General features: G+C 68.1%; 44 protein-coding genes and 3 tRNA genes (1 of these 47 running past the window's edge). 21 read left to right on the forward strand and 26 right to left on the reverse strand.

Annotation, left to right across the window (positions count from 1 at the left end):
* The 6 genes from NN2_RS19075 to NN2_RS19100 form a co-directional block, all read left to right on the forward strand.
* On the forward strand, positions 1–621 hold a 621-nt coding region (locus NN2_RS19075; protein WP_156511370.1), incomplete at its 5' end, for a VWA domain-containing protein.
* A gap of 75 nt (positions 622–696) precedes the next feature.
* Positions 697–1,596 (forward strand): hypothetical protein, encoded by a 900-nt coding sequence (locus tag NN2_RS19080; RefSeq protein WP_063015318.1) that lies wholly within the window; start codon positions 697–699, stop codon positions 1,594–1,596.
* A gap of 102 nt (positions 1,597–1,698) precedes the next feature.
* Complete coding sequence (locus NN2_RS19085; protein WP_063015319.1) at positions 1,699–2,592, forward strand: hypothetical protein; 894 nt, start codon at positions 1,699–1,701, stop codon at positions 2,590–2,592.
* 327 nt (positions 2,593–2,919) lie between these two features.
* Entirely contained in the window at positions 2,920–3,684 is a 765-nt protein-coding gene (locus NN2_RS37255; RefSeq protein WP_063015320.1) for a hypothetical protein, read from the forward strand.
* 107 nt (positions 3,685–3,791) lie between these two features.
* A complete protein-coding gene (locus NN2_RS19095) occupies positions 3,792–4,223 on the forward strand; it encodes a hypothetical protein (protein WP_063015321.1) in 432 nt (143 codons plus the stop codon).
* A gap of 616 nt (positions 4,224–4,839) precedes the next feature.
* Complete coding sequence (locus NN2_RS19100) at positions 4,840–6,333, forward strand: ATP-dependent nuclease (RefSeq protein ID WP_063910811.1); 1,494 nt, start codon at positions 4,840–4,842, stop codon at positions 6,331–6,333.
* 90 nt (positions 6,334–6,423) lie between these two features.
* Here the strand turns inward: NN2_RS19100 and NN2_RS19105 are convergent, their stop codons facing one another.
* The 6 genes from NN2_RS19105 to NN2_RS36395 form a co-directional block, all read right to left on the reverse strand.
* Positions 6,424–7,923 (reverse strand): cutinase family protein, encoded by a 1,500-nt coding sequence (locus NN2_RS19105; RefSeq protein ID WP_082857099.1) that lies wholly within the window; start codon positions 7,921–7,923, stop codon positions 6,424–6,426.
* 152 nt (positions 7,924–8,075) lie between these two features.
* Complete coding sequence (locus tag NN2_RS19110) at positions 8,076–9,086, reverse strand: C40 family peptidase (RefSeq protein WP_063015324.1); 1,011 nt, start codon at positions 9,084–9,086, stop codon at positions 8,076–8,078.
* 4 nt (positions 9,087–9,090) lie between these two features.
* Positions 9,091–10,095: a replication-relaxation family protein gene (locus tag NN2_RS19115; RefSeq protein WP_063015325.1), complete on the reverse strand. Its 1,005-nt coding sequence runs from the start codon at positions 10,093–10,095 to the stop codon at positions 9,091–9,093.
* Positions 10,096–10,178: 83 nt separating this feature from the next.
* Positions 10,179–12,668 (reverse strand): helicase HerA domain-containing protein, encoded by a 2,490-nt coding sequence (locus NN2_RS19120; protein WP_063015326.1) that lies wholly within the window; start codon positions 12,666–12,668, stop codon positions 10,179–10,181.
* On the reverse strand, positions 12,665–13,657 hold the full coding sequence (locus tag NN2_RS19125) for a TRM11 family SAM-dependent methyltransferase (protein WP_063015327.1): 993 nt from the start codon (positions 13,655–13,657) through the stop codon (positions 12,665–12,667). Before NN2_RS19125 ends, NN2_RS19120 begins: the two co-directional genes overlap by 4 nt.
* Positions 13,658–13,738: 81 nt before the next feature.
* Positions 13,739–14,341, reverse strand: a complete 603-nt coding sequence (locus tag NN2_RS36395; protein WP_063015328.1) for a hypothetical protein — start codon at positions 14,339–14,341, stop codon at positions 13,739–13,741.
* 535 nt (positions 14,342–14,876) lie between these two features.
* Here NN2_RS36395 and NN2_RS19135 point away from each other — a divergent pair.
* From NN2_RS19135 to NN2_RS19160, 6 genes are all read left to right on the forward strand, one after another.
* On the forward strand, positions 14,877–15,770 hold the full coding sequence (locus NN2_RS19135) for a hypothetical protein (protein ID WP_156511371.1): 894 nt from the start codon (positions 14,877–14,879) through the stop codon (positions 15,768–15,770).
* Positions 15,761–16,168, forward strand: a complete 408-nt coding sequence (locus tag NN2_RS19140) for a pilin (protein WP_245658772.1) — start codon at positions 15,761–15,763, stop codon at positions 16,166–16,168. The genes NN2_RS19135 and NN2_RS19140 overlap by 10 nt, the downstream gene beginning before the upstream one ends.
* 171 nt (positions 16,169–16,339) lie before the next feature.
* Positions 16,340–18,070, forward strand: a complete 1,731-nt coding sequence (locus NN2_RS19145; RefSeq protein WP_063015330.1) for a TrbL/VirB6 family protein — start codon at positions 16,340–16,342, stop codon at positions 18,068–18,070.
* Positions 18,067–21,126, forward strand: coding sequence for a PrgI family protein (locus NN2_RS38975; protein WP_063910809.1), 3,060 nt, complete (start codon positions 18,067–18,069; stop codon positions 21,124–21,126). Before NN2_RS19145 ends, NN2_RS38975 begins: the two co-directional genes overlap by 4 nt.
* Before the next feature lie 406 nt (positions 21,127–21,532).
* Positions 21,533–22,576, forward strand: a complete 1,044-nt coding sequence (locus tag NN2_RS36400) for a site-specific integrase (RefSeq protein ID WP_082857101.1) — start codon at positions 21,533–21,535, stop codon at positions 22,574–22,576.
* Between the two features lie 953 nt (positions 22,577–23,529).
* Positions 23,530–24,603: a cupin domain-containing protein gene (locus NN2_RS19160; RefSeq protein WP_063015332.1), complete on the forward strand. Its 1,074-nt coding sequence runs from the start codon at positions 23,530–23,532 to the stop codon at positions 24,601–24,603.
* Positions 24,604–24,666: 63 nt separating this feature from the next.
* On the opposite strand, the gene NN2_RS19165 is transcribed toward NN2_RS19160, so the two are convergent.
* From NN2_RS19165 to NN2_RS19180, 4 genes are all read right to left on the reverse strand, one after another.
* Positions 24,667–24,894, reverse strand: a complete 228-nt coding sequence (locus tag NN2_RS19165) for an ANTAR domain-containing protein (protein ID WP_063015333.1) — start codon at positions 24,892–24,894, stop codon at positions 24,667–24,669.
* Positions 24,895–25,209: 315 nt separating this feature from the next.
* Positions 25,210–26,226 carry a tyrosine-type recombinase/integrase gene (locus NN2_RS19170; protein ID WP_063015334.1) on the reverse strand — a complete coding sequence of 339 codons (1,017 nt, stop codon included), beginning with the start codon at positions 26,224–26,226 and terminating at the stop codon, positions 25,210–25,212.
* A gap of 4 nt (positions 26,227–26,230) precedes the next feature.
* Positions 26,231–26,710: a hypothetical protein gene (locus tag NN2_RS19175; protein ID WP_156511373.1), complete on the reverse strand. Its 480-nt coding sequence runs from the start codon at positions 26,708–26,710 to the stop codon at positions 26,231–26,233.
* Between the two features lie 110 nt (positions 26,711–26,820).
* Positions 26,821–26,902, reverse strand: a tRNA-Leu gene (locus NN2_RS19180).
* 383 nt (positions 26,903–27,285) lie between these two features.
* Between NN2_RS19180 and NN2_RS19185 the strand changes: the two genes are divergently transcribed.
* Both NN2_RS19185 and acpS read left to right on the forward strand, forming a co-directional pair.
* Positions 27,286–36,633 carry a type I polyketide synthase gene (locus NN2_RS19185; RefSeq protein WP_063015336.1) on the forward strand — a complete coding sequence of 3,116 codons (9,348 nt, stop codon included), beginning with the start codon at positions 27,286–27,288 and terminating at the stop codon, positions 36,631–36,633.
* An 86-nt stretch (positions 36,634–36,719) separates the two neighbouring features.
* Entirely contained in the window at positions 36,720–37,145 is a 426-nt protein-coding gene (gene acpS, locus NN2_RS19190; RefSeq protein ID WP_030517926.1) for a holo-ACP synthase AcpS, read from the forward strand.
* A gap of 143 nt (positions 37,146–37,288) precedes the next feature.
* Here the strand turns inward: acpS and NN2_RS19195 are convergent, their stop codons facing one another.
* Complete coding sequence (locus NN2_RS19195; protein ID WP_228793832.1) at positions 37,289–37,918, reverse strand: TetR/AcrR family transcriptional regulator; 630 nt, start codon at positions 37,916–37,918, stop codon at positions 37,289–37,291.
* 325 nt (positions 37,919–38,243) lie between these two features.
* On the opposite strand from NN2_RS19195, the gene NN2_RS19200 reads away from it, so the two are divergent.
* Positions 38,244–39,524 (forward strand): DUF7159 family protein, encoded by a 1,281-nt coding sequence (locus tag NN2_RS19200; RefSeq protein WP_063015337.1) that lies wholly within the window; start codon positions 38,244–38,246, stop codon positions 39,522–39,524.
* A gap of 77 nt (positions 39,525–39,601) precedes the next feature.
* Here the strand turns inward: NN2_RS19200 and bcp are convergent, their stop codons facing one another.
* Positions 39,602–40,075 (reverse strand): thioredoxin-dependent thiol peroxidase, encoded by a 474-nt coding sequence (gene bcp / locus NN2_RS19205; RefSeq protein ID WP_063015338.1) that lies wholly within the window; start codon positions 40,073–40,075, stop codon positions 39,602–39,604.
* Positions 40,076–40,175: 100 nt separating this feature from the next.
* Between bcp and NN2_RS19210 the strand changes: the two genes are divergently transcribed.
* Positions 40,176–40,400, forward strand: coding sequence for a DUF3618 domain-containing protein (locus NN2_RS19210; RefSeq protein WP_030517930.1), 225 nt, complete (start codon positions 40,176–40,178; stop codon positions 40,398–40,400).
* Between the two features lie 77 nt (positions 40,401–40,477).
* On the opposite strand, the gene NN2_RS19215 is transcribed toward NN2_RS19210, so the two are convergent.
* Positions 40,478–40,792 (reverse strand): excalibur calcium-binding domain-containing protein, encoded by a 315-nt coding sequence (locus tag NN2_RS19215; protein WP_063015339.1) that lies wholly within the window; start codon positions 40,790–40,792, stop codon positions 40,478–40,480.
* Positions 40,793–40,920: 128 nt separating this feature from the next.
* Entirely contained in the window at positions 40,921–41,898 is a 978-nt protein-coding gene (locus tag NN2_RS19220) for a pirin family protein (protein ID WP_063015340.1), read from the reverse strand.
* Between the two features lie 59 nt (positions 41,899–41,957).
* Between NN2_RS19220 and NN2_RS19225 the strand changes: the two genes are divergently transcribed.
* On the forward strand, positions 41,958–42,449 hold the full coding sequence (locus NN2_RS19225) for a MarR family winged helix-turn-helix transcriptional regulator (RefSeq protein ID WP_063015341.1): 492 nt from the start codon (positions 41,958–41,960) through the stop codon (positions 42,447–42,449).
* 96 nt (positions 42,450–42,545) lie between these two features.
* Here the strand turns inward: NN2_RS19225 and NN2_RS19230 are convergent, their stop codons facing one another.
* The 4 genes from NN2_RS19230 to NN2_RS19245 form a co-directional block, all read right to left on the reverse strand.
* Entirely contained in the window at positions 42,546–43,586 is a 1,041-nt protein-coding gene (locus NN2_RS19230) for a crotonase/enoyl-CoA hydratase family protein (protein WP_063015342.1), read from the reverse strand.
* A gap of 104 nt (positions 43,587–43,690) precedes the next feature.
* A complete protein-coding gene (locus NN2_RS19235; protein WP_063015371.1) occupies positions 43,691–44,029 on the reverse strand; it encodes a hypothetical protein in 339 nt (112 codons plus the stop codon).
* A gap of 148 nt (positions 44,030–44,177) precedes the next feature.
* On the reverse strand, positions 44,178–44,621 hold the full coding sequence (locus NN2_RS19240; protein WP_156511374.1) for a YbaB/EbfC family nucleoid-associated protein: 444 nt from the start codon (positions 44,619–44,621) through the stop codon (positions 44,178–44,180).
* 102 nt (positions 44,622–44,723) lie between these two features.
* Entirely contained in the window at positions 44,724–45,311 is a 588-nt protein-coding gene (locus NN2_RS19245; protein ID WP_197516542.1) for a helix-turn-helix domain-containing protein, read from the reverse strand.
* 132 nt (positions 45,312–45,443) lie between these two features.
* Between NN2_RS19245 and NN2_RS19250 the strand changes: the two genes are divergently transcribed.
* The gene (locus NN2_RS19250; RefSeq protein WP_063015345.1) at positions 45,444–46,262 is read left to right on the forward strand and encodes an MBL fold metallo-hydrolase; all 819 of its coding nucleotides are present in this window, start codon (positions 45,444–45,446) and stop codon (positions 46,260–46,262) included.
* Positions 46,263–46,402: 140 nt separating this feature from the next.
* Here NN2_RS19250 and NN2_RS19255 read toward each other — a convergent pair.
* Positions 46,403–46,475: transfer RNA gene (locus NN2_RS19255), tRNA-Lys, on the reverse strand.
* Positions 46,476–46,823: 348 nt separating this feature from the next.
* Here NN2_RS19255 and NN2_RS19260 point away from each other — a divergent pair.
* Together NN2_RS19260 and NN2_RS19265 are read left to right on the forward strand one after the other, a co-directional pair.
* A complete protein-coding gene (locus NN2_RS19260) occupies positions 46,824–48,008 on the forward strand; it encodes a L,D-transpeptidase (protein WP_063015346.1) in 1,185 nt (394 codons plus the stop codon).
* Between the two features lie 368 nt (positions 48,009–48,376).
* Positions 48,377–49,831 (forward strand): alpha/beta fold hydrolase, encoded by a 1,455-nt coding sequence (locus NN2_RS19265; protein ID WP_063015372.1) that lies wholly within the window; start codon positions 48,377–48,379, stop codon positions 49,829–49,831.
* A gap of 181 nt (positions 49,832–50,012) precedes the next feature.
* On the opposite strand, the gene NN2_RS19270 is transcribed toward NN2_RS19265, so the two are convergent.
* Both NN2_RS19270 and orn read right to left on the reverse strand, forming a co-directional pair.
* Positions 50,013–50,085: transfer RNA gene (locus tag NN2_RS19270), tRNA-His, on the reverse strand.
* 54 nt (positions 50,086–50,139) lie between these two features.
* Positions 50,140–50,778 (reverse strand): oligoribonuclease, encoded by a 639-nt coding sequence (orn, locus tag NN2_RS19275; protein WP_063015347.1) that lies wholly within the window; start codon positions 50,776–50,778, stop codon positions 50,140–50,142.
* 169 nt (positions 50,779–50,947) lie between these two features.
* Between orn and NN2_RS19280 the strand changes: the two genes are divergently transcribed.
* Positions 50,948–52,630: a helicase HerA-like domain-containing protein gene (locus NN2_RS19280; RefSeq protein WP_082857103.1), complete on the forward strand. Its 1,683-nt coding sequence runs from the start codon at positions 50,948–50,950 to the stop codon at positions 52,628–52,630.
* Positions 52,631–52,681: 51 nt separating this feature from the next.
* On the opposite strand, the gene lysA is transcribed toward NN2_RS19280, so the two are convergent.
* The 5 genes from lysA to NN2_RS19305 form a co-directional block, all read right to left on the reverse strand.
* Positions 52,682–54,025 carry a diaminopimelate decarboxylase gene (gene lysA, locus NN2_RS19285; RefSeq protein ID WP_063015349.1) on the reverse strand — a complete coding sequence of 448 codons (1,344 nt, stop codon included), beginning with the start codon at positions 54,023–54,025 and terminating at the stop codon, positions 52,682–52,684.
* A gap of 146 nt (positions 54,026–54,171) precedes the next feature.
* On the reverse strand, positions 54,172–54,963 hold the full coding sequence (gene cmrA / locus NN2_RS19290; protein WP_063015350.1) for a mycolate reductase: 792 nt from the start codon (positions 54,961–54,963) through the stop codon (positions 54,172–54,174).
* Positions 54,964–54,974: 11 nt separating this feature from the next.
* Positions 54,975–55,598 carry a VOC family protein gene (locus NN2_RS19295; protein ID WP_063015351.1) on the reverse strand — a complete coding sequence of 208 codons (624 nt, stop codon included), beginning with the start codon at positions 55,596–55,598 and terminating at the stop codon, positions 54,975–54,977.
* The gene (locus NN2_RS19300; protein ID WP_063015352.1) at positions 55,598–57,649 is read right to left on the reverse strand and encodes an NADPH-dependent 2,4-dienoyl-CoA reductase; all 2,052 of its coding nucleotides are present in this window, start codon (positions 57,647–57,649) and stop codon (positions 55,598–55,600) included. The genes NN2_RS19295 and NN2_RS19300 overlap by 1 nt, the downstream gene beginning before the upstream one ends.
* 4 nt (positions 57,650–57,653) lie before the next feature.
* Positions 57,654–57,671 carry the 3' end of a PadR family transcriptional regulator gene (locus NN2_RS19305; RefSeq protein WP_030517834.1) on the reverse strand. 585 nt of this gene lie beyond the right edge of the window, so the window shows 18 of its 603 coding nt (coding positions 586–603); its start codon lies beyond the right edge, outside the window; its stop codon occupies positions 57,654–57,656.

Genomic DNA, 57,671 nt, shown 5'->3' on the forward strand with positions numbered 1-57,671 from the left:
GGCCGGTTGCGGATGCGCGGGGCGATGGCACGCGAGGCCCAGCGCGCGGCCGGGGCGATGCCGACCGCCGAACCGTTCACCCGCACCACGCGGCGCGCCACCCCGATCCCGCCGCTGCGGGTCGGCATTGCCTGTGACGTGTCGGGGTCGATGTCGGCCTATGCCGCACCGACCGCCTCAGCTGCCTGGATCGTCGCCCAGGCCGCTGAACTCGCGACCATGCCCGCCGCGACGGCCACGGTCACCTTCGGCTCGAGGGTTTCGCCGATCACCTACCCAGGCACCGCACCCGCCCGTGTCACCGAGTTCACCTGCCCCGACGCCGAGGAAGCGCTCGACGACGCGATCGACGCCCTCGACGGCGCGCTCGCGCTGTCTCGCCCGGAGACCACGAGGCTGCTGGTGATCATCTCCGACGGCTACTACGGCGGCCCCCGCCGCCGACGCGCACAGCAGCGGATCGACCGGCTGCGCGCCACCGCGTGCGCGGTGCTGTGGCTGGCCCCCGACATCGAGTACCGCCGCCCACTGGCCAACACCACCGCGCACGTCATCGGTGACCCGACCACCACCGCCGCCGCTATCGCCAAGGCCGCCGTCACCGCTGTACGCAACGCCTGACCCCCCTCCCGGGCGCGGTACAGCGCCGCGCCCGGGGGACACCGAAACACCCTCGATCACAAGGAGATTCGCACCATGACCCGCGACACCTTCGACCCCGACGACACCCTCGCCGAGTTCCGGGCCACCCGCCACACCATCGCCGAGGCGATCACCGCCTACAACCGCGACGAGCACCGCATCGAACGCGCCAGCGAGGCCGCCGACCACCACGACCGGCTCGAAGAGCTCTACCGCGACACCAGCGACCTCATGGCCGCCCTCGACACCCACCTCACCACCGGCGGTCCGCTGCCCGTCGCCTGGGCCCGCACCGCCCCCGCACCGCACACAGCAACCGAAACCAGCACCGCCACACACGAATCGAGGCACCCCGCCATGACCGAGCACCGCAATCACGACCTGCACGACTACGACCTCGACCCCGCTCACCTCGACGAGGTCACGGTGAGCGAGCTGCGCGATGCCCGCGACCGGGCCGCCTCCGTCGGGGATCTGGTGTGCGCCCTGCGGGCGGACAACGCCCTCGAAGATCGAGACGCGTCGGGCCCGACCGGCCGCCGCCGCACCTGCCGCGCATGCCGCGACTGGGCCGACCACATCCACGACCAGCTCACCGGCGAGATCATGCGTGTGGACCGCTGGGCCGCCGATTTCACCGGCGAGGATGTCGTCACGGCCGCGACGATCGCCGCTCAGGTGTTCGCGCTGGCCTCGGTGGCAGCGCCCGGCCAGTGGCAGGAGCTTCCCGAGGGCGAATACCGGATCACGGTCGAGGTGAACACCACTGCCTACGACGTGATCGTGCCCGGCGACGAACCCGGATGGGACGGACAGCCCCGCTCGCCCTACATCGACTCCTTCCGGCCCGGACCGGCCGGGTGCCTGATCCTGCCGGTCATCCACGCCACCGCCCGCGCTACCGCCGCTCTGATCGAGGCCCGCCGCTATCTCACCGCACGCTCGCACCGCTGACCCGCACGCCGTCCGCCCTCGCCGCCCCGCCCAAAGGGGCGGCGGGGGACCGGCACCCACCACGCCAGACGAAACATCCCAGCACGGAAGGAACTCACCACCATGACCACACACCCGCCCACCGATCCCATCGCCGATCTCGACGCCCGCCTGGACGTCGCGCACGCGATGCCCGGCGGCCCGGCCCGTGAACGGGCCATCACCGAGGCCGCCCTCGCTGCGGTCGTCACCGAGATCGGCCGCCGCGCTCCGAGCGTGCACTATGTCGAGTTCGACTGGGCCCCCTACGGCGGGCTCGACGCGTACGCCTTCCTCGACAGCCGAGGCAATGAGATCGAGGTCCCTGGCCTCGCCGGCGACCTCGCCCAGTGGACCACGGATCTGCGCTCCCCGGACATGGCCGCCATGATCCCGATCTCCCCGCGCGGCCCATTCCTGCTCGACCTCCAAGCCCCGCAGCCCTTTCCGGCACCTGCCGGACATAGCTCCCCTGCACCGGCCGACTCGATGGCCGTTGCCGAATCCACGGGCACGATGCGCGGTGCCCACTGCCCGGTCCAGTTGGGGGACGAGGTCATCGACGTCGACGCACCCGATCTGCGGGCGGTGGTGACCACCTTGCGTTGTCGGCACGGCATCCTCCACGAGTGCGAGGTCGAATGCGCGCGGAGAGGACGCGTCTGGGTCCTGCCGTGGGAGTTGCTGCCAGCCGACGGCGCGAGTGAGCGATGGCACGAGCAGATGCGCACGCTCTACGCACTCCAGCGCGCCCACACCAGCGATCTCGTGCGTCAAGACAGCCACGCGCTGGCCGACCGAGCCGAGGTCCTGTCACGCACCCTCGCCGCCATGGCCGTCACATTGCGGCTGCGGCAACTCCCGGAACCTGACAGTGTGCGCACCGAATTCGCTGCCCGTGACATCGACGAGGCACTGCAACGACTCAGTGAGCTGCACACCGAACTGGCTCGCCTCGACGAGTTCCGACTCGACTGACCATCTTCGGCAACACCGCCGCCACCGCCTTACCGGCGGTGGCGGCTTCGCTCTGATATCGCGGGAGAAATGGCGAGAAAGTCGAGACGAGTCGAATTCGACTCCAACAATGAAATTCCGCCCCCAGAACCACGAGAAGAAATTCTGATCGCATTATTTTCCTATGCACCGCTTGACATTGTCACCGGTATCGAGCGTTCATAGACGGGGAACACCGCCGCATCAGCCCGGAATCGGGTGATACGGCGGGGTTCCCGTCCCGGCCGGGGCATGATCCGCACACCCGCGAATTCCCTCGTATTCCCCAGTTTTCAGGGAGGAACTGTCATGTCCGCACGAAAGAAAAACACCCCGAAACGGGCGGCGAAAAACACCGCCCAAACCACGCCCGCACCGGCCACGAAACCGCCAGCCGATGCGCCGGTACTGCGCACCGACAGCGAGAAAGCGTTGTGGACCGCGCTGTGTGAATCCCCCGGAAACACCGCCACCGGGCTGGCGGGCATCGCCGGAATCGCGGGCTCCACCGCCCGGCGCATCCTGTCCGGCTGGGCCGCCGCCGGTGCCGCGCGCCGCGACCGCGACCCCGACAATCCCCGCGCCGCCGAACACTGGTCACCCACCGCCCCGGCCGAACCGGTCACCCCGACCGACACGACCAGCGAACCCGACACGGCGCAATCGGACGCGGCGACGGAGCAGGGGAGCGACACCGCCCCCACAGCAACAGGATCCACCGACGACACCCCCAACGCTGCCGACCCCGCCACCGGTACGCAGGCACTGCAGGAACCCGCCGCAGCGGCCCACACGGGCACCGAAGCCGCCGCCGCTACCCCCGACGCCCAACCCGATGTAGCAGCGGCGCAGGAGGAGTCACCGCAGCGGCTGGCTCCGGGTGCGTTGCGTGGGGAAGTCGAGGATCATCTGCGCGATTCTCCCGGCACGGAATTCACTCCGCACGAGATCGGGAAAGTGTTGGGGCGCAGCAGCGGCGCGGTACACAACGCGCTGGTCAAACTCACCACGCTGGGCACCGCCCGCCAGACCTGCACCCGGCCCAAGAAGTTCGCGCTGGCTCCCGGCCAGTGACCTCGGTGGCGGTGCGCCGCACCCGCCACACGGCACCGGCGCACCGCCACCCACCAGACCGAACCGATTCCGTTCGCCTCACATTTCGAGAAAGGTTCTCACCGGTCATGAACGCCCACACCCACACCGCCGCCAGCCAGGCCGCTCTCGCGGTCGCCTTGCACGAGGTGTTCGACACCTCCACCCACACCCCCGACAGTTTCGAACTGTGGGGAGCCATCGCTGAGGAAGCCGTACGCCACCTCACCGCAGCGGCGCCCACCTCGCTGCCGCAATCGCTGGCGGTGTTCACCGTGTACCGCAAACTGCGCACCGACGCCTGCTTCTACCCCGGCACCGGCCGGATCGAGGTCACCAGCGGGCCCCTGACGGGGACGTCGTATCCCGACTTCGACCGCGCGGCCACAGCCGTGGCCAGCCACCATGCCGTCGCCGGGACCGTGTCCGGCCCGGCCGTCGACCTGCCGACATGGAGGCTCAACAGCGCCGCCCACCTGCCGGGCCCGTTCGCCCACGCCCTGCACACTGCCACCAGCTGACCGCAGCGAACCCAACCCGATGGCCGGTGGGGCCGAGAAGGACACCTTCTCGGCCCCACCGGCCATTTCGGTGCGCGCCACAATGCCCGGGATCGGCCGCGTCGCAACCGCATCCGATCCGGGCCGAACGCTGTTGCATTCGAACATGTGCGACAACAGGTTGGAACCAGACACGCGATAATCCACGAATCAGCCCGCGCCCGGGTCGGTCACCGGTCGGCACCGGAGCGGCCCCACCGTGCGGCGCCTCCGTCGGCAGTCCCGCCGGTGCAGCCCCACCACCGGCCGAATGACCCGCCTATTTGACCGATAGGAGGAAGGCATTCGTTTGATGCGATATTCGACGGACGACTTGCGTGGTGTGTGACTGGAGTTGCGTGTCGGTGAGGTCCGCTCTGTCCTCGATCAACCCCGTGCCTGCATTGTGACCGCGCGGTGTCGACCCCCGAGGGAGGCGCTTCCCCTGGCGTGCCGCACCCATCGATACTCGCCCCAGGCATCATCTAGCTAGCACAGCATTCGGTTACCGGTGCTATTCGTGTTGTCTGGCGGTGGAAAGATGGGGAGATTGGTTGCCGGTGACCTGGCAGAGGCTGGTCGCGCCCGAGGAGAGTTCATGGACGAGTACTACCGGAGCGAGATCCGTCCGAGTGAGATCAGCGGCTTGGAGGAGAAGGTCTCAAAGGGAAGTTACGGCAAGTATCTGAAGCGGGTCACCCTGCGTAAAGTGCGCGGATTCACCGATCGCACTGTGACTTTCGACTTTCCCGTCACCGCCGTCGTCGGTCCGAACGGCGGCGGCAAGAGCACTGTGCTCGGTGCTGCTGCTTTGGCATACAAGAGTGTTTCGCCTGGGCGCTTCTTCGCCAAAGGGGGCAAGCACGACGCGAGCATGCAGAACTGGTCGATCGAATACGAGGTGATCGATAAGGGGCTGAGCCCCCGACGAACTGTTGCCCGTACGGCGCGTTTCAAGGAGTACCGGTGGAGTCGTGACTCCGTGCTCGACCGTGAGGTGAAGGTCTTCGGGGTGGATCGCACGCTCCCAGCGACAGAGCGTGCCCAGCTCAAGAAGGCTGCGAGGGCGGCATTTTCGGCACTCAAGCAGGAGCAGCTGCACCCGGAGGTAGCTGCGTACGTCGCGCGGATACTCGGCAAGCCGGTTCACGGCTTCGAACAGCTCTACGTTGACCAGGCTGGTAACGTCACGTTGTTCTCGGGTCGCACGCAAAATGACGTCGAGTACACCGAGTTCCATTTCGGGGCAGGCGAGGCCAGCGTCATCCGGATCGTCGCCGAGGTCGAGGCGGCCCAGGACGGTTCGATGATTCTGATCGAGGAGATCGAGAACGGCCTGCATCCGGTCGCGACACGACGCATGGTCGAGTACCTCATCGGTGTGGCCAAACGTAAAGGTTGCCAGGTCGTCTTCACGACCCATTCCAACGACGCGCTCGCCCCATTGCCACCGAAGGGTATCTGGGCGGCCTACGACGGCGAGGTTCTCCAGGGAAAACTCGACGTCCGAGCGCTGCGCACGATCACCGGTCAGATCGATGCCAAACTCGCGATCTTCGTAGAAGACAAGTTCGCCGAAACGATGGTCATCACGGCCTTGCGGGCTCATGGCGGGGTCGAGCTGGAGGCGGTGAAAGTGCACAGTATGGGCGGGGCCGATCCTGCAATCCAAGTCCACCAACAGCACAACCTCGACCCGACCAGGCAGTTCACATCGGTTTGCGTTCTCGACGGCGACCAAGCAGAGCGGGCGAGCAAGAGTGACCTCATTTTTTGTCTGCCAGGTGATGGCTTGCCAGAGGCACATGTACTCGATCGGGTCATGCAACGGCTGGAGGTGGTTTCACCCAAGCTTGCACTTCGATTGCAGCTGACCACGCATGACCAGGAGCGCGTCAAAAAGGTGGTACAAGAACGAGCCCTGACCAACTGGGACCGGCACGTCATATGGGAACAGATCGGCGATGAGCTCGATTTCCAGGCCGGCAGCATCGTTGCGGGCGCTTTTCTAGCCACATGGGCTGAGGAATTTCCGGACGAGGTCGCTCATCTGGTGGATAATCTCGGCGACCTCCTGCCGAAACGTGGATAGCGGGTCTGCGCGACCACGCCGCTTACTCCTGATCTGGGCATGACCTCGGTATCAGCGATTGTCGAATGTGAGTTCGGATAAAGCCTCTGCTCATTTGGTCGTGTCGATTTGGTTGATCAGCCAATCCAGCGCTTGCCCGAGGCCGGTGGTGTAGCCGTTCTGGTGCACGCCCGAGGTGGCGAATCGGGTCGCGTCGCCGCTTTGGCGGGCCAGGTCAGCGAGGGCGGTGCTGGTGTCGGGGGTTGTGGTGGCGGTGAAGGTGTGCGCGAGCCCGGCCAGGTGAGTGCCGGCGTCCCCTGTCAACGCGCTCGCCGCGGCGGCGGCGAGGTCGGCCGCGACCGGGACGAGCCCCGACAGTGCGAGGGCGGCTCCGGCAGGGTTGCCGGTGACGAGTTTTTGTGCTGCGTTCCAGGCGATTTCCTGGGCTTGGCCGATGTCGGTGGCGAGGCGTGCGATGTCGAGGCCGGCCAGGATGTTCACGATCTGCGACGCGACGTTGGTCCACCCGGAGGTGTCGAGCGGGGCGGCGAGGGCCAAGGCGCGGGCAACCAGGTGCAGGTCGATCCGGTCGGCCATCTGGACCAGCGGCGCGAACTGATTGTTCAGGTCTCCCGAGATCTGGTGCAGGCCGGGAAGATTGCCGCTGGCGATCAACGCGGGCAGCTGAGCGAGGTCGGTGCCGATCGCGGGTAGGTCTGCGGCGAATCCGGACAGCCCGGAAAGGACGGTGACCACCTGCCCGATGATTTCGGACGGATCGAGCCCGGCGAACGAACCCGACGCGTCCAGGCCCGAGTCCGGGGCCGCTGGCGAGCTGGTCGCCGGGGCCGTTGTGGGAGTCGTGGTCTGGTCCGGGCTGGGGGTCGTGGCGGTGTCGGTGCTGGTGGGGGGAAGGTCGGTGCCGGTGAAGGCGTGGCCGAGGGCGGCGAGGGCGGGTGAGGCTTGCGGTGTGGTGGAGCAGTAGATGTCGCCGGTGGCGCAGACGGTGCGGACTCGGTTGGTGAGTGTGCCGAAGTCGTGCTGGCGGGGGCCGGCGATGCCCTCGCCGGGTGATGGCGTCCCGAGCTGCGGGGTGTCGGAGTTGCGGCGTGGATCGGAGATCAACGCGACCGCCACGATCCGGGACGCGGCAATCGGGCCGCGGTTGTTGCCGATCTCGGTGGCGAGGTCCCCGGCGATGTCGGCGCCTTGAGAGTATCCGGCCAGCACCACCCGCGTGGACGAGCACAACCCGCGCAGAAGCGTCGACAGGTTTTGTCTGCCTGCGGTTTCGGAGGTGCCGTACGGGACCGCCGAGGCCGGGTAGGAGAGCGTGCGCACCTCGATGTCGGAGCCGTACCGCTGGCGAAGGCCCGCTCCGATCGGGGCGAGCATCCCCCCGAGCTCATCTGGGGCTTCCCCGGTGCCTGGGACGAGCACGGCTGTCCATCGGGGACAACTCGCTGGACCCGATACCGGAGTAGCGGTGGCCGCCCCGCAGACCAGTACGGACACAGCGGTCACCACCGCCGCGACAACGGCGCAGATCAGAGTGGGGGCGGCGCAGCGGGTGCGAGCGCGTCGGTGCGTGGGGGCGGTCGTGGGTGTCATGGCGGACCTCCTGGTCTGTCGGTCTTGCGGGCGTGGGTGGGGCTGGAGTGACGTAGGGCCGAGGGGCGGGTGAGGTTGCTCTCCCGGTGCGAAACGCGGTGTTACAGTGGGCGATCTCGCGCAGAGCGTGGTGGGCTGTCGCGGTGTACCGGTCAGCTATCGGCACCACCTCGCGTTGCGGGTGTGGCAGCGATTCGCGCGGTGGGGCGGACGGCGCCGTAGTAGTCATCGCCGTCGTATCTGTAGGCGCTGATCTGTACTGGCTGTCCGACGTCGGGTGCGTGGATCATGTGTCCTGCGCCGAGGTAGAGGCCGACGTGATGCACGTCGGCAGCGGTGCCGTAGAAGACGAGGTCTCCGGGTTGTAACTGGTTCTCCGGAATGCGGGGCCCGATGTTGACTTGGTCGTAGGTGGTGCGGGGCAAGGTGATTCCGGCGGCGGCGTAGGCGGCTTTGGTGAGCCCGGAGCAGTCCCAGCCGCCGTCGGCGAGCCCGTTGCCGCCCCACACGTAGGGTTGCCCGAGCTGCGCGCAGGCGAACGAGATCGCCTGCGAGGCAGCGGTATCGGCCGCGCTTGCGGCGTGGCAATCGGCGTTGTCGGGTGTGGGGGTGGCGCGGTAGCGGGCGGCTTGGTCGAGGACTTGGGTGACGTAGGTGTCGGAGTGGTTGTAGGCGAAAATCGCGCGGTGTAGGTCGGCGGGTGCTCCGGAGTCGCACAGGTAGTAGGCGGCGGCGTGGATGGCGTCGCTGGGGTTGTAGCGCGAGGGCGGGCTCGCTCCGCCGGCGGGCAGCTGGTGGCGGGTAGTGACGGCATCGAAGGTTGGGGCCAGGAATTGCATGAGTCCGCCTGCGCCGGCGAAGTTCTCGCCGTTTTGGGCGCCGGGGAGGGTGGAGCGGCCGTGGTCGGTTTCGACTTTCCCGATCGCTGCCAGCACCGACCAGTCCAGGCCGGGGCAATCGGCGGCGGCCTGCTGGTAGAGCACGAGTAGATCCGAGGGGATATCGGCACGGGCGAGTGGGCTGGGCGTACTCTGCGCGCCCGGCGACGACCCGGCCCCGCGTAGGGGCTGGCCGTAGATCACGACGGTGGTGACCACGGCGGCGATGACGACGACGAGGAACACGACCATTGCCGAGCCTGCCCCGAGTGTTTTGACCAGCATCAGGTCAGCTCTGGTGCTCGAACAGCGGTGGTGGTGCGGGGAGCATGATCTGTCCGCCGAGGGTGATGGGGGAGTCCTCGCTCTCGTCTTGCGGCGAGGGTGTGCGGCGCGGCCAGGCGTCGGCGAGTTCGTGCAGGTGCAGGCGGCGGGCGTGGGGCGAGTCGACGGGGAGCCATATGCGGTCGGCGGGGCTGGGATGGGTGGCGGCGGTGTCGAGGTAGTCGGCGGCGGCGGTGGCCACGGGCACCGTTGTGGGGTCGGGCAGTGAGGCGGCGGTGTCGCGCAAGGCTTGGCGTGCGGCGAGTTCTCTTCGGCCGGTGGGCACCCAGAGCAGGACAGGAGTGATGATGCCGGTGGATCGGGCGAGCTCTGCGTAGCCGAGGAGTTTGGCGGCGACGCGGGTGAGGCTGGTGGTGGCGAGGTCGTATTCGAGGAAGAAGTCCAGGCGGGCCTCGTGGCGGGTGTAGCGGCCGTAGCCGTCGGGGCGCGCCAGGTCTCCCCAGAGGCGGCGGCAGCGCGATTCCGACCACCACGCAGCCACGGTGGCGTCGTGGTCGGTGGCGGTGATGGCGAGGGTGGTGAACCAGTCGTTGACGCCGAGGGTGTGGGTCAAATGCAGGCTGTGGGCGATGTCGAGGCGCCGGCGAGGGCGGTAGCCCAGCTCGCGGACCTCGGCGCCGGCTTCGGCGGCGAGGACGCCGGCGCCGTCGGGGGCCAGCACCCAATGCCACGGTGCGCTGCCGGAAGTCGTGAACGGCCGGAATCGGTCCACGACGCGTTCGCGGTGCAGTGCCGCCAGCCGGCGGCGAGCGAGGTTGCGGGTGGGGAAGGCCAATGCGGCGAGCTGGTTGGTCGTCAGCACGCGATGCTCATGCACCATCCGCAGGATCCAGCGATCGCGGTCGGTCAAACGAGCCACCAACCGCAGCGAATCGGCGACCGGTAATCCGGTCTGGACGGTGCGCGGTGCCCGCAGATCTGCTTGCCGGTCGGGGCGCGTGATCACCATGAGAGACGGAAACCTTTCGGACACAAAGGGGGCCATCCCGGCCGTGCGGGCGATCGCCCGTGACGTGACTGGCCGGTAAGCGACTAGAGGCGGGGATCGCCGAGATCGGAGGAGGACGTGGCGTCGTCACCGGTGGTGGCCGACGATTTCGACGGGTCGTCGGTGACGTGGTGGCCGGGCCGGGTGGTGTGCCCGGCGCGTGCGGCGGCGGCGATCTGGCGGGCGCGGCCGGGCGTCGGTGGTGGCAGGGGCTCGGTGGTGAGGGTGAAAGGCCGGGCTTGCTGGCCATGGACGAGCAGGCGCGCGGCAGCGTGGAAGGCGTCGAGGTGGGTGAGGTCGTGTTCGGACAGCCACGGGCTGGTGTGACGGGCCAACTCGCGGGCGTCGTCGGGAGAGACCGCGAAGATGATTTTGTTGCGGGCGTTGGCGGAGATGCCGTCACGCAGATCGCGCGGGAGCTGGGCGAGGTTCTGGTGGGCGAGCAGTAGCGACAGGTGCAGGCCGCGGGCTTCGGCGAGCATGTCCTCCACCGGTGTGGACAGGTTGAGGAAGTTGTGTGCTTCGTCGAGGACCAGGGCGGCGTCGGCGCGGTCGTTGGCGGGCTGACGGGCGCGGGCGGTGGCCGCTTGCCAGGTACGGGCGACCAGCAGGGACCCGACCAGGCGGCTGGTCTCCTCGCCGAGGGAGCCTTTGGGCAGGCGGGCGAGGCAGATCCCGCCGTGGTCGAGCACGTCGGCAAACTCGACAGTGGAGGGTCCGGCGGCGATCGCGGCCCGCACGAACGGCCGCAGCAGGAAGGCACGGAGTTTGTTCAGTAGTGGCCCGATGACTTGGGCGCGGGCGGCGTCGGAGAGTTGTTCGTAGCCTTCCCAGAATCCGCGCAGGACGGGGTCGCTGGTGGTGCGGGTGACGCGGGCGCGGAAGGCGGGTTCGGTGAGCAGGCGGGGGAGGTCTTCGAGGGTGGCGGTGCCGGGTTGAGCGCAGAGGGTCAGGAGGCTGGCGCGCATGACGTCGTCGGTGCGTGGCCCCCACCATTGGGCGAACACTCGCCGGAAAATGGTCACCAGGTTGTCCACGGCGAGATCCAGTCCCGCGTGGCCGTGTTGGCTGATATCGAGAGGGTTGATGCACGGGGGCGGGGCGGGGGAGTCGGCGTCGAACAACACCACCCGGTCGGCGAAGCGGCGCGGCAGCCGCGACAGCACATCGGTCACGAGATCGCCTTTGGGGTCGATGACGATCAGTCCGCGTTCGGCCTCGGCGTCGGCGAGGATCGTGCGGGCCAGCAGGGTCGATTTGCCGACCCCGGTGGGGCCGAGGATGTGCAGATGGTGGCGGGCGTCGGCGATGCGCACCGCGACCGGGCGGCGGCTGGCGGTGTCGGCGAGGCCCAGCGGTTTGGTGTGCTCGCCGCTGGTCGGGATCTCCGGCGCCGGCGCCAGCGCGCGAGCGCCGGCGCGTTGCAGACCGGGCAAGCCCTCCTCGGTGGGCAAGTGCGCGAAGGTGGCCAGCTCGGGCACCGACAGCACATCACCACGCCCGAGCCGCCGCTCACCCAATGCGAGGGCGAGGCGCCAGCAGCGCCGCCGCTGGTAGTAGTTGTGATCGGCACATGCCCCGAACACCGTCGCCAGCGCGTCGGCGCGGCCCCGCGCCACCCGCCGCGCCTCGGCCACACCCGCCTGTTCGTCGACGGGGACCGATGCCGCGTAGCGGATGAGGGTTTCCCAGTGCGGGCCACGCGCTTTCGTCGCGGCGGCTCGCGCCGCAGAGGCGAATTCCATCGCGGTCTGCTGGTCCGACGGTGGCTTGCTTTCGCGCGAGGAGCGAGAGTTGCCGGGGGTGAGGACGTCGAGCAACTCCCGCGCCAGCCCAATCGCCAGGCCACCGCGTGTGCGGTCGGAGCGTGTAGCGCGGGCGACGCGGCGGCCGGTGACCGGGCGAGCAAGGACCTGCACGCATGCGCCCTGACCAGGACCGAGATCATCGGCGGCGGTGATCAGATCGCGGACGAGGTCGCCGGCGTGGTCGGTGCGGATCGGAAGTGCTTCGCGACGCCCCAGCCGCAACTGCCCACCGGCCAGCACCCTTCGCGTCCCGGCAGGGCGAGGCAGGGGCGGCTCGGTGCAATCCTGGGTGTCGGTGTGCGCGCCGGGCCACGCCGAGGCGATCGCCCGCTCCACCAGACCCGGAGGGACACTGCCGGAGACCCAGAACCGGATCGCGGCCCCGTCTTCGGGTGTGATCGTGTATTCCAATCCCAGATGCGGCTGCCCGAACAGGGTGCGCCGCCAGGCGGGCCGTAGTTGCCCGGTCAGGTGCAACCAGACCGCGGTCGCGGCCTTCGAGTCGACCTGCGGCGGAGTCATCACCGTGATCAGGCGAGCCCCCACACCCAGCCGGCGCCGCCGTACACCTGCGAGCAGCCGCACCACCATGAGCACCCCTACCACTGCGGTGATCGCCGGGATAGCCAGGGGGGACACGAGTGCGTGGGCAAGATCGTGCAGCGCCTCGCCGGGGGCGAGAAGCAATCGGGTCAGCCACCCGTGTGTGGTGACCGGTGTGCTCATGCGGCGTCCCGGTACTGCTCGAAGGTTTCCTGGCCGATCACCGGCAGCGGTGATGTAGGCTCGGGGTCGCGGCGGAAACCATTGCAGGACAGCCTGTTTCGTGCGTCGTCGCGTTTTTGTAGGACGATGACGTCTTCGTGGGCTATCAGATGCATCGGCAGCCCCGCGCGGCGTTGTTTGACGATGAAGTCGCGCTGGAAGAACGAGCTGCGGGCGACAAGCTCTCCGTCGGACAGGCGCCCCAGCAGCGCGACGCACCGCTCAACGGGGGTGAGCCCGGCCAGGGTGCCGCAGGTGATCAGATGAGCGGGCAGGTTGACCAGCTCGGCGTGCTGGCGCCACGGCCGTGCGGTGATCACCACATGCCCACCGGGAGCCAGGAACTCCGCGGCCCCGGTGAGGATGCGAGTGAATCCGGACAGCAGCCGGCCCAGGCCGACGTTGGCGAGGTTGCCGCGGTCGAGGACCGACCCGTAGCGGTGGTCGGTCTTGTGGACGCCTTCCCCGGCGCGCACGCGGACGTGGCCGTGGGTGGAGTCGCCGTAGGGCGGGGAGGTGATCACCAGATCCACCCGGCCCCGCAACCGTTCGGGCAGCAAGGTGGGCAGTTTGCGGGCATCGCCTTGGTGGACGGCGGCGTCGAGCTCGATTCCGGCGTCGCGGGCCAGGGCCAGGTTGGTGCGGGCCAGCTCGGCCCACCGCGCCTCGTACTCGACCCCTACCGCGCGGCGGCCCAGGTGCAGGGATTCGACGAGGGTGGTGCCGATCCCGCACATCGGATCCAGCACCAAATCTCCGGGGCGGGTGTATGCCTGCACGGCATGGGCCACGATGGCGGGCAGCATCTTGGCCGGGTGTTTCACGCTGTCGGGGTGATACCGGCCGCGCACACGCTGGGAGGCGGGCGCGACCTGGCCGGTCGCCCACACCGACACATAAGATCCGTGTCCGGTGGTGGCAGCGGGTCGGATGGTCGGGTCGAGAGTCATTTGTGTGTCCTTTGCGAGAGAGGCCGAGGCGAGGGAACGAGCGGCGAGTCGGGGTGTCTGAAGGGCAGAGCCGGGCAGTGATCAGCGCTGTAAGGCGGGGGCGGACTCGGGCCGCAGGAACACGAGAAGATCGATGTGCGCGACCGTGTGCCGGACGGAAACGACTGGCGCGTCGGGGCCGGTGACGGTGTCGCCGTGCAGGGGCGCGGCGATGATGTGCTGGAGGTAGAGCAGATCGGCGGCTTGGGCGGCGGCGACGGTCGCGCCGGCCGGATCCGAGAGGACACCGTCGTCGCTGTGACGGCAGCGGCTGAGCACGACCAGTAGTCCGCCCTCGCTCAATCGGGCATCGGCCAACTCCACGACACGGTCAACAGCAGCCACCGGATCCGAATTCAGGACGAGCAAACTCGCCAACACAAGCTCGTTGGCCCGGACTGAGCCGGAAACCCCGGACTCGATCCGCGCGGTCCGGTCGAGCCTGTCGACCGCGGTGAGCGCGGCGGCAGTGTCGGGCGCCATTACGGTCAGCGGTCCGCGCGTCGCAGGCGCGGGCCACGGCACCAGCAGCACTCGGTCGCCAGGGGCGCAGAACTCGGTTACAGCGCGTGACACGATCGGAGCGGGCCACCGATCATCGGGATCGATCGGATCGGTGCCCGCCGCCCACAGGGTCGAGGGCACCGCCCGAGTCGCTGTGGCGCGTGGGAACCCGGTGCGAGGAAATGGCTGCGAAGATTGCGCGGTCATACGGAGCGCTCCTACTCGGCGAAGAAATTCTGTGTCTACTTAATAAATTCCACGCAGACCCCAGTTTTTGGACAACGTCCAGCCGGAAAAGTGCCGGCAAGCACTAATTGAGCCTGATTTGCGAGCGCTGTAGTAGGCACGCCGAATTCATTCGCCGACCGCTGTCGAGTAATTTCTGAACAATTTTTCTACCGGTCGATCGAGGGGCGGCTCGGCGCCCTCCGAAACATCTCCAGAACACCTCCGCGCAATCACAATGCCTGGTAGATACGTCTGTTGCTCGGTGGTGTCGCGCAGACACAACCCGGTTCGCGGCGCAGCGTGTGTGGCCGCGCGGGGATGTTCCGGAGGGTGTTTGGAGGCTGTGCGGAGGTTGTTTCGAGGTGGGTTGGAGGTGGTTTGGAGAGTCGGTTCTGCTGTCCTTTCCGGGACGACAGTGTTCGTTGTTCATCGAGCAAGGGAGTTCCTGGTGACGAATTCGGAACACATCAATTTCCGGTGCCGGAAAGTAGCCGCTGAAAGGACGCCGCTCGAGGTGGTGTCCTCGGCGTTTGACCGCATCGCCGGAGAGCCGGTGGCCGCGGGCCCGCCCCCGCCACGCGGAGTCGCGGTCCGCACGTGGGGCGACGTAGGTGAGCAATTACGGGCCCCCGCGATGCCGGTCGACGCTGTCTGGAGCTGGCTGATCCAACGCGCCCGCCTGGAGTGGGGACAACCGGGGGGCCGGGCGGGCCTGGCGTGCGCCGGACTGGCGGTGCCGATGCTGGCCGGAATCACCGGCCGGTTCGCCGCACCCGGCAGCATCGACCGCGACGACGCAGAAGCCGAGATCATTGCCGGGTTCCTACGGCAGGTACGTGAGATCGATCTGCAGCCGCCGCGACTGTGGTCCCGGCTGTGGTCGGGGACCGTGCATGTCGGACGATCCTGGGCGCGACAGCAGGCGCTGGCACCACAGGCCATCGACCTCGACATCGATACAGCCGACGCGCGCCCGCCCATCACCCAGACCCCCCACGGCCACCCGGAACTGGTGCTGGCCGACGCGGTCGCCGAGGGAGTGATCACGGCCGAAGCGGCGGAATTGATCGCCGCAACTCGATGGGAGCGGCGCTCGATGACCTCGGTGGCCGAGCAGCTGCGCGGATCCCAGTCGCACTGGAAGGTCCGCAAACAACGCCAGCGCGCCGAAACCAAACTCGGCCCCTGGCTGGCCACGCGGATCGAGTCCCCGGATCCGGCACCGGACAGCACGGGTCATCAGACCGGTTCCTCCGCTCAGGTTCGATCCACCAGCAGCGGGCGCGGCCGGACCCGCACCGCACTGCAAGGCGGGCAGCAGGAGGTGCGGCGATGCGCATGAACCGCTTCCCCACACCGTTTTCCACCGTCGAGACCGTCTGGCGTCATGGCCGAACTCGGCGGTGGCACCGCACGGCGGCGTGTGTGGTGCTCGTCGCGCTGACGTTGCTGACGGTCGCGGCGGCAGGCCCGGCCTCGGCGCAGCCGGTCTCCCTGCTGGCGATCGCGTCCTCGCTGGATCAGGTGATCGACAACGCCCGCAACTGGCTGGTCGGTATCTCCAGCGCGGTGGCGACGGTCTGCCTGACCATCGCCGGCGTCCGGTACGTGATCGCCTCCGGGGACCCGGCCGAGGTCGAGAAATCCAAGTCCGCCCTGCGCGCGGCCTGCCTCGGCTACGCGCTGGCCATGCTGGCCCCGGTCATCGTCGCGGTCCTCAAATCCATCGTGGGAGCCTGACCAATGTCCGCCCCCACACGCCGACCCAAGGCCGCGGCGCCTCGGTGGCGAAGGATACGAGCCGCAACCGCGACGCTGACCCTGGCCGCAGGTCTGACAGCGACCGCCGTTGCGCAGGCGCAGCCACCGGTCACTCCGCCCTCGATCGTCCCGGCGCAGCCTCCGGTCACAATGCCACCCGCGCCCCGCTGGCACACCGAACCACCCACGACGACACCACCGTCCCCGTCGGCTCCCGTCTCGCCGGATCCGCAGACTCCGGTCGACCCGCAGCCTCGGCCCGACCCACGCACTCCGGTCGACCCCCCATCTCCGGTCTATCCGGGCACCGGGACTCCGCACGATTATCCGAGCGAGGGCGACTGCGGAGTCACCAACATCTCCGGGTGCGTCGCCGAGGCGGTCGACGGGGTCTTTCGCCGCCTGGTGACCTCGGCGTTGAACCCGCTGCTGAACCTGGTGTCGCACACCCTGCTCACCACCCCGGACCTGACCGCCCTGCCGCACGTGCGCCAGATGTGGGACTCCTCGTGGCAACTGGTGCTGGCCCTCTACGTGCTTGTGGTCATGGGTGCGGGGGTGCTGTTGATGGTGCGCGAGACCCTGCAAACCCGGTGGTCCTGGCGGGAGCTGGCGCCACGGCTGGTGATCGGATTCGTCGCCGGCGCGTTGAGCATGGCGCTGGCGACCGGAGCGATCCGGTTCGCCAACGCCCTCGCCGAAGCGCTGTCGGGCAACGGGGTCGACGCCGACTCCGCCGCCGCGGCCTTGCGCCAGCTGACCGACACCGGGCCGACGGGCGGGATCTTCATGCTGCTGCTCGGCGTCGCGCTCGTGGTGATCCTGGTCGTGCTGATGGTGGCCTACGTGGTGCGCATCGCGATCACGGTCATGCTGGTCATCGCGGCACCGCTGGCACTGATGTGTCACGCCCTGCCCGGTTTCGAGTCGATCGCGCGCTGGTGGTGGCGCTCGTTCGGGGCATGCCTGGCGATCCAAGTGGTGCAGTCGCTGATCCTGATCACCTCGCTGCGCGTGTTCCTGACTCCAGGCGACTGGTGGTTCTTCGGCCCGAATTCCCAGGGCATGGTCGACCAGATCATCGCGATCGCGTTGATGGGGATCCTGGTCAAAACCCCGTTCTGGCTGCTGTCGGTACTGCGGATCGGCCAAGGCCGCACCCTGGCCGGGTCGATCGTGCGCAGCTACATCACCTACAAAACCCTCGGCGCCCTCAAAGGCACCCGCACAGCGGCGACCTCCAAGCGGGCCGCGGCCAAGTCCGCTATTGCGCGCCGCCCACCCCGACCGGCCGACCCCTACGCCCGCGTGCGCGCCACCCGCGACGGGCAGCTGATGCTTCCCCTCGAAGGCGTCCACCGCGTCAAACGCCAACCGAATCCGGCTGCCGGACAACCCACCTCGCGCTCCACACCCGCGCCGACCCGCACACCTCGGGGCAAACAGTTGGCGTTCGACTTCGATCTGCCCGCGACTTCGGATCCGTATCGGGGGATCCGTCCCGGACGGGGCGGGCAGTATCCGCTGCCGATCCCTGTAGCGAAGGTGCGCCGACCGACCCCGCCACCGGAGCCCACCACACCGGCAGTTGCGAAACGAGCACCCGCGGGCAGCGCTCGGGGCAGGCAGCTGAGCTTCGACTTCGACCCGCCCGCTGCGCCGGACCCGTACGACCGTGTCCGGCCGCTGCGTAGCGGCCAGTACCCCTTACCCATCCCAGCGACCAGAGTGCGGCCCACCCCGAGACCGCCCACGCCCGTGGCACCGCCACTGTCGACACCGGGGCCGAAGCGGTCGGCGGGGCGGCAGTTGCATCTGCCGCTGCCCGATCTTCCCGTCCGCCGCCGCGTACCACGCACTCCCGGAAGGAGGCCATCATGACCACACCTGTGCGTATCCCCGCCGATGTCGAGCGCCGTGACCGGTTGATCGGACCGTTCACCGCCCGCCAGCTCGCCATCCTCGCCGCCACCGCCCTGCTGCTCTATCTGGCGTGGATGGCCACCCGCGCCGTCCTCGCGCCGCTGGCGTTCCTCGCCGTCGCGGCCCCGATCGCGACCGTGGTCACGGTCGCGATATCGACCACCCGCGACGGTCTGCCGGGCGACCAGCTGCTGGTTGCCGCGATCGGTCACAAGTTGCGAGCCCGCCATCTTGTGCGCGACGCCGGTCGGACAGAACCGATGCCGCGATGGGTCGCCGACCAGGCGATGCGGGGGCCCCGGCCACCGGTCCCGGCTACGTTGTCGACCGATGCCGTACGGCTGCCGCGCGCGGTCACCGGCAGTGTCACCGGGGTAGGGGTGGTGGACCTCGGCGCCGATGGGCTCGCGGTCGTCGCTGCGGCCGGCACCCTCAACCTCGCGTTGCGCACCCCGGCCGAACAGGACAGCCTCCTCGCACAGATCAGCGGCTGGCTGCACACGCTGCGCCAACCCGTCCAGATCCTCATCCGCTCCGCACGACTCGACATCACCACCCACCTCTCGGCCCTCGACGCCGCCACCGCCGACATGTCACCCCAGCTGGCCGCCGTCGCCCGAGACCACGCCGACCACCTCGCCGATCTCGCGGCCACCGAAAACCTCATCCAGCACCAGGTACTCCTGATCTGGCGCGAACCGATCCGCACACCCGACGCCCCAGCCCTATCACCGCTGATCCCGCGCCAGCGACGCTCCCTCGGACGAGCCTCGGCTGCCGCGCGCCGCGCCGCGGAGTCCCGGCTGGTGCGCCGCCTCAGCGAGGCCACCGATCTGCTCGCCCCGCTCGGAGTCAGCGTGACCGCCCTCGACGAGATCCAAGCCACCGCGGTCCTGGACAGCTGCTGCAACCCAGGCAGCCTCGTAGCGTCCTCGGCCGACATCGCCGGCCCCGACGAGATCATCACCGCCGCCGGCGCCCAGCACACCCGCGTCGGCGGCGTCGGCCTCGGCGCCGAGGAGGACGACGAATCCGGGGCGGAGGCTTTGAGTTTCGGGCCCGAGTCGCTGTCGATCCGGGCCCGGCACCTCGAGGTCGGCTCCGATTGGGTGGCCACTGTGGCGGTGACCGGGTTCCCGCGTGAGGTCACCTCCGGGTGGTTGACACCGCTTCTGTCGCATCCCGGCCGGCTCGACATCGCCGTGCACATCGACCCGATCGACCCGGTCACCGCCGCCGGGCGGCTACGTCGCCAGCTCGCGCGCCTGGAATCCTCGCGCCTGCACGACACCAGCCGGGGCCGGCCCCCCGACCCGCAAGTCGACGTCGCCGTCGAAGACGCCGCCGAACTGTCGGCCCGAGTGGCCCGCGCCGAGGCCCGCCTCTACAGGGTCGGTGTCTACCTGAGCGTGCACGCTGACTCCGAGACCGAGCTGGCCGACGAGGTCGCCGCGGTGCGGGCCCTGGCCGCGAGCCTGCTGGTGGACACCTGCCCGTTGAGCTTCCGTGCCGCTCAAGGCTGGGTCACCACCCTGCCGGTCGGACTGGACCTGATCCGAATACACCGCACCTTTGACACCACCGCCCTGGCCGCAGCATTTCCCTTCGACTCCCCACAGCTCCCGGTCACCGACCCCATCGCGGCCACGCAGCCGCGTGGAGTGCTCTACGGGCGCGACGCCGCCGCCGGGCTGGTGTTCGTCGACCGGTTCGCCCCGGAGGCCCACAACCACAACATGGTCGTGCTCGGCCGCTCCGGCGCCGGAAAGTCGTATCTGGCCAAAACCGAAATCCTGCGCTCGCTGTACCGGGGCATCGAACAAGTGATCATCGACCCCGAAGACGAATACCGGCGCCTGGCCGACGCCGTCGGCGGCACCCACATCCGCCTCGGCGCACCCGAGGTACGGCTCAACCCGTTCGACCTCGACATCCGCACCCGCCCCGACGGCTTCCGCACCGCCCCCTCCGACGCACTCACCCGCCGGAAACTGTTCCTGCACACCCTCATCCAGATCCTGCTCGGCGACCAGACCGCAACACAGCGAGCTGTGCTGGATACCGCAGTCACCGCCACCTACGCCGCCGCAGGCATCACCGACGACCCCGCCACCTGGACCCGGCCCGCCCCCACCGTGAGCATGCTGCGCGATCAGCTGGACGGGCTCGACACCCCCGCCGCGCACGAGCTGGCCGCGGGATTGCATCCCTTCATCTCCGGGGGTGCCTACGCCGGACTGCTCGACGGCCCCACCACGACCGACCCCCACGGGGGACTGGTGGTGTACTCGCTGCGCGACCTGCCCGACGAACTCAAAACCATCGGCACCCTTCTGGTCCTGGACGCGACCTGGCGGCGCGTGTCCGACCCGGCCACACGACGGCCCCGCATGATCACCGTCGACGAAGCGTGGCTGATCATGCGCCAACCCGCCGGCGCCGAATTCCTGTTCAAGGCGGCCAAGAGCTTTCGTAAACACTGGGCCGGGCTCACCGTCGCCACCCAAGACAGCGCCGACGTGCTATCCACCGAACTCGGGCGTGCGATCGTCTCCAATGCCGCCACCCAGATCCTGCTACGCCAAGCCCCACAAGCCATCGATGAGGTCGCAGCCGCGTTCAAACTCTCCGACGGCGAGCAACGATTCCTCCTCTCCGCCGCCCGCGGCTCGGGTCTCCTCGCTGTCGGTGGCACGGACCACGCCGTATTCGCATCCCTGGCTTCGCCGACCGAAAACGCCTTGATCACAACCGATCCCAGCGAACTCACCACGCTAGATGATGAGGCCCGGGGCGGGGATGTCGACATCGATCTCAGTGTGCTGCCGTCGCTGCGACGACGCACCGGACCCTTCGGGGACAACGGCCTCGATAACGCCTATGTCGCCGATGGTAACGGACTCGACATCGAAGCCGAGCAGGGCGCAGTCGCCGACATGCACGCGAAGTTCGAGTCCGGCTTCATGTCCGTTAGCAACGATTTGTCCATCGATGCGCGGGAAGTGGAATTATGATTCGTTCACCACAAGCAGCGGTCGTCGCACTGCCATTGCCTCAATTCAACGACGGGCATGGATCGGCTTTTCCAGCCGCCCACATCGCTGTGTCGACTCTTGATAATTGGGGCAAGCTCGCTGACCGTTCAGCCCTCCGACATCTCGGCTGGCATAGCGGGCAACATGTTTCCCTAAGTATTGCCGAGGGCATAGTCGTGGTAGCCGAGAAACGAGGTAGTAGGCATGTCCTTGAAAGACACGGCTACTTGCGCCTTCCGGCGGAAACCCGAACCTGCGCACGGATCAACCACCATGACCGCCTGCTCCTAATCGCAATCCGTGACCTCCGCGGCCTTCTGATCTTCCCCCCAGGTCAGGTAGTCGCAGCGCTTAGGTCGTTCATCCCCCTTGTTCGGCACGGGCGATGACGGCGGGCGAGATCGAGGCAGCACGGCTGCTACTGGCCCGACTTGGTCTTCGCGCAGAAGACCTACTCGGCGACAACGGGGTCCATGACCGCCCTACGCCAACATTTGCGGACTACATTGGTCGGCTCCAATCTGCCTGTCCTGCAGGTACCTTGCGTACCTACGCGCCCTATTGGAACCGCATCGCAAACCTCTGGGGAGATCGGCAGATCACCGAACCGTCGCCGCTTGAGATCAGGGAAATCATCGAACAGTGCAAACGTGACGCAGTCGTCCGTCGGAACTCACGCGGCGGTCGCTCAGCCGCAGAACACATGGCGGGTGCTCTTCGTGCGATCTTTCGCCAGGCGCAGGCCGACGGGTACTTCACCTCTGCTGAGAACCCCGTGAGTCACATAGTCAAGCCGCGTCGACTTCCGAGTAACCGACACGCCCTTTCCGATAGGCTCCTGGCGGACATAGTCCAAGTGGTTGCCACGAGCGGCAACGATCCAGATCTCGACACGCTGATTCTCCGTCTGCATATCGAAACCGCTTGCCGCAGAGGCGGTGCGCTTGCGCTGCGGCCATGTGACCTCGACACAAGCCAGTGCCTCATCAAACTACGAGAGAAAGGGGATACGGTCCGCTGGCAACCCGTTACCCCCACACTGATGCAAGCGCTAACTCGCCACTGTGACCGTGGTGTGGCAGCAGACGAACAACTCTTGCGATATCGCAACGGAAAGCCCATCACCGGCCGTCGCTACGACTACATCTGGAAAAGAGTTGGCAAGCATCTGCCATCGGCAGCGACCCAGCAGATCACCGCCCACTGGCTTCGTCATACGACTCTCACGTGGGTCGAACGTCACCGCGGGTACGCGGTGGCACGAGCTTTCGCGGGTCATAATGACAGTGGCGCGGGGAACGTCGGCGCAACGCTCACCTACGTTCGTGCCTCACTCCACGAGGTAGCCGAAGCGCTTACCGCAATGACCGGCGAACCGCACCCACTCGTAAACGAAGACAGATCTGAAGCCGAACCGTTGGCCGCATGAACAGCCCTATGAGCGGTACTCCACCCAGATCGACGTTCCGGTGGTCGGCACCGATGAAGCCGTTGAGTATCTGCTCGACGAAAGCCGCAAAGCGGGCTAATCAGTTTGTGATCTGCCGGCGCCCTGCCTTGGTCACCGACCGCTGTGCCGGTCTGACCGCAGCCCTGGGCACCGCTGACGTCACCGGTGGCGACCGGGAGCGCGTGGAATTGTCGTCGACGATCTGCGCGGGGGACACCTCGGCGTGGAATTGCTGCGGTCCCGGTGTATGTCGACCCGGGCGGCGACGCCTCGCCGATGGCCGATATCGCCGTGGCGCTGCTGGCACTGTTCGCGCACATGGAGCGAGTGTTCATCCACGAGCGCGCCGCCCACGCCCGTGAAGACGCTGCCACCCGCGGCGTGCGCGCCGGTCTGCCACGCGAAACTCCCCGCCGATCAGCTGGCCGCCGCTCAGGCCGCACTTGGCGGCGGGCAGGAGCCCGAATCTGTCGCGGCCCGCGTCGATGCCGTGGTCTTCTGGTCCTGTCCTATGGGGACAAGTCAAAACGCCGCCAGGTGGTACCTGGCGGCGTGTGTGTTGGTGAGCCGACGTCCAACATGCGCCTCTCGGCGAGTGGTCGCTCGAAGCGACGAACGGGGTGCGGCCCGGGGCTGTCCGGACGCCGACAGCGCATACAACCTGTAGGATCGGCGCACTATTCCACCGGTCGCAAGCCCTCCTACCGGGCTGAGCTGTACCCCAAGTGGATGCACTGTGCGGCGACTCATCCGCACTATGCCGCCGTCTAATTGAGCAGGCCCCGGCTTGATGCAGCCGGTCCGGGCTGTCAGCGGACACCAGTTTCTACGGTTCGGCGAGATATGGGTACGCCGGGTGGTCGGGGCTACGCTTGCCTACGGCACGTGAAGTTCCAGTCGTGGACCACCAACGGGGAGACAGGAACCGCCGTATGACCGCCGCTCGCAACCAGAAACCCACCCGGCACGCCGTCTCCCTGTGGGAAGGGGAGATCGTCGAGGAGTCCGAGCTCGGATCCCTCCGGCGGCTGACGGCCGACAACTTTCCGATCCTGCGGGGCATGTCGATCAAGCGACTGCTGGTCAACCCGGGCGCGATGCGCACGCCGCACTGGCACGCCAACACTAATGAGCTCACCTACTGTTTGTCGGGCACGGCGTTGGTGTCGGTCCTCGACGACGGCAGCAGGTTCGCCTCGTTCGTCGTGCGTGCCGGCGACATGTTCCATATAGACTCCGGCTCGCTGCATCACATCGAGAACATCGGCACCGACGTCGCGGAATTCATCATCACCTTCCGCAGTGAACGGCCCGAGGATTTCGGGCTCGCCGGGGCATTCGGCGCGATGACCAGCGCGGTCCTGGGCAATACCTACGACCTGGACGCCGACGACTTCACCACGATCCGCGGCGGCGCCGATCGGGCGCTGGCCCGCCGGCCGGGCGATCCCGAAGTGCCGTCCACCGCCTACTTCGACGACCCGCACAAGTTCGCAGTGGAGGCGATGAGCCCTCCGGTTGGCGTGGCGGTGGGTTCGGCCCGTACCGCGCGCATGCAGTTCTGGCCTGCCCTGAAGGACCTGTCGATGTACTCGTTGCGCATCCGCGAGGACGGGATGCGCGAACCCCATTGGCATCCCATCACCGCCGAAATGGGCTATGTCCACAAGGGCGCCGCCCGCATGACCGTCCTGGATCCCGACGGTACCATCGACACCTGGTATCTGAACGAGGGTGACGTGTACTTCGTGCCGCGCGCCTATCCGCACCACATTGAGGTGATCGATGCCCCCGAAATCCACTTCTGCATCTTTTTCGACCAGCCGACCCCCGGCGATATCGGCTACCGCGCGTCGGCCAGCGCCTACTCGCGTGAAGTGCTCGCCGCGACGTTCGACACCCACATCGAGGACCTGCCCGACTTCCCGTTCACCAAGTCCGATCCGCTGATCGTCAACCGCCGCAACCCTGTCGACGCACACGGCGTCGGCGAGGTGGCCACCTGAGCATTCGTACTCGAATACCGGGTGGCCGCCTCCGCCGCGCCGCCTCCGCGCCGCGGCCTGACTTCATCGCTCGCGGGGTGGGACGCGCTCGTGGGTGAGTAGCAGGTGATCGAACACGGAGACCACCGGTGGCGGTGTGTGCGGGAGCTGGTCGAGGTCGGCGATGATCTGGGCTGCCAGGTCGCGCAGTTTGGTGTTGGTTTCCTGCGCGCGCCACGCCAGCACCCGGAACGCTTGCTCGGCGTCGACGCGGTATATGCGCATCAGCACGCCTTTGGCTTGCTCGATCACAGCCAACCGCCCGCGCCTCGACAACTTCCGGCACGGCCGCGGCCAGGGGGCCGCGTTGGTCACAGCCAGGGCAGCGGTGATGTCGATTTAGTAGCCAGAGGTGCCGACCGGGATGCCGGCGTCATCGAGCAGGCGATCGGCAACCATCGCCCGCAGGCACTGCGGGATCTGCTCGACCAGCGCCCGTGACCCGCGCCGCAGCCGGGCCTCGATGACGCCGAGTTGCTCGCTGGCCAGGCCGGTAGATCCGAATCCACGTGGACGGTCGAGTCGACAGGTGCGCTGGACGCTTCCTTACGGAGTGCTTCGAGACTCCTAATCTGCTGCCTGCGCAGCCAACGGGTGCGGTTCGCCGGTCAGGACGGACAGCGCTGCCGCGACTTCGTGGAGGTTGGCCTTCACGTACGTTGCGGTGGTACCGCCGTTCTTGCCGGAATGCCCGGCGTATTCGCGGGCAACGGCATAGCTGAATGTGCGTTCTACCCAGGTGAGGGTGGTGTGGCGCAACCAGTGGATGGTCACGCCTTGTGTGGCGACCCAGGGGAGCTCCTGGCCGATGCGGTTCCAGAGGTGGTCGTATCTGCGGTGGGTGATCGGTTTCCCGTTTCGATAGCGCAGTAGCTGCCCGGATTGCGGACTGCCGCGTTCGAGGCCGTGGACGACGAGGTGGTTCATCAGCGTCGGTGAGACCGGTTGCCAGCGGTCGGTTCCGTCCTTCTCACGGAGGTAGATCAGGCACTGGGCAACGTCGAGGTCATGGGGTCGCAAGCTGAGAGCTCCGCTACGGCGACATGCGGTTTCGAGGTGTAGTCGTAGAAGCAGGGCGTCCAGCCCGGGGTCGTTGCCGGTGGTGGCGGCGACTGCGCAGATCTCGGCGACTCGGTCCGAGGGGATGGCGTATCGGTGTGATTTGCGGCGTGCAGGGAATGCGAGTTGGCGGGCGGGGTTGTCGGCGGGCCGGATCCACCCGTGATCCTCGGCGTAGCGGTAGACGCAGCGGGCGGCGGAGACGAAATGTTCAACCGCGCTGGTCCCGCCGCGGGAGGCGCGGTTGATCCGCGCGGACGAGCGAATTGTCTCTGCCAGTTCGTCGAGGTCGGGCTTGGTCACCTCGTCCAGTCGTTTGCTGCTCCACTTGTTTTCGAGATGATCGAGATGTGTGCCGTAGGTGCGTCGGGTACCGGCTCCGAGGGTTGCCCGGACTGCGGGCACGACCTCGGCGAATGTGGGCACCGACGAGATCGGGGTGACGAGATCGGCTGGCGACAAACCCATCTGGCTCAGTAGCAGCCGCGCGGCGGCAATGGTGTCGCTCGTGTTGGTGGCGGTCACAGGATCACCGATCCAGCAATGCGAGGCGGGCCGCGAGGAGTGTGGAGAGGGCGGCCGGTGGAAGGAGTAGGAGTCGGCCGTGGCTGCGGCGGCCGGTGACTAGTACTCGGTCACCGATCGACAGGCCGACGCGGCGCCGCTGCCGGAACGGGACTCGAAAGTAGCCGTCGGCTGTCATGCGGACGGGCCCGTCAGCAGCCGCTTCGACGATCAGAACGTTGTCGATCGGGTCGATCCGCAGACAGGTACCCGCGCGCCAGTCGATGGCCTTGAAAATGTATCTGTCCAGCACCCTCCCGGATTCGCCGACTGTGGAGACGCCGCACAAGATGTCGTCATCGGCGACGGGGGCCTGGTCGGGTGGGGCGGCCAGTGGGCCGCGGATCAATTGCTCGAGGGGGCCCTGCGGTGGAATGAGGGGCGGGATCACTGCCGTACCGGAAGGTAGTCGGCGAATGCCGTGGTCGGCAGCTGATTTCGGCATATCTGCCGGAATGTGTCGCAGGTCGGAACGCATATTCGCAGGTCACCTCCGTGTGTTCGAGTGCGCTCGAACACACGGCACGCAAATCAGGGAGATTTGCCGGGAATCTGTGCGCGAGGGGGGACTTGAACCCCCACGTCCGAGGACACTGGAACCTAAATCCAGCGCGTCTGCCAATTCCGCCACTCGCGCGTGATGGTACGACCGTCCAAACTCTACCGGCCCGGGCGCGGATCGCGAAGCCACGCGGGGGTGTCGTGTACCCGCGGGTAACACGAACTGGGATTATAACGATTTGGCAACTCCCAATATGAGGAACCCTCAACTTTCTGACTTCCGAGTAACGCTGCCACCTGGGGCTTCAAACATGAGGGAGGGTCATGTTTGGCGTTGTTCTTGTACGGCTGTACCGAAATACTCGACGGTAGGGGCGCGGGGGCCGGGGAAACGTGAGGCTTTCCTCATGATTTTGTGCGAACCTGAGGCTTCGTCAGGTCCTCAGGGGTGAGGGACGCCTGTGCACGCAAGAGCGGGCCCCGCGGGGTGAGCCGCCACGAGAAGGAAGTCGATACGTCTTGACGATCAACGAACGCACCGGGACCGGAACGAACGCGAAGGTCGCTGGGGGAGTTTCGGATACGGGTATCAAGTCGTCGCTGCTGGATCGCCTGCTCGGTGGTGAGAAGTACGCGCTGGCCTTCGGTGGCCAGGGTGCGCAGTGGCTGCGGGAGCTGGAGGAGATCGGACGCGACAGTGCGCTCGAGCCCGAGTTGACCGCGCTCGTGCACGAAGCGGATGCGCGGCTGGAACCGGTGGCGGCGCAGCTGCTGGTGGTCCGGCCCGTCGGCTTCGATCCGATCGCGTGGATGCTCGAGGACGAGCTGGCCGACGGCGAGGAAGGCGAGGAGTCGGCGGCGCCGTCCGCGCAGGCGCTGCGTTCGGCCGCGGTCTCGATGCCGGGCGTCTTCCTCGCGCAGGTCGCCGCGCTGCGGGCGCTGCGGATGCAGGGTCTGGATCCGGCCGAGCAGGCGCCGACCGGCATCATCGGTCACTCCCAGGGTCTGCTCGCCGCCGAGGCCGCGTCCGCACAGGGTGCGCGTGACGCGGAACTGCTCGCGCTGGCCCAGTTGATCGGCGCGGCGGCCACACTGGTCGCGCGCCGGCGCGGTCTCATTCCGGTCGGCGACAAATCGCCGATGGTCGCGGTGTCCAATGTCGACCCCGACGAGCTGCGCGCGGTCGTGGCCGAGGTCTCGGAAGGTGTGGACCCGAACATCGCCGCGGTGGTGTCGATTCGCAACGGCCGCCGGCGCGCGGTGCTGTCGGGCACCGTGGCCCAGTTGGAGCGGGTGCGGCAGCGCTGCACCGAGATCAACGCCGAGCAGAGCCGCGATCGCGATGCCAAGAAGCGCGGCGGCTCGGTGTTCGCCCCGGTCTTCGAGGACGTCCAGGTCGAGGTCGCTTTCCATCACCCCGCGCTGGCCGAGACCGTCGAGCTGGTGTCGGCCTGGGCCGCGCAGTGTGAGATCGACACCGAACTCGCCGCGCAGCTGGCCCGCAGCATTCTGGTCGACCCGGTGGACTGGGTGCAGATCGTCGACGACACCGTTTCCGGTGGCGCGCAATGGATTCTGGATATCGGCCCAGGTGATCTGCTGAGCCGCCTTACTCAGGGGTCCCTCAAGGGCACCGGCGTGGGCATCGTCGCGGCCGCGACCCGGCCCGGTCAGCGCAGTCTCTTCACCCCGGGCGCGGCTCCGCAAGTCGCCCCGTCCTGGGATGCGTTCGCCCCCAAGCCGATTCGTCTCCCCAACGGCCGGATCGTGGTCGAAACCGCCTTCACTCGCCTGACCGGCCGGTCGCCGATTCTGCTGGCCGGTATGACCCCGACCACCGTCGACGCGAAAATCGTTGCCGCCGCGGCGAATGCGGGTCACTGGGCCGAGCTGGCCGGTGGCGGCCAGGTGACCGAGCAGATCTTCGCCGATCGGGTCGCCGAGCTGAAGACCCTGCTGCAGCCGGGCCGGGCCGTGCAGTTCAACTCGCTGTTCCTCGACCCCTACCTGTGGAAATTGCAGCTGGGCGGTAAGCGGCTGGTGCAGCGCTCCCGCACGGCCGGCGCCCCGTTCGACGGCGTGGTCGTGACCGCGGGCATCCCCGAACTCGACGAGGCCGTGGCGCTGATCGCCGAGCTGACCGAGGCCGGCATCACCCACGTCGCGTTCAAGCCCGGTACCGTCGCGCAGATCCGCGCGGTGCTGCGCATCGCCGACGAGGTGCCGGACTACCCGGTGATCATGCACATCGAGGGCGGTCGCGCGGGCGGCCACCACTCCTGGGAGGACCTCGACGACCTGCTGCTCGAGACCTACGCCGAACTGCGCAACCGCGCGAACGTCGTGGTCTGCGTCGGTGGCGGCATCGGCACCCCGGAGCGGGCCACCGAATACCTCACCGGCGAATGGTCGGTTTCCCACGGCTACCCGACGATGCCGCTGGACGGCGTGCTGGTCGGCACCGCGGCCATGGCCACCCTGGAGGCCACCACCGCACCCGAGGTCAAGCAGCTGCTGGTCGACACCCCCGGTACCCCCGACTGGGTCGCCGCCGGGACCGCCACCGGCGGAATGGCTTCCGGCCGTAGCCAATTGGGCGCCGACATCCACGAGATCGACAACTCCGCCTCGCGGACCGGGCGCCTGCTCGACGAGGTCGCCGGTGACGCCGAGGCCGTGGCCGCGCGCCGCGATGAGATCATCGAGGCGCTCGACCGCACCGCCAAGCCGTACTTCGGCGATGTCGCCGGTATGACCTACCTGCGCTGGCTGGAGCGCTACGTCGAGCTGGCCGCACTGCTGCCCGAGCACCAGCGTGCCGGTCGCGACGGCTTCGACTGTGGCACCGACCTCGGCGACGCGATCGCCGACGCCACCCGCTCGGTCTGGGCCGACATCACGTGGCGGGATCGGTTCGCCGAGATGGTGCGGCGCGCCGAGGGCCGCCTCAACCCCGCCGACCGCGGCCGCATCCCGACCCTGTTCGACGACGACAGCGTCTTCGAACGGCCGGTGCACGTGATCTGCACGCTGAAGGAGCACTACCCGGCCGCCGCCGAGACCGTCCTGCACCCGGCCGATGTGCCGTTCTTCGTCTCGCTGTGCAAGACCCCGGGCAAGCCGGTCAACTTCGTGCCGGTCGTCGACGCCGACGTGCGCCGGTGGTGGCGCTCGGACTCGCTGTGGCAGGCCCACGACCCGCGCTACGCCGCCGACCAGGTATGCGTGATCCCCGGCACCGTCGCGGTCGCCGGCATCACCCGCGTCGACGAGCCGGTCGGTGAACTGCTCGACCGCTTCGAACAGGACACCGCCTACACGCTGATCCGCGGCGGCGTCACCCCCGCCGCCGTCGACGGGCGCCGCCGCGCCGACATCGGTTCCGGCGCCATCGACGTCGTGCTGGCCGCGCCCGACGTGCAGTGGGCCGGGCGTACCACCGCCAACCCGGTGCACCGGCTCGGCGATCTGCACGAGTGGATCGTCGACCCTCAGGGCGCGGTGCACCGGCCGACCGGCGCCACCCTGGTTCCGGCTACCGGCCCCGACGCCGACAACGCCTACGTGGAACTGGCCGTCCCGCTGTCGCCGGCGAACGAGGTCCGGATCCGGATCACGGTTCCCGCTTCGGTCTACAACGGTGGCGCGCCGGTGGTGACCGAAGACGATGCCGAGGCCGCGATGTCGGCCCTGCTGGCCGTGGCTGCCGGGCAGGCGCTGCCGGAAGTCAAGTCCGCCAACGGCTCTCACGTCGCACACGTCAACCTCGCCTGGACGCCCGATATGGTCGCCGACCACGCCGGTGTGACCGGCTCGGGTCTGCCGGAGGGCCTCAGCACCATCGGCCGCCGGGTTCCCGACGTGCTGGTCGGCGCGTGCTGGCCGGCCGTATTCGCCGTGCTGGGCGCGAGCCGCGCAGAGGGCGAGAACGGAAGCGTCAGCAGTGTTATCGAGGGCATGCTGGATCTGGTGCACCTGGACCACCAGGTCGACCTGGTGCGTGAGCTGCCCGGTGATCCGGCGGTGCTCAGCGTTCGCGCGGAATCCGCGTCGGTGGTCGACACCGATCTGGGGCGCGTCGTCGAGGTGCGGGTCACCGTCGGGGTCATGCGCGATCACGGTCTGGAGACGCCGACCGTCGCAACGCTGGTGGAACGCTTCGCGATTCGCGGCCGCAACGGCGGCAACGAGCTCACCGATCCGCCGCGCGCGGCCGGGACCGTGTCCGGGGAGGCCACCGAAACCCCGCGCCGCCGTCGTCGCGACGTCACGCTCACCGCGCCGCGGGCCATGGCCGCCTTCGCCGAGGTCTCCGGCGACCACAACCCCATCCACACCAGCAACGCCGCCGCGAAACTCGCGGGCCTGGGCAGCCCGATCGTGCACGGCATGTGGCTGTCGGCCGCTGCCCAGCACGCGGTGTCGGCCGTGGATCCCGAATCTCCGCTGCCCGCACGCACTGTCACCGCCTGGACCACCCGATTCCTCGGAATGGTCCGGCCGGGCGCGCAGATCGATGTGCGCGTCGAGCGGATCGCCGTCGACCGCGGCTGCGAGATCGTCGAGGTGTCCTGCCGGACCGGCGGTGATCTGGTGATGACCGCAACCGCCCGGTTGGCGGCTCCCAAGACCGTCTACGCCTTCCCCGGTCAGGGCATCCAGACCAAGGGGATGGGCCTGGACGCCCGGTCGCGGTCGAAGGCGGCCAAGCAGGTGTGGGATCGCGCCGACAAGCACACCCGGGAAGCTCTGGGCTTCTCGATCCTCGCCGTGGTGCGCGACAACCCGACCTACCTCAAGGCGCGGGGCGTGGAATACCGTCACCCGCAGGGTGTTCTGCATCTGACCCAGTTCACTCAGGTCGCGATGGCCACCCTGGGCGTGGCTCAGGTCGCCGAACTGCGCGAGGCCGGTGCGTTCGTCGAGGGCGCGATGCTGGCCGGCCACTCCGTCGGTGAGTACAACGCGCTGGCCGCGGTGGCCGGTGTGCTGCCGCTGGAAGCCGTGCTCGAGGTCGTGTTCCAGCGTGGCTCGGCCATGCACGAGCTGGTGCCCCGAGATGCGCAGGGCCGCAGCGACTATCGGATGGCCGCCATTCGCCCGTCGCAGATCGGGCTGCCCGACGCCGAGGTGATCGACTTCGTCGCCGGCGTCGGCGAGCGCGTCGGCGAGTTCCTCGAGGTGGTGAACCTGAACCTGCGCGGTTCGCAGTACGCGATCGCCGGTACGGTCGCCGGGCTCGAGGAGCTGGAAGCCGAAATCGAGCGTCGCCGTGCGGAATTCGGTGGTAAGCGTGCCTTCGTGCTGGTGCCGGGCATCGACGTACCGTTCCACTCGACGGTGCTGCGCAAGGGCGTGCCCGAGTTCCGGAACAAGCTCGAGGAGCTGCTGCCGGAGAACCTGCATCCGGAAATCCTTGCCGGGCGCTACATTCCGAACCTGGTGCCGCGGCCGTTCTCGCTGGAGCGCGACTTCATCGCCGAGATCGCCGACTACGTGCCGTCGGAGCCGCTGCGCGCGGTACTCGACGACTTCGAGTCGTGGTCCGCGCGTCCGGAAGAATTGTGCCGGGTGGTGCTGATCGAGCTGCTGGCCTGGCAGTTCGCCAGCCCGGTGCGGTGGATCGAGACCCAGGATCTGCTGTTCGGCGACACCGGACGCGGTGGCCTCGGCGTGGAGCGGTTCGTCGAGATCGGCCTGGCGGCGACGCCGACCGTGGCGAACCTGGCGAGCAACACCCTGAAGTTGCCGCAGTACTCCGCCACCAAGGTCGAGGTGCTCAACATCGAGCGCGAGGCCGGCGTCGTGTACTCCACCGACACCGATCCGGCGCCGGTCGACGAGCCGGAAGAGGCTGTGGCCGAAGCGGTTCCGGCCGAGACGGCCGCTGCGGCCGCCCCGGCACCGGCTCCGGTCGCCGCTGCCGGTGGTCCTCGCCCCGACGACCTCACCTTCACCGCCGCCGACGCCACCCGCGTGCTGATCGCGCTGTGGACCAAGCTGCGGCTGGACCAGATCGGTCCCGTGGACACCATCGAGGCGCTGTGCGACGGTGTCTCCTCGCGGCGCAACCAGCTGCTGGTCGACCTCGGCTCCGAACTGTCGCTGGGTGCGATCGACGGCGCCGCGGATGCCGATATGGGCGCCCTCTCGGTCACCGTCGACCGCCTGGCCCGCACCTACAAGCCGTTCGGCTCGGTGCTGTCCGACGCCATCGGTGATCACCTGCGCAAGGTGTTCGGTCCCTCGGGCAAGCGCCCCGCGGCGATCACCGATCGCGTGAAGAAGGTGTGGCAGCTCGGCGACGGCTGGGCCCACCACGTCACCGCCGAGGTGTCGCTCGGCACCCGTGAGGGCACCAGCGTGCGCGGCGGGGATCTCGGTGGCCTGGTCTCCGGGGCGCTGAGCGACGGCGCCGCGGTGGATGCCGCGATCGACGCCGCGGTGCAGGCCGTGGCCGCCCGCCGCGGAATCAGCGTCGCGCTGCCGGCCGCCGGTGGTGGCGGTGGCGCCACGGTCGACGCGGCCGCCCTCGGTGAATTCACCGAGCAGATCACCGGTCGCGACGGTGTGCTGGCGACCGCCGCCCGGGTGGTGCTCGAGCAGCTGGGGCTCACCGACCAGGTGTCGGCGCCGGAGGCGAGCGACGAATCGCTGGTCGACCTGGTCTCGGCCGAATTGGGTTCGGACTGGCCGCGTTTGGTGGCTCCGGCCTTCGACGCCCGCAAGGCCGTGCTGATCGACGACCGCTGGGCCACCGCCCGCGAGGATCTGGCCACGCTGTGGGTGGGTGGCTCGGGCGAGGACACGGTCGACAGTTTCGTCGGAGCCGGTAAGGCCGTTGCGGCACAGGCGCAGTGGTGGCGCAAACTCGCCATGGGCGAAGCGCGTTCGGTGCTGGCCCGGACCTATGAACGGATCGCCGAGGCGGCCGTGAGCACCGACGAGGGTGTCTGGTCCGCCGATACCGCGGTGATCACGGGCGCGAGCAAGGGGTCCATCGCGGCCTCGATCGCGGGCCGGCTGCTCGCCGGCGGCGCGACCGTCATCCTCACCACATCAAAGCTCGACGACGACCGCCTCGCCTTCTACAAGCAGCTCTACCGCGAGCACGCTCGTGCGGGGGCCGCGCTGTGGGTGGTGCCGGCGAATATGGCCTCCTACTCCGATATCGACGCGCTGATCGACTGGGTCGGCAACGAGCAGACCGACAACGCCGGCGGCGCGAAGGTTCTCGTGAAGCCCGCGATGACCCCGACGCTGCTGCTGCCGTTCGCCGCCCCGCGGGTGGCCGGCGATCTGGCCGATGCCGGGGCGCGCGCCGAAATGGAGATGCGGGTCCTGCTGTGGTCGGTGGAACGTCTGATCGGCGGTCTGTCCGCCCTCGGCGCCGACCACGACGTGGACGCGAAACTGCATGTGGTGCTTCCGGGTTCGCCCAACCGCGGCATGTTCGGCGGCGACGGCGCCTACGGCGAGTCGAAGGCCGCGCTGGACGCGGTGATCGCCAAGTGGCGGGTCGAGAAGTCGTGGGCGCAGCGGGTCACCCTGGTCCACGCGATGATCGGCTGGGTGCGCGGCACCGGCCTGATGGGTCATAACGATCCGCTGGTCGCGGCCGTCGAGAAGGCCGGCGTGCACACCTGGTCCACCCAGGAGATGGCCGACGAGCTGCTCAAGTGGTGCACGTCGCGGGCCCGCGCCGTCACCGCCACCGGACCGCAACAGATCGACCTCACCGGCGGCCTGGCCGGTGCGAAGCTGGACCTGTCGGCCCTGGCCGAGGACGTCGAGCGCGAGCCGGAGGCGATCGCCGACGAGCGGGCGACGGTCCCGGCGCTGCCGGTGCCGCCAACGCTCACCTCGGCGCTGCCGACCCCCGAATGGGGCGCTGTCACCGCCGATCTCGCCGATATGGTCGTGATCGTCGGCGCCGGTGAGCTCGGACCCTACGGTTCCGCGCGCACGCGCTTCGAGATGGAGGTCGCCGACGAACTGTCCGCAGCCGGCGTCCTGGAGCTGGCGTGGACCACCGGTCTGGTCACCTGGGAGAACGACCCGAAGCCGGGCTGGTACGACGCCGAGAGCGGCGAATACGTCGAGGAATCGGAGCTGGCCGAGCGCTACCACGACGCGGTGGTGCAGCGCTGTGGCATCCGCCGCTACGGCGACGACGGTTCCATGATCGACAACGCGGCGCCGCTGCTCACCTCGGTCTTCCTCGACCGGGATCTGAGCTTTGTGGTCAACAGCGAGGCCGAGGCGCGCGCGTTCTACGCCGCCGATCCGGAGCACACCGTGATCAGCCCCGTCGCCGAGTCGAGCGACTGGCAGGTGATTCGCCAGGCGGGCACCGAGATTCGGGTGCCGCGCAAGGCGAAGCTGTCGCGCACCGTCGGCGGTCAGATCCCCGAGGGCTGGGATCCGACCCGCTGGGGCATCTCGCCGGATATGGCGAGTTCGGTGGACCGGGTGGCGCTGTGGAACATCGTCTGCACCGTGGACGCGTTCCTGTCCAGCGGCTTCAGCCCCGCCGAGCTGATGAGCTGGGTGCACCCGGCGATGGTGACCAACACCCAGGGCACCGGTATGGGCGGCATGTCCTCGATGCGCTCGCTCTACATCGACAACCTGCTCGGTGAGCCGCGGGCCAACGACATCCTGCAGGAGGCGTTGCCGAACGTCGCACTGGCGCACGTGGTTCAGTCCTACGTCGGCAGCTACGGCGGCATGATCCATCCGGTCGCGGCGTGTGCGACCGCGGCGGTGTCGGTCGAGGAGGGTGTCGACAAGATCCGTCTCGGCAAGGCCGAGGTCGTGGTCGCCGGCGGTTACGACGATCTCGGTATCGAGGGCATCGTCGGCTTCGGTGACATGTCGGCGACCGCGGATTCTGCGGCCATGAGCGCCAAGGGCATCAGCGACCGCTACTTCTCCCGGGCCAACGACCGGCGTCGCGGCGGATTCATCGAATCCCAGGGTGGCGGAACGGTTCTGCTGGCCCGCGGTGACATCGCCGCGGAGTTCGGCCTGCCGGTTCTCGGTGTGGTCGCGTTCGCGCAGTCCTTCGCCGACGGCGTGCACACCTCGATCCCGGCTCCCGGACTGGGCGCGCTCGGCGCGGGTCGCGGTGGTGCGGAATCACGGCTGGCCGCCGAACTGCGCAAGCTGGGCGTGACCCCGGACGAGATCGCGGTGATCTCCAAGCACGACACCTCCACCGCCGCCAACGATCCCAACGAATCGGAGCTGCACGAGCGGCTGGCCGGCGCGCTGGGACGGTCCGAAGGCGCTCCGATGTTCGTGATTTCGCAGAAGTCGCTGACCGGTCACGCCAAGGGCGGTGCGGCCGCCTTCCAGCTGATCGGGCTGTGCCAGGTGCTGGAGCAGGGTGTGATTCCGCCGAACCGCAGCCTCGACTGCGTCGACGAGAAGATGGCCGAGTACCCGCACCTGGTGTGGCCGCGGCAGCCGCTGCGGTTCGGGGATCGGTTCGCGCTCAAGGCCGGTCTGGTGACCTCGCTCGGATTCGGGCACGTCTCCGGTCTGCTGGCGGTCGTGCATCCGCAGGCCTTCGTCGAGGCGCTCGATCCGCAGCGTCGCGACGACTACCTGCGCCGCGCCGAGGAACGCCGGCTCGCCGGGCGTCAGCGGCTGGTCGAGGCGATGTGCGGTGGGGAACCGCTGTACGAGCGGCCCGCCGACCGCCGTCTCGGCGGCGACGGCACTCCGGCCAAGCAGATCCGTCAGCTCGAGGCCGACGTGCTGCTCTCGGCGGAGGCCCGCCTGGGCGCCGAGGGGCTGTATCTGGCCCACGGCTCCTGCGGCACAGGCGAACTGGCCGGTAACCGGGAGGCCGAGAAGTAGGGAGATCGGCCCCGGGAAGTAACAACTCCCGGGTAACGATCCGCCGATACCGATGATGGCCCGCCGAATCCGTAGGCTGCGGATTCATGACCATCCTCGGTATCGGCTTGGATCTGGTGACCATCTCCGATTTCGCCGAACAGCTCGAACGGGCCGGAACCACTATGCTCCGGGAGAGTTTCACCGCGGGTGAGCGGCGTTACTGTCAGAGCAAGGGCACCGATCCGGCCCGCAGTTTCGCGGCGCGGTGGGCGGCCAAGGAGGCCGTGCTCAAAGCATGGGCCACCTCGCGGTTCGCGCGCCGCCCGCAGATCGGTGACAACCCGTATCCGCTCATCGAAGTGGTGAACGACGCCTGGGGCCGGCCCAGCATCAAATTGCACGGGCTGGCAGCGGAATTCCTGCCGCGGGTGCGGGTTCACCTGTCGATCACGCACGACGGCGATACGGCCGCCGCGATGGTCGTCCTCGAGGATCCGGGCGAATTGGCCGATCTGATCGAAAACCCCTGAGGCGGTAGGGCTCCGGCACCCCCAGTCGGCCCGTCGCTCCTGCGAAGGCCGGAACCGGCGACGTCTCGCTCACACGTCGCCGGTTCCGCCCTTCGTCGGAGCGACGGAAAGCCCTGTCGGCGACAGGTGCGGATCGCGCGCGATCAGGTCGTCGTATCGCGTTGTCCGGTGCGCGATTCCTTCTCCGCGATCAACAGGTACGCGACCATGAGCCGCTTGAGTTCGGCCACGGCCGCCTCGTGGCTGAGCCCGTCCTGTACCGAGAAATTCAGCATCGAATACACCACGTGCACCAGCACCTGCGCCATCATCGAGCGGCGCCCGCGCGGGGTGCGCGGCATCAGCGGCCGCAGCATCTGCTGCACCGCCTCGGCGAATTCCTTCTCGTGGATGGCACCGGTGGCGCGGGTCGACGGGGTCGACTGCATGGCCAGCCACACCTCGCGCCGCGACGGATCGGTCATCCACAGTTCCGCGAGGTGGTCGACGAGTTTGTTCATATGCCGCAACCAGTCCATCGACGGAATTTCGCCGTGGAAGTCGGCCAGCTCCTGGGAAACGGCCACCAGATCCTGCCGATTCAATTCGCAGACGATGACGTATTTGTTGGCGAAGAACTGATACAGCGTGCCGATCGGCACCTCGGCGCGGGCGGCGACTTCCTCGCACGTGAACGATTCGAATCCGACCTCGACCAATAGTTCGCGCGACGATTGCAGCAGCGCATCGAATTTGCGCTTGCTACGTTCCTGGGTGGGCCGCCGGCGCGGCATCAACTCCTGCGGGTCGTCCTGCAGCTCCAACGCCGGATCAGGACGCCGGTTCGACCTCGGTGCCGTGCGCGCTTCCACCACATCCACCAGGCTAGCGGTAGCGACACGCGGATGACACACGGTGCCGACTTCTGTACCCGCGATTCGGTCCGATTCATAACCCATCCAAGCCGAATGTGGTGACGAACACATACCGAGTAGATCTACATCGGCGGGGGTGTGTCGATTTTCGATCATTCCCGCTGCGGCGTTGAACCGCTGCTCGGCGCAGCTTCTCCGGCGCGGTTCCTGCACACGGAAGGCCTGATCTGTGGTGGTTCGACCTGTGGTGACTCTCGGTGCTTCGATCGCTCGCGACTGCGTGGACGCGGTGGCCCTGCGCGAGGGAAGTGCGAAACTGACCGACCGGGTGCTCGCGCACCACGTGGCCGAACTGGGCGCCGCGTCGCCGGCCGGATTGCCCGGACTGATCGAAGCGCTGCTCGACGGGCTCGCCGCGCGGGTCGGCGCGGAGTACGAGATCGCCGGGGCGGCCGTGACCTATCGCGATGCCGCGGGCCGGCGGGCGGTCGTCACCGGCCTGGCTTCCGGGCCGTGGTACGAGGCCTCGCTGGTCTCGGCCAAGTCGGCGCATCTGGCACTGGCCCGCGCGATGACCTGGGCGAGCGAATTCGACCACCTGCTGATCTGCGAGCTGACCCCGGGATACCAAGGCTTCTCGCTGATTTCGCCGCATCGCGACCGCGTGGTCGCGGCCACCGCGACCGCCGCCGGTTTCGTCTCCGAGGATTCGCTGCGGCCGGGCATCGCCGCCGCCTGGGATCAGCTGGATGCGGCCGGTGTGCGGCCCAGCGCGGTCGTCGCGATCGGTTCGGAGGCAGAGCAGCCGGGGCTCGCCGCGGTGTTGTCGGCGGGGTTCAACGCGCCGGTGATTCCGTGCGCGGTGGCGGAGGCCGGGTCGGCGATCGGTGCGGCACTCGTGGTGCAGCCGGAGGCGTTCGTCGCGGGAACGGGGGAACGCGCACGGGTATCACGCAATTCGGTCGCGGTCGTCGCCGCGGCGAGCGTGCTGGCCGGCGGTCTGACCATCGGCGGCGTGCACGAGCTCACCGATCATCCGCGCTCGGATGCCACCACCCGCCTCGCCGACGCCCGCAACGCGCAGCCGAGCCGGGGGCCGCGCCACGCACGACCGGAACCGGGTCTGCCGGCGGTGGATTCGATTCCGGAATTGCCGGTCGACGGTCCCGCCGATCGGCCGTCATCGGGTCCGCGGCATGCCGCACCGGATCCGTCCGACGCCGATCCGGCCGCGGCGGGCTGGGGTCCGGACGGTTCGTCCTGGCTGGGCGTGCGCGGTTCGGATCCGGCGAGTGAGCCGAAGCGCCTGACCAAGGAGGCGCCGCAGCCGGATTCGGCGCAACCGCAGACGAAGTCGGTGATCCCCGCTCCGACCGAACCGGTCGGAGCGCCCAACGGCTCGCTGCTGTTTCCGGGCGAGCCGGCGCCGCCACAGCTCGGTACCGCCGAATTCACCGAGTGGTGGGACAACCACTGGCGGCTGACGCTGCGCTGGATGGTCGCGATGATGCCCCAGCGCGACTGAACAGCCGCGAAAACACCCGCGAGGGGGCCCGGGACGATCGTCGCGGGCCCCCTCGCCTCGTCTACGGCCGGTCCGCGCTACACCGACAGGTCGCGGCGCAGCTTCGCCACATGTCCCGTCGCGCGCACGTTGTACTGCGCCACCTGGATGACGCCCTGCTCGTCCACCAGGAAGGTGGAGCGGATGACGCCGGTGATGCGCTTTCCGTACATCGTCTTCTCACCGTAGGCGCCCCATGCCTGGAGCACTTCGCGGTCCGGATCGGAGAGCAGCGGGAAGGTCAGTTTCTCGTTGTCCCGGAATTTCGCCAGCTTGGCCGGTTTGTCGGGCGAAATACCGATGACGTCGAGGCCGGCCTCGTTCAGCTCGGTCAGGTTGTCGCGGAAGTCGCACGCCTGCTTGGTGCAGCCGGGCGTGCTGGCGGCCGGGTAGAAGTAGACGATCACCTTGCGGCCTCGGTAGTCCGCCAGCGACACCGGCTTACTGTCGGCGTCGGGAAGCGTGAAATCCGGCGCGGGATCGCCGGGGCCGAGTTTTTTGGTATCGGTCATGCCAGCACGGTAGCCCACCGATGTGACAACGGACGCGACATCGGGGGCGGCGGATAGACTCGACGCCCAGCGACCTACCGGAACGACAACAGGAGACAATGTGGCGAGGGATACCGAGCACATCGAGCGGGAGATCGAAGCCGCGCGCAATCGGCTCGCGGGCACACTCGACGAGCTCGCGGTGCGGGCGGACCCGCAGCGGATCGCCGACAACACGAAGAGGGCCGTGGTGGCGAAGGTGAACGAGCCGAAGGTGAAGTACAGCCTGATCGGCGCGGGCGCTCTGGTCGGCGTGCTGGTGCTGATCAAGATCTTCCGCCGCTGACGCCGCAGAAACGACGGAACCCGGTGTGACACAGTGTCACACCGGGTTCTTTTCGTCTACGGCCAGTGCCGCGGAGATCAGACGGTCGGGCAGGCCATACCGGTGCCGTCGGGATCCAGGTGCGGCGAATAGCCGGGCTCACCACGGAACAGCGGGGCACGACCCGCCGCCCGGGCCTCGTCACAATTCTTGAACGTGCCTCCCGCCGAACCCGTCTGGGTCAGCCCCGCCGAGCCGGTGGCACCGATGGCATCGTCGATACCCGACGATCCGGTACCGGCGGAACCGGTGGGAACGAAACCGTCGGCCATGGCGGACGGGGCGGTGAGGACGATCGGGGCGGCGAGGGTGATCAAGCCCGCGCCGGTCACGATTAGCCTGCGAACGTTCATGTATTCCTCGATGTCAGCTGCGGTTGATACGGCGGACCGGCCGCACTCCCCGCGGTGGCAGGGCCGGAACCGCCGAGTCTACTGTTCTGATGGCGACCGCCGTTGTCAACCGCACGGCCGAGAGCCGCTTATTCACCCAGGCGGCGGCCCGTCATATGTTCCGCCGGAATATGTCCCATTCGCCCGGCCTCGAAATCCGTTATGGCGTCGATGATTTCCTGTTTGGAATTCATCACGAACGGCCCGTATTGCACGACCGGTTCACGAATGGGCGCGCCGCCCAGCAGTAGTACCTCGAATTGACCGGTGGGTCCGTCCTGGTGGTCGTCGGCGGTCAGCGCGACGGCCTCGCCGTGGCCGAGTACCGCCAGTTGCCCCTCGGTGAGGGTGCGGCCTTCGTCGCCGACGGTGCCGCTGCCGGCCAGCACGTACGCCATCGCGGTGAACTCCCGCGGCCACGGCGTTTCCAGCCGCGCGCCGGGGCTGATCGAGGCGTGCGCGTAGGCGATGGGCGTATAGGTCGAGCCGGGACCCTCGTATCCGCCGACATTTCCGGCGATGATGCGCACGAGTGCGCCGCCGTCGTGGGAGGTGACCAGTGTCAATTCGCTCGCGCGCAGATCCTGGTAGCGCGGGTCCGCCATTTTCAGCGACCGCGGCAGGTTGACCCACAGCTGCACGCCGTGGAAGACGCCGCCGGAGATCACCAGGTCCTCGGCGGGAAGTTCGTCGTGCAGGATGCCCGAGCCGGCGGTCATCCATTGGGTGTCGCCCTCGGCGATCGTTCCGCCGCCGCCGTTGGAATCGTGGTGGACCATGGTGCCGTCGATCATGTACGTGACGGTTTCGAAACCGCGGTGCGGATGCCACGGGGCGCCCTTGGCCTGGTAGGGCTCGTAGGCGACTGGGCCCATGTGGTCGAGCAGGATGAACGGATCCGCGGTGCGCACATCGAGGCTCGGGAAGGGCCGGCGCACCTCGAATCCGGCGCCCTCGAGTTGTTTGTGGGCGGTGGTCACGGTCCGGACCGGCCGCTGCCGCATGGTCTGCTCCGGTCGGGGCAGTCGCGGCAGCACCAGGATGTCGTCGACGGTGATCGCGGGCATGGTGTCCTCCTAGGCCGGTTGGTGTCCATGTCAACCAATTACTGGGTAGGATCATTCCCATGGTGCGGTGGCTGGACGAACAGGAGCAACGGACCTGGTCCGCGTACATCCGGCTGCGTCAGCGCCTCGACGCCGCGATGGCCGCCGGACTCGCGAGCGACGGGCTGTCGGTCTCCGACTACGAAATTCTGGTGGCACTGTCCGACGCGCGCGAGGGGAGTGTGCGTGCCCGCGACCTCGCCGCGCAGATCTGCTGGGACAAGAGCCGGCTGTCGAAGCATCTGGCGCGGATGGACAAGCGTGGGCTGGTGGTGCGAAGTCCGGCCGCCGACGATGCGCGCGGCCGGCTGATCTGTCTCACCGACTCCGGTCGCCGGGCGCTCGAAAAGGCCGCGCCCCGGCATGTCGAATTGGTGCGGCGGCTGTTCGTCGACCAGCTGACCGACGCGGAGGCGCGGGCGTTGCAATCGCTGGCGGACAAGGTGAGCGCGCGTGCCGAGAGCGAATCGGATATGCCGCCGGCGATCGGTGACATTGCGCAAGCGGATTGAGACGCACAGCGGACGGTCGTGCGAGTTTCCGATACCGAGGCTCCGAAGTCGTCGCGGCCGGTTCGATGCTCGGGTTGTTTCGTCTAGGCCGCGGATTCACCTGTCTTCGACGCCATCCGACCGGTCGAATTGCGCCCGCTTCCAGTCGCCGAACGGTTCGTCGCGTTCACGCACCGCTTCCCGGAAGCCGACTGTGGCCGAGCGCAATTGGAACGCATAGCCTTCGCGCGTGTGCCGGGAGACGCCGTCGAAGACGGTGCTCACCATTCCCGAATTCGCGACGCCCTGGGCCAGCAGTGAGCTGTTGAGTGCCAATTTCGCCATGATCAGCTGATTGATCGGCATGCGCGAAATCCGTTCCAGCAGTTGCTCGGTGCGTTCGTCGAGCTCGTCCGCCGGACAGGACTCCACGGCCAGGCCCCACTCCTCGGCCTGCTTGCCGCTGAGGCAGTCGCCGGTGAACAGCAGCCGCTTGGCGCGCTGGTCGCCGAGCCGGTGCGCCCACATACCGGCCGCCGGAATGCCCCACACGCGTGTGGGTGGGTAGCCGATCTTGGTGTCGTCGGCGCAGATGATCTGATCGCAGAACAGGGCGATGTCGGTCCCGCCGGCGACGGCGAATCCGTGCAGTTTGGCGACCGTCGGCTTGTTCGCGTGCAGCAGGCTGGAGAAGCCGCGGTTGAACCGGCTCATCATCTGATAGTCGACCATGGGATCCCATGTGCCCCAAGGGTTGTGGTTGCGCGCCTGCACCACCGGGTCGAGAACGGTTCCGGTCGTGGGCTGGGCCGACACGGTGGGAGACAGGCCGTTCTCCGCGAAGATCGAGAGGTCGTAGCCGCCGCAGAACCCCTTGCCGCGCCCGGAAACCACCATCACGTGCACGCGCGGATCCAGATCCGCGCGCTCGACCGCGTGCGCGAGTTCGATCGGAGTATCGGCGGTGATGGCATTGCCGTGCTCGGGCCGGTCGAAGGTGATGCGTGCGATCCGGCCGGTCACCTCGTAGGTGAGGGTGCGGTAGGCCGGGCCCTGCTCCGGTTCGGGTCGGTCGGCGAACAGCGAGTCCTCGCCGCTGGTCAGGTCCTCGCGCCAGGCCGCGGGCCGGGTGCCGGAGTGGTGCGCGTCGTCGGTCACCCAAGAAGTGAACTCCAGTTCACTTCTTGCTGTCAAGGGTGCCGCCGGTTGCGATCGAGGGAGGAAGTAGGGGTTGCGGCGTGCGAGCGCGTCGGACCGGTGGTTCAGGGGGCCGGTTTTCCGTCGTCGGCGAGCCAGGGCGTCACCGGCGGCTTGATCCACAGGATCTTCTCGTCCGTGTGATCACGTTGTGCGGCAGGATGATTCGGGTTGCGGGCGACCCACCCGTCCTTCTCGTCGAGCAGCCGCGCGACCAGCGCCCACGTTTCGTCGGTGCTGGGCGGATTGGTATCGGCGGCCCGCGCGAGTTTGCGGCGCGTGGCTGCCGGGATCGTCGCGAGTTCGGCGCCGGAGATTCCGCGCTGCCACAGATAGGCCGCGAGCCGTCGCGCCTTCTCGGCGCGGCCCTTACTGGCGTGGTCGGTATGTGCGTAGTCGGCCATATCGGTTCCCGATCGCGAGCGAATTGCCCACGAGCCTAGCCACGTCCCCGCCGAGCCGAACCAGAGGATCCACTCCGGTCGATAGTCGGCATGATCGGCCCAGCGCACTTGTGAGCCGGTCACCGGTTCCGTGGTCTGCAGGACTCGGCTACGGCGAAGTCCCGCCCGCCGACGTGTCGGTTCCCCGGAAGAATTCGCGGATGTCCCGGAGCATCGGCGACTCATCCAGGATGTCGGGGAGGTCGGGTTGGTCGTCCAGGTCGGACGCGACCGACGCCGCGGCGGCCTCGCTCTGCCTGCGAGCCCGGCGGGCGGCCTCCTGTGTCGCCTCCACGATGGTGCGGACGAGTTCCGCCGCCGGCTTGCGCAGCGCGGCGGCCGACAGCGACAGATCGGTGAGAACGCCACCGGCGTCGACGGTCGCTGTGACCGAGCTGTCGGCGGAATCGGCTTGCACCCGAACGTTTTCCAGCCGCTGATTGATCTCCGCGAGCCGGGAGTGCTGTTGCTCGTAGGAATCGAGCAACCGCTCGACCTGGTTACGCAGTCCGCTGTTGGCCGACCGCAGGGCCTCCCGCCGCCACCGGTCCATATCGGTGTCCTCTCGTCGGCCGAACCGGGAGAGACGATTGTCCTCCACCCTGCGCGACAGGCCGGACGCTGCCTTCTCGGTGGTGGGAGGATCGGCGGCCGATCAGGTTCTGCGCGAGATGACCATGATGTATTCGCAGGGAGCGTTCGTCCGGTTGGCGAAGCCGTGGTCCGCGTCTGCCTGGAAGAACAGGGAGTCGCCCGTGTTCAGGGTTTCGCTGATCCCGCCGATCAACACGGTGAGGGCGCCGTCGAGCACCACGAGTTGCTTCTCGGTACCCGGCGGATACGCGGGCAGCAGCCCGGTGGAGACCTGTGCGGGGAGGTAGTGGACGATCATCTCGCCTGTTCCCGCGCCCGGAGCCGCGGACACCATGTGTCGTTCGAAGCCGGTTTCCGGGTCGCGGAAAACCGGGCGATCGCTCTTGCGCAGGACGACGGCCCCGCCGGATGCGGCAGCGGCCGACCCGCCGACCAGGTCCGAGAGCGACGCGTCGAGCGCGTGGGCGATTCTGGAGGCGACGCCGATCGTCGGGCTCTTCTCACCGCGTTCGACCTTGGACAGCATCGCCCGGCTGACCGACGACTGTGTCGACAACTGCTCCAGCGTCAGCCCCGCCTCCTCGCGGCGTCGCCGCACATTGCCGCCGAACACGCCGGCAGGGTCGTCATCGCGGTGTGGTCCGGTCACGTTTGCCTCTTGCTCGACCACCGTGCTCCTCGATCGATGGGTATCTCGCCGTGCACAGTGTATGTTTCTTCGATAGAAGAATACGTCTTCTATCGAAGATTTACGCGATCCGCGTGACACGACGGAGGTCTTATGCGTGTGGTTTCGAGTGGCAGGCTCCATGCCACGTTCGAATTCGGTGATCTGCAAGTGATTTCGCTGCGAGACGGATACATCGACATGCCGACGAGCCGGCTCCGCGACGAGAACGGGTGCCCGCTCGAGGAGCTGCCGGCCGCCGTGCCGCTGGTCGGCGACAATGTGAGGCTGGCGGTCAACGCCTTCTTCGTCACCGACGGCACGCGGTCGGTTCTCGTCGACACCGGCGCGTCCGATGCGTGGCACGACCCCACCATGGGGTTGATCTACGACGCGCTCGACGAGGCGGGAATCGACCGGGCGCAGGTCACCGATGTGGCCATCACCCACAACCACGAAGACCACGTGAGCGGTCTGATCGCGCCGGACGGCACGGAGGCGTTCGCCGAACTCGAACGTGTGTGGATCGGCGCGGGCGACACGTCGGTGTTCACGGGTCGGCTGGCGCCGATCCGGGACCGGGTCGTCCCCGTGTCGGAGAAAATCGCGATCAACGATTGGGTCACCGCGATCCCGACACCGGGTCACACCCCCGGTCACACCGTCTACGACGTCAGCAGTGGCACCGCCCACCTTCTCGTCTGGGGTGACACGGTCCACGTCCCGGCCCTCCAGTTCGATCGGCCGAAGGTCTCCTGGGAGCTCGACGGCAACCAGTCCCAGGCCCGCGCTGCGCGGGCGGCCCTCCTCGAACAACTGACCCGGCCACGTCATTTCGTCGCCGGCGCCCACCTCGACTCACCCGGCATCGCCCGCGTAACCCCCGCCGGCTCCGGTTACGCGCTGGAATATCTGGCACCACCGATCGGCTGATCGAGCCCGGCGTCTCGGGGCCGCAGCGCGGGTGCAACAGCGTGTGGAATCCCGTTGTGACCGACTGGAATTCGCGGATCGTCCGGACCGGAACGCAGAAGACCCCTGACCGGCAATCCTGGTCAGGGGTCTTCGTGAAGTGCGCCATCAGGGACTCGAACCCCGAACCCGCTGATTAAGAGTCAGCTGCTCTGCCAATTGAGCTAATGGCGCTTGGACCTCCGGATCGGGCTGTGGGCTCCGTTCCGGTGCGGGAAAAACCATAACAGTTGGGTGCGCGGAAAGTGAAATCGCCTGTTCAAAGGCTATTCGAGAAGGCATCGTGATCTTGGGTGAATGCGGTAACGGTTGGCGGGCCGGAAGGGATGAATCGGACGAGAGTGTGCGGGGCCGGCGCGTCGTGTTCAACCGGTTGCGACCCTTCCACCTGGCAGAATAGGTGGGCGTGGTCTCGACCGATCCCCGCATGCGTGGTGGGTTGAGCAGCGTGGCCGGTTTTCCCGGTTGCGTACGAGGCATGAAACGGGGTTGCACATGGGCGGACGTCGAGGCTCGCGGCGAATGAGAGCGCCGGCGGCGTGGTTGGGCGTGATGTCGATGCTCGCGCTCGCGGTGACCGGATGCAGTGATTCCGGGGCCGCGAACAACGGACCGGCGATCGAGGCGGCTTCGGCCATCGACCTGGTCAAACCGAAGGTGCTGACGCCGGTCGCCGACGGGGCGGTCGGGGTGCCGCCGGGCGATCCGATTCCGGTGAAGGTGGACAACGGGAAATTGACCGCTGTCACGTTGCTCACACCCGAGGGCAATCCGGTGGCGGGGCAGATCGCCCCCGACGGGACCTCGTGGCAACTGACCGAACAGCTCGGCTTCGACCGCACGTATCGCCTGCAGGCCGATGCGGTCGGAATCGGCGGCACCACCTCGACGACAATCAGTTTCACCACTCTCGCACCGCGCAACAAGACGCATCCGTGGTTGCTGCCCGGTGAGAACGCGGTGGTCGGAATCGGTCAGCCGGTCGCGATCCAGTTCGACGAGAACATCCCGGATCGACGCGCCGCGCAGGATGCGATCAAGATCACCACGACACCGGCGGTGGAAGGCGCGTTCTATTGGGTGAACAATCGCGAAGTGCGTTGGCGCCCCGAGCATTTCTGGGCCCCGGGAACCAGTGTCGCGGTTGACGTGAACACCTACGGCCGCGATCTGGGTGGCGGGCTGGTCGGTGACTCCGATATCCATTCCAGCTTCACCATCGGCGATCCGATGGTCTTCACCGCCGACGACAACACCAAGATGGTCACCGTCGAACGCAACGGCCAGGTGATACGAACCATGCCGACCTCGATGGGCAAGGATTCCACGCCCACCCAGAACGGCATCTACATCATCGGCGACCAGTTCGACCACATGATCATGGATTCGTCCACCTACGGTGTCGCCGCCACCGGCCCCAACGGATATCGGACCCCGGTCGACTGGGCGACGCGCATGTCCTACAGCGGCATCTTCATGCATTCGGCGCCGTGGTCGGTCGGTCAGCAGGGCTATTCGAACACCAGCCACGGCTGCCTCAACCTGAGCCCGGCCGATGCCCGCTGGGTGTACGAGAACGCCAAACGCGGCGATATCGCGATCGTCAAGAACACCGTCGGTGACACCCTGTCCGGCGTCGACGGACTCGGCGACTGGAATATCCCGTGGGCGGAATGGAAGGCGGGCAACGCCGACACCAACCGCTGACGACGGCGAGACGAGCGGGCCTTCCGGATATCCGGAAGGCCCGCTCGTCGTTCGGGCTCCACGCGGTGATCGGACGCTACACTGGCTTCCGCCAATCCACTCCCGCGAAATCCGGGGCCGAGGCGCACAACACTGCGGCTCCCCGAAATCGCCTGTGTTCGTGGCTCTTCCGGGGCGATCGCCGCTCCGCTGCGTGGTTGGCGGTGGCTCCCGTGTGATTCGGTCTCGGCTTGCTGAAGGGTCAGGTCCTCATGGGTGGTGGAGAGCGGTACGCGGTCACGACCCCTGGGGGTCGTCGTTCTCGTGGTCGGCTGCGAGAGGTCGGCGGGGCTGTCGCGTCGGTGATCGTTGCCGTACTCGCGGTGACGATGGCCTCCGCTTCCGGTATCGCGGTCGCCGAACCCGCAGACCCGCTGGCGCGCTTTCATCGGCAACGTCTCGACTGGGGTGTATGCGACGATGCGGCCCTGGTAGCAGAGGGTGCGGTCTGCGCGGATGTCGCGGTGCCACTCGATTACGGCAGTCCGGACGGGCCGATCATCAGTATCGCGGTCTCGCGGATCCCGGCGAGCGATACAGCACACCGTCGCGGTGTGCTGCTGACCAATTCGGGCGGACCCGGTACGCCGGGGCTCGATGCGTTCGAACTCGTCGGTGATGTTCTCGAACCGGATGTGCTGAGTCGCTACGACCTGATCGGATTCGATCCGCGTGGCGTCGCCCACTCCGGGCGGCACCAGCGATGCGGCTGGCCGGTCGCCACCCCGATCCGCTCGGCAGGTATCGGATTACCGGGCTTCGTCACCGAAACGGCCCTGCAGGCACGGCTCGCCGCCGACTGTCTGGTGGGCGGTGACCTGGCCTGGATGCGGCAGCTCAGCACGCGCAACACCGCGCGCGACATGGACGTGATCCGTGCGGCACTGGGCGAGGACCGCATCAGCTATTACGGCGTCTCTTATGGCACGTATCTGGGCGCGGTCTACTCGCAGTTGTTCCCCGGCCGATCCGACCGCATGGTGCTCGACAGTGCCATCGATCCGCAGCGCTACTGGCTCGGCTTACAACAGGATTGGGGGCCGGCGGTGGAAGCGGCCTTCGACGACTGGGCCGGCTGGGTGGCGGCTCGCGATCGGCAGTACCACCTCGGCGCTTCCGCTCCCGAGATACGCCGGCGAGTCGAGGCTCTCATCGCTCGTGCGGCGCGGTCGCCGATCGTGGTCGAGGGCTTCGGCTTCGACGATCATGTCCTGCCGAATCTGCTGTGGACGATGTTGCGGGATGCGCGATTGAACGAGGCGCTGGCGGCATCGGTGCGAGCCGTTGCCGACGCGGCGGAGGGCCGCGCGCCCGCGGTGCCCGCGCAGCTGCACCAGCAGATCGAGTACTACGAGCACGACGAAGATTCGGTGATGGTGCAGATCTGGTGTGCGGACGCACCGATGCCCGCCGATCCCGCGTGGTACTGGAATGCGATCGAGGCGGCTCGCCCGACCCAGCCGATCTTCGCCGCACTGGCTGACAACATCCAGCCCTGTGCCTTCTGGCCACCGCCGGTGGAACCGCCCACCGTGGTCGACAACGATGTGCCCGCCCTGATCCTGTCCGCCACGGGCGACAACCGGACGCCCCATGCGCACTCACTGGCACTGCATCGGCAGATGGCGGGATCTCGCTTGATCACGTTGGCCGACACCAGGATCCACATGGTGCTGCGTCCGGGTTTGAGCACCTGCATTCTCGACACGACCAACGGCTACTTCCGGGACGGGGACTTCCCGGAAGACGATCGCACCTGCCGGCCCACCACACTGATCGAATGAGCCGTCCGACCGGTGCGCGCTCGACCAGGGTCGGTCGGCAACCGGATGGACTGAACGGTAACCGTGACGCGCACCACGTCCGCGCATCGCGATCGGGTCGGGCGGACCGGACGGAAAGTCGACGACTCGACTCATGACGAAGGGGCAGGTCCGGAATCTCTTCCGGACCTGCCCCTTGCAGGGTGACCGACGGGACTCGAACCCGCGACAGCCAGGATCACAACCTGGTGCTCTACCAACTGAACTACGGTCACCATCGCCGGTAACAACCGGCGCGGTAGATGGTAGCGCGAAGACCGTCGGGAAACCTAATCGGCGGGTTCGGTGGGGGGCTCGGAACCGGTGGAACCGGCGCTGACCTGCGCGGCGATCTCGGCGATCTCGGCGGTCGAGGGGCCGGGAGCGGCAACGAACGCGGTCCGGCGGTAATACCGGAGCTCCCGGATGGACTCCTCGATATCGGCGAGGGCGCGGTGGGCCAGGCCCTTCTCCGGCTGACCGAAGTAGATGCGCGGATACCAGCGCCGGCACAGCTCCTTGATCGAGCTCACGTCGATCATCCGGTAGTGCAGGTGGGCGTCGAGTTCGGGCATGTCCCGGGCGATGAAGCCGCGGTCGGTGGCGATGGAATTGCCGGCGAGCGGCACGGTGCCGGGGGTGGGAACCCACTCGCGCACGTAGTCGAGAACCCGCTGTTGCGCCTCCTCCATGGTGACCGTGGACCGTCGCACCTCGTCGGTCAGGCCGGATTTGGCGTGCATCTCCTGCACCACCGGCGGCATCGCCGCCAACGCGTCGTCGTCGGCGTGGATGACGATGTCGACGCCGTCGCCGAGGATATTGAGATCGCTATCGGTTACGAGCGCGGCCACCTCGATCAGCTTGTCGCTGTCCAGGCGCAGGCCGGTCATCTCGCAATCCATCCACACCATCAGTTTGTCGGACACTCCGGCAACCTTAGTGCGCGGACGGTGCGAATCGGACCGACCGCACCGGATGCGTGCCGTCCGGCCCGTTGCGGCCGCTTTCCGGCAAACCTCCCGCTACAGTTTGCCCAGGTATATGCGTGATTCCAGTGGTGTCGGCAGCGGTGGGCAGGGCGACGGAGGATCGGCGATGACCAGTTCCGAGGACAAGGCGGCGAAGGCGGCGGCGGCGCGCAAGGCGGCCCAGGAAGCGGCCCGGGTCGCGGCCGAGGCGGCGGCCGCGGCGGAGGCGGCCGAGGCCGAAGCCGCCGCGGAGCAGGTGCCGGAGCCGAAAATGGCTGCCGCCGAGGCGGATTCGGCCGCCCAGCAGATCGCGGCGGGTTACGACTTCGAGGGTGCCGCGCTGGAACTGGGTGCGGTAGTCGTCGGCGGGGAGGTCGATCCGGCCGCGCGGGTCCGGATTCCGATGCGAACGCTGAACCGTCACGGTCTCGTCGCCGGCGCCACCGGAACCGGGAAGACCAAGACCCTGCAGGGCATCGCCGAACAGCTGTCCGCGGCGGGTGTGCCGGTGGTGCTCGCCGATGTGAAGGGCGATCTGTCGGGGCTGGCGCAGCAGGGCGAATCGAACGACAAGCTCGCCGCCCGTGCCGCCCAGACCGGCGATACCGACTGGGCGCCGCACGGATTCCCGATCGAATTCGTCTCCCTCGGCACCGAGGGAATCGGCGTCCCGATCCGCGCGACCATCACCTCGTTCGGCCCGGTGCTACTCAGTAAAGTGCTGGGGCTCAACGACACTCAGGAATCCACCCTCGGCCTGATCTTCCACTGGGCCGACACCCGGGGGCTGGCGCTGCTGGATCTGAAGGATCTGCGTTCGGTGATCCAGCACCTGACCAGTCCGGAGGGGAAGGAGGATCTGAAGGGGATCGGCGGGGTGTCGGGCGCGACGGCCGGGGTGATCCTGCGTGCGCTGGTGAATTTGGAGGCCGACGGCGGCGACACCTTCTTCGGTGAGCCCGAACTCGACCCCGCCGATCTGTTGCGGACCGCCGGCGGCCAGGGCGTGATCACGCTGTTCGAACTCGGATCGCAGGCGGCGCGGCCGGTGCTGTTCTCCACCTTCCTGATGTGGGTGCTGGCCGATCTGTTCCAGACCCTGCCCGAGGTCGGCGATGTCGACAAACCCGAGCTGGTCTTCATCTTCGACGAAGCGCATCTGCTGTTCGCCGACGCGTCCAAGGCGTTCCTGGAACAGGTCGAGCAGACGGTGAAACTGATCCGCTCCAAGGGGGTCGGCGTGTTCTTCTGCACGCAGTTGCCCACCGACGTGCCCAATGCGGTGCTGTCGCAACTGGGTGCGCGGATCCAGCACGCGCTGCGCGCGTTCACCCCCGACGACCAGAAGGCGTTGTCGAAGACGGTGCGCACCTATCCGAAGACCGCGGCCTACGACCTCGAGAACGCCCTCACCACGCTGGGGATCGGTGAGGCGATCGTGACGGTGCTGTCCGAACAGGGCGCGCCGACGCCCGTGGCCTGGACCCGGCTGCGCCCGCCGCGGTCGCTGATGAACACCATCGGCGAGGACGGGATCCGTTCGCGCGCACAGTCGAGCCCGCTGTTCGAGAAGTACGGCCGGACCGTGGACCGGGAATCGGCCTACGAAATGCTGGCCGCGAAAGTGGTTGCGGCCGAACCGGAACCGCAGGCGATGCCGCAGGGCTCCGGCGGGCGTGCACCGGAGCCGGACGTCTCGGCGGCGGAACGGATCATGAGTAATCCGGCGGTGAAGAGTTTCCTGCGTTCGGCGGCCTCGGCCGCGGGCCGCGAGATCAGCCGCAGCCTTTTCGGCACCCGCAAACGTTGAGCGCTCCCTGACGCCGGGCAGGCGTCACCGGCCCGCGCGCGGAGGTGCCACTCAACCGAGATCGCGCAGCAGCAGATCCGCCACGGTCTCGCGGCGCACCAGCTCTCGCATCCGGCCGTGACGGAGCGCGACGATCGGCGGCCGCCCGACGCCGTTGTAGGCCGAGGCCAGGCTGTGGTGGTAGGCGCCGGTGCACGGAATCGCCAGCAACTCACCGACGTGCAGATCCGCGGGTAACCGGATATCGGCGGCGAGGACGTCACCGGCTTCGCAGTAGCGTCCGGCCACGGTGGCGGTGATGGTCGGTCCGGTGGGATGCCGGTTCGCCACCACCGCGTCGTAGCGCGCCCCGTAGAGGGCGACCCGCGGATTGTCGTTCATTCCGCCGTCCACGATCACGAACGTTCGTCCGCCCGGCACATGCTTGATCGCGGTGACGCGATAGATCGTCACGCCGGCGCGAGCGACGATGCCGCGGCCCGGTTCCATCGCGATCACCGGGCGGGGGAAGCGGTTTCGCGCGCACGCCGCGTCCAGGGCGTCGTCGATGATGTCGGCCAGCTCCGAGAGATTCAGTTCCGCGTCGCCCGTGCGATAGGCCACCGCATGCCCGCCGCCCAGATCGAGCTGGGTCAGCACGACGCCGTAGTCGTGCCGGACCTCGGCCATCCGCGCGACGAGCCGTCGCACCGCTTCCCCGTAATGGTCGGGGTTGTGGATCTGCGAGCCGAGGTGGCAGTGGAAACCGCGCAGATCGAGCAGGGGATGGTCGATGATCGTCCGGATCGCCTCCTCGGTGGTCTCGTCGTGCGGGCCGAAGCCGAATTTCTGATCGCTGACCCCCGTGCGGACGGCCGGATGTCCGTGCACGTCGATATCGGGTGTCAGGCGCAGCAGAACCTGCTGCGGCCGTGTGACCACCGTGCCCAGCAGACTCACCTCGGTGAGCGAGTCGATCACGATCCGCCCCACGCCGGCGCCGACCGCGTATTCCAGTTCGGCGAACGGTTTCCCGCTGCCGTGCAGGATGATCCGACGCGGGTCCACCCCGGCCGACAGGGCGATCGCCAGCTCGCCGGCCGAGCACACATCGATGCCGAGACCTTCCTCGGCCACCAGCGCCGCGATCGTCCGAGTCAGCAGAGCCTTTGCGGCGTAGACGATTTCGGCATCGGGGAAGTGTTTGCGGTACGACCGGCAGCGGGTGCGGATCTCGCTGTCACCGATCACATAGGTCGGTGTGCCGTAGCGGTCGGCGACATCGTCGAGGGCGACCCCGTCGACGGTGATGCGGCCCAGTTCGTCGTAGTGCGTCCGGTACGGCCACACGGTGGTGTCCAATCGCGGGGATGCCATCCCCGAACGTAAGGACGGGAACATCTCGAGCAACGTCACGGCGTGTCTCCTGTGGTTCCCCGCTTTCCTCCTCGACTGCGGGGGTCACTCTCAGGACTACGCCGCGCAATGGTGCCGGAACCGTCTCGATACGCCGTCTTGACCAGCGGCGCCGCGATCTTGACGCCGCCCTGACACCCTGCGGATCAGCCGGCCAGCTTCTTGTAGAACGAGCCGACGATGGGCGCGGTGAGCGCCCGCGGCGCGTACTGGCCGGCGACGCTCATACCCTTGCTGATCAGGCCGGGAACGACGCGCATCTTGTTGCGCGCCAGGGCGTCGATGGAGATTTTCGCGGTGTAGGCGGCCGATACCCAGATGAAGTCCGGGATCTTGCTGCCGACCTCTTCCTGGTCGGGATTGTCGGTGCGCACCGGGCCCGGCGCCAGCAGCGTGACATGCACGCCACTGCCGGTCAGCTCGCCGCGCAGCGATTCGGAGAAGGTGTTGGTGAAGGCCTTGGTCGCGGCATAGGTGGCGTTGTTGGGGATGGCCATGTTCCCGGCCGCCGAACCGGTGATGAGGATGCCGCCGCCGCGGGCGAGCATGCCGGGCAGCACCGCCAGGGTCAGATCGTGGACCGCGACCGCGTTCAGTTCCATCACCGAGCGCTCGACGTCGGCGTCCAGGTCGGCGACGGCGCCGAAGGTGGCGACACCGGCGTTGTTGCACAGGATGGCGATCTCCCGGCCGGCCAGCTCGGCCACCAGCGGTGCGCGCTGTTCGCGATCGGACAGGTCCACCGCGCGAACCTCGGCGGTCACCCCGTAGGTGTCGGTCAGCCGCTGTGCCAGCTCGGCGAGCAGGTCGCCGCGCCGGGCGACCAGGATGACCGAATAGCCGCGTTTGGCGAGCTCCTCGGCCAGAGCGGTTCCGATCCCGGAGGACGCTCCGGTGACGACGGCACGATTGTCGGCGGTGGGTGCAGGCAAGCTCACGGTCGCCGAGCCTACCGGGTGCCCTCATCCGCGGCGCCGGACTTCCCCTCGCCGCGGGGCTTGGGCTCGAGGAAGGCGATCCCCCAGTCGATATGCCCGTGCCAGACCCCGGCGATCCGTCCACCCTGCACCGCCGGCTTCGGATCCCCGACCGGGCCACCGGCCGCACGCACCGCCGCCACCGTGGCATCGAGATCCGGAGTGCCGAAGGCGACGCCGACCAGCGCGGGCCGCTTCGTCGGGGCGGCGACGACCTCCAGGAACGCCTCGCCGACGCGATAGAACGCCATTTCGGGGCCGTCCGGACCACGCGGGTGGAAGCGCCGTCGCGGGCCGATCCCCAGCACGGCGTTCAGCGCGGTCACGGATTCGTCCAGATCCGGTACCCAGTAGACGACGTGGTCGACGAAGGTCACCCCGTTGGGATGGGCCGTCTCGGTCTCGACGTCGTGCAGCAGCTCCGGCACACCCAGTGTCGCCGCGTCGGACTCGATCCCCTCGAATCCCCAGCCGGTGCCGACGCCGAGCGTGCAGGAGATCCGCCCGATCCGCATCATCCCGCCCTCGACCGCGAAACCCAATGCGGCCCACGACTTCTCGTCGCCGGGCAGTCCCAGCCGGGTGAGAATCGCCATTACAGCGCCGCCGCCAGGCGGGTGCCCTGATCGATGGCCCGCTTGGCATCGAGTTCGGCTGCCACATCGGCGCCGCCGATCAGATGGATGCGCACCCCCGCCTGCCGCAGCGGATCGACCAGATCGCGCACCGATTCCTGTCCGGCACACAGGATCACGTTGTCACATTCGATGACGGTGGGCCGATTCCGCTTGTCACCGAAACTGATGTGCAACCCGCGGTCGTCGATGCGTTCGTAGTTGACGCCGCCGATCTGCTCGACACCCTTCGCCTTCACCGCCGCACGATGCACCCAGCCGGTGGTCTTGCCCAGGCTCTTGCCGAACGGAGTCGACTTCCGTTGCAGCAGTACGACATCGCGGGGCGCGGGCGAGGGACGCGCGACGGTCAGCTGTCCCGGAGCCTCCGGATCGTCGGCGGTGACACCCCACTCCTGCTTCCATTCGTCGAGCTTCAGCGCCGGATGCCCCTCGACGGTGAGGAATTCGCTGACGTCGTAACCGATTCCGCCCGCCCCGATCACCGCGACCTTCTTACCGACCGGCTTCTCCTCGCGCACGAGTTCGGCGTAGGTGAGCACCTTCGGATGGTCGATACCCGGAATATTCGGGATACGCGGGCGCACGCCGGTGGCGAGCACCACGTGGTCGTAGCGGCCTTCGATCAACTCACCGGCGCTCACCCGGCGGTTCAGGAATACCCGCACCCCGGCGAGTTCCAGCTTGCGGGTGAAGTACCGGATCGTCTCGTTGAATTCCTCCTTGCCCGGAATCCGCCGCGCGATATCGAACTGTCCGCCGATCTTGTCGTCGGCTTCGAACAGATCCACCTTGTGGCCGCGTTCGGCGAGGTTCACCGCCGCCGACAATCCCGCCGGTCCCGCGCCCACGACCGCGATGCGCTGCATCCGCCGGGTGGGCAGCAGGCGCAGTTCGGTTTCGTGGCCGGCCCGCGGATTCAGCAGGCAGGACACGGTCTTGTGGACGAAGGCGTGGTCCAGGCAGGCCTGGTTGCAGGCGATACAGGTGTTGATCTCGTCGTCGCGGGCGGCGCGGGCCTTGGCGGCCCACTCCGGATCGGCCAGCAGCGGCCGGGCCAGCGACACCAGATCGGCGTCGCCACGGGTGAGGATCTCCTCCGCGGTCTCGGGCATGTTGATCCGGTTCGAGGCGCAGACCGGAATGTTCACGCGCGCGGTGATTTTCGCGGTGAATTCGACGAAGGCCGCGCGCGGCACCGAGGTGACGATCGTGGGCACCCGTGCCTCGTGCCAGCCGATGTCGGTGTTGATGATGCTGACGCCCGCGGTCTCCAATTCGGTTGCCAGCGCCAGGATCTCGGGTTCGGTCTGGCCGTGTTCGACGAATTCCGCCATCGACAACCGGAACACGATGACGAAGTCCGCGCCGACGGCGGCCCGGATCCGGCGCACGATCTCCAACGGAAACCGCCGCCGGTTCTCCGCCGACCCGCCCCAGCGATCGGTGCGCTTGTTGGTGCGCGGCGCGAGGAACTGGTTGATCAGATATCCCTCGCCACCCATGATCTCGACACCGTCGTATCCGGCGAACTTCGCCAGCCGCGCACACCGCACGTAGTCCTCGATGGTGCGCTCGACACCCTTGTCGGAGAGTTTGCGAGGGCGGAACGGGTTGATCGGCGCCTTGATCGAGGAAGCCGAAACACTGAACGGCACATAGGCATAGCGCCCGGCGTGCAGAATCTGCAGGGCGATCTTGCCGCCCTCGGCGTGCACGGCCCTGGTGATCGCGCGATGCCGGTAGGCCTCGGTCTTGTTGGTGAGTTTGGCGCCCAATGGCAGCAGCCAGCCCTCGCGGTTGGGGGCGTAGCCGCCGGTGATGATCAGGCCCACGCCGCCGCGGGCGCGCTCGGCGAAATAGGCGGCCAGCCGGTTGGTATCCCAGGCGCGATCTTCCAGGCCGGTGTGCATCGAACCCATGACCACCCGGTTGCGCAGGGTGGTGTGGCCCAGGTCGAGCGGCTCGAACAGATGCGGATACGAATGCGGCGAATCGGAATTCGCGGTCATGGGATTACCTTTCGGAAACGGA

It is taken from the genome of Nocardia nova NBRC 15556 (assembly GCF_001613005.1).
GTDB lineage: Bacteria > Actinomycetota > Actinomycetes > Mycobacteriales > Mycobacteriaceae > Nocardia > Nocardia nova.

Bases quoted from the DNA above. Each gene is read 5' to 3' on its own strand.
- NN2_RS19080 (WP_063015318.1), top strand. From the start codon at position 697: ATGACCCGCGACACCTTCGACCCCGACGACACCCTCGCCGAGTTCCGG.
- NN2_RS19085 (WP_063015319.1), top strand. From the start codon at position 1,699: ATGACCACACACCCGCCCACCGATCCCATCGCCGATCTCGACGCCCGC.
- NN2_RS37255 (WP_063015320.1), top strand. From the start codon at position 2,920: ATGTCCGCACGAAAGAAAAACACCCCGAAACGGGCGGCGAAAAACACC.
- NN2_RS19095 (WP_063015321.1), top strand. From the start codon at position 3,792: ATGAACGCCCACACCCACACCGCCGCCAGCCAGGCCGCTCTCGCGGTC.
- NN2_RS19100 (WP_063910811.1), top strand. From the start codon at position 4,840: ATGGACGAGTACTACCGGAGCGAGATCCGTCCGAGTGAGATCAGCGGC.
- NN2_RS19105 (WP_082857099.1), bottom strand. From the start codon at position 7,923: ATGACACCCACGACCGCCCCCACGCACCGACGCGCTCGCACCCGCTGC.
- NN2_RS19110 (WP_063015324.1), bottom strand. From the start codon at position 9,086: ATGCTGGTCAAAACACTCGGGGCAGGCTCGGCAATGGTCGTGTTCCTC.
- NN2_RS19115 (WP_063015325.1), bottom strand. From the start codon at position 10,095: ATGGTGATCACGCGCCCCGACCGGCAAGCAGATCTGCGGGCACCGCGC.
- NN2_RS19120 (WP_063015326.1), bottom strand. From the start codon at position 12,668: ATGAGCACACCGGTCACCACACACGGGTGGCTGACCCGATTGCTTCTC.
- NN2_RS19125 (WP_063015327.1), bottom strand. From the start codon at position 13,657: ATGACTCTCGACCCGACCATCCGACCCGCTGCCACCACCGGACACGGA.
- NN2_RS19140 (WP_245658772.1), top strand. From the start codon at position 15,761: ATGCGCATGAACCGCTTCCCCACACCGTTTTCCACCGTCGAGACCGTC.
- NN2_RS19145 (WP_063015330.1), top strand. From the start codon at position 16,340: ATGCCACCCGCGCCCCGCTGGCACACCGAACCACCCACGACGACACCA.
- NN2_RS38975 (WP_063910809.1), top strand. From the start codon at position 18,067: ATGACCACACCTGTGCGTATCCCCGCCGATGTCGAGCGCCGTGACCGG.
- NN2_RS36400 (WP_082857101.1), top strand. From the start codon at position 21,533: ATGACGGCGGGCGAGATCGAGGCAGCACGGCTGCTACTGGCCCGACTT.
- NN2_RS19160 (WP_063015332.1), top strand. From the start codon at position 23,530: ATGACCGCCGCTCGCAACCAGAAACCCACCCGGCACGCCGTCTCCCTG.
- NN2_RS19175 (WP_156511373.1), bottom strand. From the start codon at position 26,710: ATGCCGAAATCAGCTGCCGACCACGGCATTCGCCGACTACCTTCCGGT.
- acpS (WP_030517926.1), top strand. From the start codon at position 36,720: ATGACCATCCTCGGTATCGGCTTGGATCTGGTGACCATCTCCGATTTC.
- NN2_RS19195 (WP_228793832.1), bottom strand. From the start codon at position 37,918: ATGCCGCGCCGGCGGCCCACCCAGGAACGTAGCAAGCGCAAATTCGAT.
- bcp (WP_063015338.1), bottom strand. From the start codon at position 40,075: ATGACCGATACCAAAAAACTCGGCCCCGGCGATCCCGCGCCGGATTTC.
- NN2_RS19215 (WP_063015339.1), bottom strand. From the start codon at position 40,792: ATGAACGTTCGCAGGCTAATCGTGACCGGCGCGGGCTTGATCACCCTC.
- NN2_RS19220 (WP_063015340.1), bottom strand. From the start codon at position 41,898: ATGCCCGCGATCACCGTCGACGACATCCTGGTGCTGCCGCGACTGCCC.
- NN2_RS19225 (WP_063015341.1), top strand. From the start codon at position 41,958: ATGGTGCGGTGGCTGGACGAACAGGAGCAACGGACCTGGTCCGCGTAC.
- NN2_RS19235 (WP_063015371.1), bottom strand. From the start codon at position 44,029: ATGGCCGACTACGCACATACCGACCACGCCAGTAAGGGCCGCGCCGAG.
- NN2_RS19240 (WP_156511374.1), bottom strand. From the start codon at position 44,621: ATGGACCGGTGGCGGCGGGAGGCCCTGCGGTCGGCCAACAGCGGACTG.
- NN2_RS19250 (WP_063015345.1), top strand. From the start codon at position 45,444: ATGCGTGTGGTTTCGAGTGGCAGGCTCCATGCCACGTTCGAATTCGGT.
- NN2_RS19260 (WP_063015346.1), top strand. From the start codon at position 46,824: ATGAGAGCGCCGGCGGCGTGGTTGGGCGTGATGTCGATGCTCGCGCTC.
- NN2_RS19265 (WP_063015372.1), top strand. From the start codon at position 48,377: ATGGCCTCCGCTTCCGGTATCGCGGTCGCCGAACCCGCAGACCCGCTG.
- NN2_RS19280 (WP_082857103.1), top strand. From the start codon at position 50,948: ATGACCAGTTCCGAGGACAAGGCGGCGAAGGCGGCGGCGGCGCGCAAG.
- NN2_RS19295 (WP_063015351.1), bottom strand. From the start codon at position 55,598: ATGGCGATTCTCACCCGGCTGGGACTGCCCGGCGACGAGAAGTCGTGG.
- NN2_RS19300 (WP_063015352.1), bottom strand. From the start codon at position 57,649: ATGACCGCGAATTCCGATTCGCCGCATTCGTATCCGCATCTGTTCGAG.